This is a genomic window from Kitasatospora sp. NPDC090308 (assembly GCF_044769485.1).
In the GTDB taxonomy this organism is placed as follows: domain Bacteria; phylum Actinomycetota; class Actinomycetes; order Streptomycetales; family Streptomycetaceae; genus Kitasatospora; species Kitasatospora fiedleri.
In genome coordinates, this window is the sequence record NZ_JBIVXY010000008.1 from 196690 (window position 1) to 252954 (window position 56265).

General features: G+C 73.7%; 52 protein-coding genes, 1 tRNA gene and 1 pseudogene (2 of these 54 cut by a window edge). 27 read left to right on the forward strand and 27 right to left on the reverse strand.

The genetic code is table 11. From position 1 onward, the window contains the following. The 3 genes from ACIQVD_RS20415 to adhP form a co-directional block, all read right to left on the reverse strand. Positions 1–1753, reverse strand: partial view of a discoidin domain-containing protein gene (locus tag ACIQVD_RS20415; protein WP_400679567.1) — the 5' end (the start) only. The gene continues 2546 nt to the left of window position 1, outside the view; only the first 1753 of its 4299 coding nucleotides appear in the window; it begins with the start codon at positions 1751–1753; its stop codon lies off the left edge, out of view. 202 nt (positions 1754–1955) lie between these two features. Next, positions 1956–2969 (reverse strand): LacI family DNA-binding transcriptional regulator, encoded by a 1014-nt coding sequence (locus ACIQVD_RS20420; protein WP_100839321.1) that lies wholly within the window; start codon positions 2967–2969, stop codon positions 1956–1958. Between the two features lie 103 nt (positions 2970–3072). Then, positions 3073–4086 (reverse strand): alcohol dehydrogenase AdhP, encoded by a 1014-nt coding sequence (gene adhP / locus ACIQVD_RS20425; protein WP_402290924.1) that lies wholly within the window; start codon positions 4084–4086, stop codon positions 3073–3075. A 243-nt stretch (positions 4087–4329) separates the two neighbouring features. On the opposite strand from adhP, the gene ACIQVD_RS20430 reads away from it, so the two are divergent. After that, positions 4330–5241, forward strand: a complete 912-nt coding sequence (locus ACIQVD_RS20430) for a PAC2 family protein (protein WP_100839323.1) — start codon at positions 4330–4332, stop codon at positions 5239–5241. Positions 5242–5369: 128 nt separating this feature from the next. Here the strand turns inward: ACIQVD_RS20430 and mshC are convergent, their stop codons facing one another. From mshC to ACIQVD_RS20450, 4 genes are all read right to left on the reverse strand, one after another. Further along, a complete protein-coding gene (mshC, locus tag ACIQVD_RS20435; RefSeq protein WP_402290927.1) occupies positions 5370–6599 on the reverse strand; it encodes a cysteine--1-D-myo-inosityl 2-amino-2-deoxy-alpha-D-glucopyranoside ligase in 1230 nt (409 codons plus the stop codon). A gap of 89 nt (positions 6600–6688) precedes the next feature. Beyond that, on the reverse strand, positions 6689–7486 hold the full coding sequence (locus ACIQVD_RS20440; RefSeq protein ID WP_400679926.1) for an SCO1664 family protein: 798 nt from the start codon (positions 7484–7486) through the stop codon (positions 6689–6691). A 176-nt stretch (positions 7487–7662) separates the two neighbouring features. Further along, complete coding sequence (locus ACIQVD_RS20445) at positions 7663–8226, reverse strand: DUF3090 domain-containing protein (RefSeq protein WP_402290930.1); 564 nt, start codon at positions 8224–8226, stop codon at positions 7663–7665. A 157-nt stretch (positions 8227–8383) separates the two neighbouring features. Beyond that, on the reverse strand, positions 8384–9079 hold the full coding sequence (locus ACIQVD_RS20450; protein ID WP_400679553.1) for a histidine phosphatase family protein: 696 nt from the start codon (positions 9077–9079) through the stop codon (positions 8384–8386). Positions 9080–9141: 62 nt separating this feature from the next. Here ACIQVD_RS20450 and corA point away from each other — a divergent pair, with 62 nt between their 5' ends. Continuing rightward, positions 9142–10131, forward strand: a complete 990-nt coding sequence (gene corA, locus ACIQVD_RS20455; protein WP_400679551.1) for a magnesium/cobalt transporter CorA — start codon at positions 9142–9144, stop codon at positions 10129–10131. Positions 10132–10177: 46 nt separating this feature from the next. Here corA and ACIQVD_RS20460 read toward each other — a convergent pair whose 3' ends face one another. Beyond that, the gene (locus tag ACIQVD_RS20460; protein ID WP_402290933.1) at positions 10178–11224 is read right to left on the reverse strand and encodes an ALF repeat-containing protein; all 1047 of its coding nucleotides are present in this window, start codon (positions 11222–11224) and stop codon (positions 10178–10180) included. A 323-nt stretch (positions 11225–11547) separates the two neighbouring features. Between ACIQVD_RS20460 and ACIQVD_RS20465 the strand changes: the two genes are divergently transcribed. From ACIQVD_RS20465 to ACIQVD_RS20515, 11 genes are all read left to right on the forward strand, one after another. Further along, on the forward strand, positions 11548–13305 hold the full coding sequence (locus ACIQVD_RS20465) for an NAD-binding protein (protein WP_400679924.1): 1758 nt from the start codon (positions 11548–11550) through the stop codon (positions 13303–13305). 694 nt (positions 13306–13999) lie between these two features. Beyond that, positions 14000–15280, forward strand: coding sequence for a condensation domain-containing protein (locus ACIQVD_RS20470; protein WP_402290936.1), 1281 nt, complete (start codon positions 14000–14002; stop codon positions 15278–15280). A gap of 184 nt (positions 15281–15464) precedes the next feature. Further along, positions 15465–17948 (forward strand): ATP-grasp domain-containing protein, encoded by a 2484-nt coding sequence (locus tag ACIQVD_RS20475; RefSeq protein ID WP_400679542.1) that lies wholly within the window; start codon positions 15465–15467, stop codon positions 17946–17948. Next, entirely contained in the window at positions 17945–19306 is a 1362-nt protein-coding gene (locus ACIQVD_RS20480) for an MFS transporter (RefSeq protein ID WP_402290938.1), read from the forward strand. Before ACIQVD_RS20475 ends, ACIQVD_RS20480 begins: the two co-directional genes overlap by 4 nt. Before the next feature lie 63 nt (positions 19307–19369). After that, on the forward strand, positions 19370–19696 hold the full coding sequence (locus tag ACIQVD_RS20485) for a hypothetical protein (protein ID WP_100839329.1): 327 nt from the start codon (positions 19370–19372) through the stop codon (positions 19694–19696). 34 nt (positions 19697–19730) lie between these two features. Further along, positions 19731–20429 (forward strand): SDR family NAD(P)-dependent oxidoreductase, encoded by a 699-nt coding sequence (locus ACIQVD_RS20490; RefSeq protein ID WP_100839330.1) that lies wholly within the window; start codon positions 19731–19733, stop codon positions 20427–20429. Position 20430: 1 nt separating this feature from the next. Next, positions 20431–21870 carry a long-chain fatty acid--CoA ligase gene (locus ACIQVD_RS20495; protein WP_402290941.1) on the forward strand — a complete coding sequence of 480 codons (1440 nt, stop codon included), beginning with the start codon at positions 20431–20433 and terminating at the stop codon, positions 21868–21870. Further along, entirely contained in the window at positions 21867–22490 is a 624-nt protein-coding gene (locus ACIQVD_RS20500) for a DapH/DapD/GlmU-related protein (protein WP_400679534.1), read from the forward strand. Before ACIQVD_RS20495 ends, ACIQVD_RS20500 begins: the two co-directional genes overlap by 4 nt. 63 nt (positions 22491–22553) lie before the next feature. Then, entirely contained in the window at positions 22554–24275 is a 1722-nt protein-coding gene (cmlS, locus tag ACIQVD_RS20505; RefSeq protein ID WP_400679532.1) for a chloramphenicol-biosynthetic FADH2-dependent halogenase CmlS, read from the forward strand. A 2-nt stretch (positions 24276–24277) separates the two neighbouring features. After that, complete coding sequence (locus ACIQVD_RS20510; protein ID WP_100839333.1) at positions 24278–24817, forward strand: alpha/beta fold hydrolase; 540 nt, start codon at positions 24278–24280, stop codon at positions 24815–24817. Between the two features lie 147 nt (positions 24818–24964). Next, complete coding sequence (locus ACIQVD_RS20515) at positions 24965–26245, forward strand: cation:proton antiporter (protein ID WP_400679529.1); 1281 nt, start codon at positions 24965–24967, stop codon at positions 26243–26245. A 630-nt stretch (positions 26246–26875) separates the two neighbouring features. Here ACIQVD_RS20515 and ACIQVD_RS20520 read toward each other — a convergent pair. From ACIQVD_RS20520 to ACIQVD_RS20545, 6 genes are all read right to left on the reverse strand, one after another. Next, on the reverse strand, positions 26876–27331 hold the full coding sequence (locus ACIQVD_RS20520; RefSeq protein ID WP_402290945.1) for a GNAT family N-acetyltransferase: 456 nt from the start codon (positions 27329–27331) through the stop codon (positions 26876–26878). Further along, on the reverse strand, positions 27331–28191 hold the full coding sequence (locus ACIQVD_RS20525) for a protein kinase (RefSeq protein ID WP_402290947.1): 861 nt from the start codon (positions 28189–28191) through the stop codon (positions 27331–27333). Before ACIQVD_RS20525 ends, ACIQVD_RS20520 begins: the two co-directional genes overlap by 1 nt. Next, entirely contained in the window at positions 28155–28811 is a 657-nt protein-coding gene (locus ACIQVD_RS20530; protein ID WP_402290949.1) for a hypothetical protein, read from the reverse strand. Before ACIQVD_RS20530 ends, ACIQVD_RS20525 begins: the two co-directional genes overlap by 37 nt. Next, a complete protein-coding gene (locus tag ACIQVD_RS20535; protein WP_402290951.1) occupies positions 28808–29233 on the reverse strand; it encodes a hypothetical protein in 426 nt (141 codons plus the stop codon). The genes ACIQVD_RS20530 and ACIQVD_RS20535 overlap by 4 nt, the downstream gene beginning before the upstream one ends. 124 nt (positions 29234–29357) lie before the next feature. Then, entirely contained in the window at positions 29358–29504 is a 147-nt protein-coding gene (locus ACIQVD_RS20540; RefSeq protein WP_400679516.1) for a hypothetical protein, read from the reverse strand. A 261-nt stretch (positions 29505–29765) separates the two neighbouring features. Further along, entirely contained in the window at positions 29766–29948 is a 183-nt protein-coding gene (locus tag ACIQVD_RS20545) for a hypothetical protein (protein WP_402290954.1), read from the reverse strand. Between the two features lie 325 nt (positions 29949–30273). On the opposite strand from ACIQVD_RS20545, the gene ACIQVD_RS20550 reads away from it, so the two are divergent. Next, the gene (locus tag ACIQVD_RS20550) at positions 30274–30516 is read left to right on the forward strand and encodes a hypothetical protein (protein WP_402290956.1); all 243 of its coding nucleotides are present in this window, start codon (positions 30274–30276) and stop codon (positions 30514–30516) included. Here the strand turns inward: ACIQVD_RS20550 and ACIQVD_RS20555 are convergent. Next, positions 30513–31079, reverse strand: coding sequence for a hypothetical protein (locus ACIQVD_RS20555; RefSeq protein ID WP_402290959.1), 567 nt, complete (start codon positions 31077–31079; stop codon positions 30513–30515). The two genes, ACIQVD_RS20550 and ACIQVD_RS20555, sit on opposite strands and share 4 nt — an antisense overlap. A 151-nt stretch (positions 31080–31230) precedes the next feature. Here ACIQVD_RS20555 and ACIQVD_RS20560 point away from each other — a divergent pair. From ACIQVD_RS20560 to ACIQVD_RS20575, 4 genes and pseudogenes are all read left to right on the forward strand, one after another. Beyond that, a pseudogene (locus ACIQVD_RS20560) lies at positions 31231–31410 on the forward strand (helix-turn-helix transcriptional regulator); the annotation flags it as partial. A gap of 87 nt (positions 31411–31497) precedes the next feature. Further along, positions 31498–32484: a transcriptional regulator gene (locus ACIQVD_RS20565; RefSeq protein ID WP_402291063.1), complete on the forward strand. Its 987-nt coding sequence runs from the start codon at positions 31498–31500 to the stop codon at positions 32482–32484. 14 nt (positions 32485–32498) lie between these two features. Further along, the gene (locus ACIQVD_RS20570) at positions 32499–32858 is read left to right on the forward strand and encodes a hypothetical protein (RefSeq protein ID WP_402290961.1); all 360 of its coding nucleotides are present in this window, start codon (positions 32499–32501) and stop codon (positions 32856–32858) included. A gap of 73 nt (positions 32859–32931) precedes the next feature. Further along, positions 32932–33126 carry a hypothetical protein gene (locus ACIQVD_RS20575; RefSeq protein ID WP_402290964.1) on the forward strand — a complete coding sequence of 65 codons (195 nt, stop codon included), beginning with the start codon at positions 32932–32934 and terminating at the stop codon, positions 33124–33126. An 80-nt stretch (positions 33127–33206) separates the two neighbouring features. Here the strand turns inward: ACIQVD_RS20575 and ACIQVD_RS20580 are convergent, their stop codons facing one another. The 3 genes from ACIQVD_RS20580 to ACIQVD_RS20590 form a co-directional block, all read right to left on the reverse strand. Further along, positions 33207–33752 (reverse strand): hypothetical protein, encoded by a 546-nt coding sequence (locus ACIQVD_RS20580; RefSeq protein WP_402290966.1) that lies wholly within the window; start codon positions 33750–33752, stop codon positions 33207–33209. A 586-nt stretch (positions 33753–34338) separates the two neighbouring features. Continuing rightward, positions 34339–34485 carry a hypothetical protein gene (locus ACIQVD_RS20585; protein ID WP_402290969.1) on the reverse strand — a complete coding sequence of 49 codons (147 nt, stop codon included), beginning with the start codon at positions 34483–34485 and terminating at the stop codon, positions 34339–34341. 77 nt (positions 34486–34562) lie between these two features. Beyond that, entirely contained in the window at positions 34563–35609 is a 1047-nt protein-coding gene (locus ACIQVD_RS20590) for an LLM class F420-dependent oxidoreductase (RefSeq protein WP_402290971.1), read from the reverse strand. 245 nt (positions 35610–35854) lie between these two features. Between ACIQVD_RS20590 and ACIQVD_RS20595 the strand changes: the two genes are divergently transcribed. Both ACIQVD_RS20595 and ACIQVD_RS20600 read left to right on the forward strand, forming a co-directional pair. Then, entirely contained in the window at positions 35855–36832 is a 978-nt protein-coding gene (locus ACIQVD_RS20595) for an aldo/keto reductase (RefSeq protein ID WP_400679490.1), read from the forward strand. Positions 36833–36863: 31 nt separating this feature from the next. Continuing rightward, a complete protein-coding gene (locus ACIQVD_RS20600) occupies positions 36864–39155 on the forward strand; it encodes a helix-hairpin-helix domain-containing protein (RefSeq protein ID WP_402290974.1) in 2292 nt (763 codons plus the stop codon). A 135-nt stretch (positions 39156–39290) separates the two neighbouring features. On the opposite strand, the gene ACIQVD_RS20605 is transcribed toward ACIQVD_RS20600, so the two are convergent. Then, positions 39291–40034 carry a hypothetical protein gene (locus ACIQVD_RS20605; protein ID WP_402290977.1) on the reverse strand — a complete coding sequence of 248 codons (744 nt, stop codon included), beginning with the start codon at positions 40032–40034 and terminating at the stop codon, positions 39291–39293. Positions 40035–40340: 306 nt separating this feature from the next. Beyond that, positions 40341–40946, reverse strand: coding sequence for a hypothetical protein (locus tag ACIQVD_RS20610; protein WP_100839339.1), 606 nt, complete (start codon positions 40944–40946; stop codon positions 40341–40343). A gap of 374 nt (positions 40947–41320) precedes the next feature. Here ACIQVD_RS20610 and ACIQVD_RS20615 point away from each other — a divergent pair, with 374 nt between their 5' ends. After that, the gene (locus ACIQVD_RS20615) at positions 41321–41530 is read left to right on the forward strand and encodes a DUF5703 family protein (RefSeq protein ID WP_035954087.1); all 210 of its coding nucleotides are present in this window, start codon (positions 41321–41323) and stop codon (positions 41528–41530) included. Between the two features lie 202 nt (positions 41531–41732). Here the strand turns inward: ACIQVD_RS20615 and ACIQVD_RS20620 are convergent, their stop codons facing one another. From ACIQVD_RS20620 to ACIQVD_RS20630, 3 genes are all read right to left on the reverse strand, one after another. Beyond that, the gene (locus ACIQVD_RS20620) at positions 41733–42524 is read right to left on the reverse strand and encodes a chaplin (RefSeq protein WP_402290981.1); all 792 of its coding nucleotides are present in this window, start codon (positions 42522–42524) and stop codon (positions 41733–41735) included. Between the two features lie 378 nt (positions 42525–42902). After that, positions 42903–43145 (reverse strand): chaplin, encoded by a 243-nt coding sequence (locus tag ACIQVD_RS20625; protein ID WP_100839341.1) that lies wholly within the window; start codon positions 43143–43145, stop codon positions 42903–42905. Between the two features lie 254 nt (positions 43146–43399). Next, entirely contained in the window at positions 43400–44722 is a 1323-nt protein-coding gene (locus tag ACIQVD_RS20630; RefSeq protein WP_111552003.1) for a M20/M25/M40 family metallo-hydrolase, read from the reverse strand. Between the two features lie 269 nt (positions 44723–44991). On the opposite strand from ACIQVD_RS20630, the gene ACIQVD_RS20635 reads away from it, so the two are divergent. The 4 genes from ACIQVD_RS20635 (at position 44992) to ACIQVD_RS20650 (ending at position 50886) form a co-directional block, all read left to right on the forward strand. Then, positions 44992–45079, forward strand: a tRNA-Leu gene (locus tag ACIQVD_RS20635). Between the two features lie 354 nt (positions 45080–45433). Then, entirely contained in the window at positions 45434–47065 is a 1632-nt protein-coding gene (locus tag ACIQVD_RS20640; protein WP_402290984.1) for a hypothetical protein, read from the forward strand. A gap of 153 nt (positions 47066–47218) precedes the next feature. Further along, complete coding sequence (locus tag ACIQVD_RS20645) at positions 47219–49084, forward strand: flavin monoamine oxidase family protein (RefSeq protein ID WP_402290986.1); 1866 nt, start codon at positions 47219–47221, stop codon at positions 49082–49084. A 146-nt stretch (positions 49085–49230) separates the two neighbouring features. Then, positions 49231–50886, forward strand: a complete 1656-nt coding sequence (locus tag ACIQVD_RS20650) for a translation initiation factor 2 (protein WP_402290988.1) — start codon at positions 49231–49233, stop codon at positions 50884–50886. A gap of 45 nt (positions 50887–50931) precedes the next feature. Here ACIQVD_RS20650 and ACIQVD_RS20655 read toward each other — a convergent pair whose 3' ends face one another. From ACIQVD_RS20655 to ACIQVD_RS20665, 3 genes are all read right to left on the reverse strand, one after another. Further along, the gene (locus tag ACIQVD_RS20655; protein WP_402290991.1) at positions 50932–51312 is read right to left on the reverse strand and encodes a hypothetical protein; all 381 of its coding nucleotides are present in this window, start codon (positions 51310–51312) and stop codon (positions 50932–50934) included. 73 nt (positions 51313–51385) lie between these two features. Further along, positions 51386–52321: a hypothetical protein gene (locus tag ACIQVD_RS20660; protein WP_402290993.1), complete on the reverse strand. Its 936-nt coding sequence runs from the start codon at positions 52319–52321 to the stop codon at positions 51386–51388. A gap of 67 nt (positions 52322–52388) precedes the next feature. Beyond that, a complete protein-coding gene (locus ACIQVD_RS20665; protein WP_100839351.1) occupies positions 52389–52910 on the reverse strand; it encodes a SigE family RNA polymerase sigma factor in 522 nt (173 codons plus the stop codon). A 323-nt stretch (positions 52911–53233) separates the two neighbouring features. Between ACIQVD_RS20665 and ACIQVD_RS20670 the strand changes: the two genes are divergently transcribed. Next, positions 53234–53989 carry a thioesterase II family protein gene (locus ACIQVD_RS20670; RefSeq protein WP_402290995.1) on the forward strand — a complete coding sequence of 252 codons (756 nt, stop codon included), beginning with the start codon at positions 53234–53236 and terminating at the stop codon, positions 53987–53989. An 81-nt stretch (positions 53990–54070) separates the two neighbouring features. Here the strand turns inward: ACIQVD_RS20670 and ACIQVD_RS20675 are convergent, their stop codons facing one another. Further along, complete coding sequence (locus tag ACIQVD_RS20675) at positions 54071–55513, reverse strand: MFS transporter (RefSeq protein WP_402290998.1); 1443 nt, start codon at positions 55511–55513, stop codon at positions 54071–54073. A gap of 178 nt (positions 55514–55691) precedes the next feature. Between ACIQVD_RS20675 and ACIQVD_RS20680 the strand changes: the two genes are divergently transcribed. Continuing rightward, a protein-coding gene (locus tag ACIQVD_RS20680; RefSeq protein WP_400679458.1) for a TetR/AcrR family transcriptional regulator crosses the window boundary here: on the forward strand, positions 55692–56265 show its 5' portion. Its footprint extends 272 nt past the window's final position; the window shows 574 of its 846 coding nt (coding positions 1–574); the start codon lies at positions 55692–55694; its stop codon lies off the right edge, out of view.

Below are 56265 nucleotides of genomic sequence, written 5' to 3' on the forward strand. Positions count from 1 at the left end.
CGCTCTGCTCGCGGCCGTCCACCTCGATGGTCTGGGTGCGGGCGCCCCACGCCGAGCCCGGGTTGAGCTTGACCACGACCGCGCTGGTGGTCGCGTTCGCGCCCAGCTTCACCGCGAGGGTGCTCGGGTAGCTGCCCGCCGCGCTCTCCCAGTAGGTGGAGGTGTCGTTGTCGTTGGCGTTGGTCGCCACGAAGGTGAAGGTGGACGAGGAGGCCGTGATCGGCTTGCCCGCCGCCAGGTTGGTGCCCGTCCCGGTGCCGGTGCCGGTGCGCACCACGGTGTTGGAGGCCGCGGACTGGTTGCCCGCCGCGTCCTTCGCCTTCACGTAGTACGAGACGGTCGCGGTGTCCGGCTGGCTGTCGGTGTACGTCAGGGTGGTGCCGTTGACGCTGCCGCGCAGCGCGCCGTTGGCGTACACGTCGTAGCCGGTGACGCCCGTGTTGTCACTGGCCGCGCCCCAGGTCAGCTTGACCTGGCCGGAGGCCGGCGAGGTGTACGCCAGGTTGGACGGGGCGCTGGGAGCCTGGGTGTCGCCGCCCTGGCCGGTGCGGGTGACGGTGTTGGAGGCCGCGGACTGGTTGCCCGCCGCGTCCTTCGCCTTCACGTAGTACGACACCGTGGCGCTGTCCGGGCGGCTGTCGGTGTAGGTCAGGGTGGTGCCCGACACCGAGGTGAGCAGCGCGCCGTTGGCGTAGACGTCGTAGCCGGTGACGCCCGTGTTGTCACTGGCCGCGTTCCAGGTCAGCTTGATCTGGCCGGAGGCGGGCGAGGTGTAGGCCAGGTTGGACGGGGCGCTGGGGGCCTGGGTGTCGCCGGAGGTCGGGCCGTACGCCTCGAACTCGGAGAGCTGGCCGGCCGGCCAGGCGGTGTTGCCGGTGAAGGTCAGCCGCAGGTACCGGGTGGTGGTGGTCGACAGGTTGACGGTCACCGCGTTGCCGGCGGCCGGGTCGAACACGTAGCCGGCCGAGGCCACCAGGTCGGTGAAGTTGCTGCCGTCGGTGGAGCCCTGGACCTTGAGCGTCTCGGTGCGCTTCTCCCAGCCGGCCGGCAGCTTGAGCACCAGCTTGTTGACCGGGACGGCCGAGCCGAGGTCGCCCTGGACCCACTGCGGGAAGGCGTTGTTGGCGCTCTCCCAGTAGGTGGCCTGGTTGCTGTCGCCGACGTTGCCGGCCACGTAGGTCTGCGAGTACCCGCTGGCGGTGAAGGTGCGGCCGGCCAGCAGGTTCGCGGAGGCGGAGGTGGCGCCGTAGACCTCGAGCTCGGAGACCTGGGCGGACTGCCAGCCGGTGTTGGCGGTGATGTTGACCCGCACGTACCGGGCGGTGGTGGCCCCGAAGGAGATCGTCGCCTTGTCGCCGGAGGCCGGGTCGAAGGTGTAGTTCGCCGAGGCGGTGATGGTGGAGAAGTTGCTGCCGTCGGTGGAGCCGAGCACGCTGAGCGTCTCGGTCCGGGCGCCCCAGGAGCCGGGGACCTTGAGCACCACCGTGTCGACGGAGGCCGCCGAGCCCAGGTCGACCTGGACCCACTGCGCGGAGGCGAGGCCGTTGGACTCCCAGTAGCTGTCCTGGCTGCCGTCGTTGACGTTGCCGGCGCCGAACGTGCCGTTGGTGCTGGAGGCGGTGACGGCCTTGCCGAGGGCCAGGTTCGGCCCTCCCGCCGCCTGTGCCGCCGGGAGCAGGGGCCCGGCGAGCAGAAGCATTCCCAGCGTGGCCGACGACGCCGTCAGCCGCGCGGTTATGCGCTTCGATCTCATGACGTCCCTTCATAAGGTCGAGAAGATGACAATCTTCTGTCCATCTTTTGCGTGATGGCAGCCAAGAGTTACAGCGACGCTACGAGCATGTCAACGGATCGGTCCAAGCGTGCGCATACGAAAAGCGGGCGGGCACCGAAGTGCCCGCCCGCTCGGCGGTCCTGTCGTGACGCCCCGTCAGGGGCCCGCTACCTGCCGCTGATCAGCTCCGCTCGCGGGCCGGCGCGGTCGAACCGCGCACCACCAGCTCGGGCTCGAACAGCAGCTCGTCGTGGGTGACCCGGACCCCGGCGATCTCGCCGACCAGCAGGTCCACCACGGCCCGGCCCATCGCCTCGATCGGCTGCCGGACGGTGGTCAGCGGCGGGTCGGTGCACATCATGAACGAGGAGTCGTCGTACCCGACCACCGACACGTCGTCCGGCACCGCGAGCCCGGCCCGGCGCACCGCGCGGACCGCGCCCAGGGCCAGCGGGTCGCTCGCGCAGACCACGCCGGTGACGCCCTGGCGCAGCAGCCGGGTGGTGGCCGCCTGGCCGCCCTCCAGGCTGAACAGCGCCCGCTCGACGTGCTGCTCCGGCAGCTCCAGGCCCAGCTTGGCCACCACGGCCCGGGCCGCGGCGAGCTTGCGCTGCGAGGGCATGTGGTCCAGCGGGCCGAGCACCAGGCCGATCCTGGTGTGCCCCAACTGGCGCAGGTGGCCGAAGGCCTGCTCGACCGCCACCGCGTCGTCGCAGGAGACCCGGGGGAAGTCCAGGTGGTCGATCGCCGCGTTCAGCAGCACGGTGGGCAGGCTGCGCTCGGCCAGCCGCTGGTAGTGGTCGTGCGGGGCGTCGCCCTGGGCGTAGAGGCCGCCGAAGAACACCACGCCGGAGACGTGCTGCTCCAGCAGCAGGTCGACGTAGTCGGCCTCGGAGACCCCGCCCGCGGTCTGGGTGCACAGCACCGGCGTGAACCCCTGGCCGGCCAGCGCGCCGCCCACCGCCTCGGCGAACGCCGGGAAGATCGGGTTGCCCAACTCGGGCAGGACCAGCCCGATCAGCCGGGCCCGCTCCCCGCGCAGCTGGGTGGGCCGCTCGTAACCGAGCACGTCGAGGGCGGTGAGAACGGCCGCCCTGGTCGCTTCGGAGACACCGGGCTTCTCGTTCAGCACCCGGCTGACGGTCGCCTCGCTGACCCCGACCTTCTTCGCCACCTCGGCAAGTCGTCGTGTCATGTGCCGAGTGTACGACAGAAAACGCAAGCGGCTTGCGTGGATTTGCAGAAGAGGACGGACCCGATCGGGTCCGTCCTCCCCGGGGCCGGAGCCCGTCGCCGGGTCAGCGCAGGTCGAACACCAGCCGGGCCGAGACCTTGCCCGCGAGCACCTCCGCGAAGCAGGAGTTGACGTCCTCCAGCTTCCGGGTCTCCCGGATCACCTCCGTCCTGCCCAACTGGTGCAGCCGGAACACCTCCGCCAGGTCCTGCCGGGTGCCGACGATCGAGCCGATCACCTTCGTCCCGTTCAGCACCGTGTCGAACACCGGCAGGGTCAGCTCGCCCTCGGCGGGCAGGGCGACCAGGACCAGGGTGCCGCCGCGGCGCAGCGAGTCGTAGGCGGCCCGGAACGAGGCGTTGGAGACGGCCAGCGAGATCGCCGCGTCCGCGCCGCCGAGCTTCCGCACCTCGTGCGCGACGTCCTGGGTGCGGGCGTCGAGGACGTGGTCGGCGCCGAGTCGCTCCGCCAGCCTCAGCTTGTCGTCGGTGATGTCGACGGCGACCGTCTCGGCGCCGAAGATCCGGGCGTACTGCAGCGCCAGGTGCCCGAGGCCGCCGATCCCGGAGACCAGCACCCGGGTGCCGGGGCGGGCGCCGGAGAGCTTCACCGCCTTGTACGTGGTGACGCCCGCGCAGGACAGCGGGGCGGCGTCCATCGGGTCCACCCCGTCCGGCACCGGGACCACGTAGTCGCCGTGCGCCAGCGCGTACTGGGCGTAGGCGCCGTCCACCGAGTAGCCGGAGTTGTGCTGGTCGGGGCAGAGCGTCTCCCAGCCGCTCACGCAGTAGTCGCACCGGCCGCAGGCGTCGGCCAGCCACGGGATCGCCACCCGCTCGCCGACCTCGACGTGCCGGACCTCCGGGCCGGCCGCCTCCACGATGCCGACGCCCTCGTGGCCGGGCACGAACGGCGGGGACGGCTTGACCGGCCAGTCGCCGTGCGCGGCGTGGATGTCGGTGTGGCACAGGCCGGAGCACTCGATCCGCACCAGCACCTGGTGCGGTGCCGGGGCGGGCACCTCGCGCTCCTCGATCTCCAGCGGCTCGGTGAAGGCCCGGACGACGGCTGCCTTCATGTCCTTCTCTCCTCGCGGTGCTGAGCGGTTCCGACGGGTCGCACTCCCCCGCCCCAGCCTGCTGGTTCCCCGTTCGAACCGCGAACGGACGCGCCGCCGCGGGCACCGGTCGGGCCGGTCGGCGGACACCACTACGCTTGGCACCCGCCACCCGGCCCACGGCGGCATTCAATGCCCGTAGGCTGGGCAGTAAGGGACCACGGGGGCGGCAGAGCCCCCGCCACTGACGGAGGGAAACGCCGGGTGATCGAGCTGGAAGACCTTCCCGAGTTGATCGACCCGGTGATGATCTGCGCCTTCGAGGGCTGGAACGACGCCGGCGACGCGGCCTCCGCCGCACTCGGGCACCTCGACGAGACCTGGGGCGGCAAGGTGTTCGCCGCGCTCGACGCCGAGGACTACTACGACTTCCAGGTCAACCGGCCCACCATCTGGCTCGACGGCGGGGTCCGCCGGATCACCTGGCCCACCACCAGGCTCTCGGTGGTCCGGGTGACCGAGCCCAAGCCGCGGGACCTGGTGCTCGTCCGCGGCATCGAGCCCAGCATGCGCTGGCGCTCGTACTGCAACGAACTGCTCGGCTTCGCCCACGAGCTGGGCGTCGAACTGGTCGTCATCCTGGGCGCGCTGCTGGGCGACGCCCCGCACACCCGGCCCGTGCCGGTCTCCGGCGTCACCTCGGACGCCACGCTGGCCCGCTCGCTCGACCTGGAGGAGAGCCGCTACGAGGGCCCCACGGGCATCGTCGGCGTCCTCCAGGAGGCCTGCGCGCACGCCGGCGTCCCGGCCGTCACCTTCTGGGCCGCCGTCCCGCACTACGTCTCCCAGCCGCCCAACCCCAAGGCCACCCTCGCCCTGCTCAACAAGGTCGAGGACCTGCTCGACCTGCGCATCCCGCCGGGCGAGCTCGCCGAGGACGCCCGGGCCTGGCAGCTGGGGGTCGACCAGCTCGCCGCGGAGGACTCCGAAGTCGCCGAGTACGTCCAGCAGTTGGAGGAGGCGCAGGACACCGCGGAGCTGCCGGAGGCGTCCGGCGACGCGATCGCCCGGGAGTTCGAGCGCTACCTGCGGCGGCGCGACAACCAGGGGCCGACGGGCGAGAAGCCGATCACGGGGCACGCGACGGAGCGGCCGAAGGACGAGGACGAGGAGTAGGCGGGCCCGCAGCGTGGATCGGCCCCGGGAGGGTGGTGCCCTCCCGGGGCCGATCGTGCTGTGCGGGCGCCTGGTCGCTCGCGCGGTTCCCCGCGCCCCCGGCGGGGGCGCGGGGGTCGGGCGGGGTGCTACAGGGCCACGCCCAGCAGGGCGTCGACGGTGCGGGAGGTCAGGCCCGGGGCGCCGGTGTCCTCGCCGCCCCCGGCCCGGGCCGTGGCGGCCCAGCGGTCGACGGCGGCGAGTGCGGCCGGGGTGTCCAGGTCGTTCGCCAGGGCCTCGCGGACCTCGGCGAGCAGGGCGGTCGCGGAGGGGCCGTCCGGGCGGGAGACCGCGGCGCGCCAGGTGGCGAGGCGGGTGAGGGCGGTGTCCAGGTCGGCGGCCGTCCACTCCCAGTCGCTGCGGTAGTGGTGGGCGAGCAGGGCCAGCCGGATCGCGGCCGGGTCGACGCCGTCGCGGCGCAGCGCCGAGACGAAGACCAGGTTGCCGCGGGACTTGGACATCTTGTGGCCGTCCAGGCCGACCATGCCGGCGTGCACGTACGCGCGGGCGTAGGGGTGCTCGGCGAGGGCGACCTGGGCGTGCGCGGCGCCCATCTCGTGGTGCGGGAAGGAGAGGTCGCTGCCGCCGCCCTGGATGTCGAAGTCCATGCCGAGGAACTGCAGCGCGATCGCCACGCACTCGATGTGCCAGCCGGGGCGGCCCCGGCCGAGTTCGGTGTCCCAGGCGGGTTCGCCCGGGCGGGCGGCGAGCCAGAGCAGGGCGTCCAGCGGGTTCTTCTTGCCGGGCCGCTCCGGGTCCCCGCCGCGCTCGGCGAAGACCGGGAGCATCTGCTCGCGGGTCAGGCCGGAGACCTCGCCGAAGCGCGGGTCGGAGTCGACCGAGAAGTAGACGTCGCCGTCGACCTCGTAGGCCGCGCCGGAGGCGAGCAGGCGCTGCACCAGCGGGACGATCCACGGGATGGACTCGACGGCGCCGACGTAGTGCGCGGGCGGGAGCATCCGCAGCGCGGTCATGTCCTCGCGGAACAGCGCGGTCTCGCGCTCGGCGAGTTCGGTCCAGTCCTGGCCGGTGGCCTCGGCCCGCTCCAGCAGCGGGTCGTCGACGTCGGTGACGTTCTGGACGTAGAGGACGTCGTGGCCGGCGTCCTTCCAGACCCGCTGGACCAGGTCGAAGGCGTTGTAGGTGGCTGCGTGGCCCAGGTGGGTCGCGTCGTAGGGGGTGATGCCGCAGACGTAGAGCCGGGCGGTCGGGCCGGTGGGCACGACCTCTCGGACACTGCTCGTGGCGGTGTCGTAAATGCGCAGGGGAAGCCCCTGACCGGGCAGGGCGGGAACCTCGGAGGCGGGCCAGGCATGCATGGGACCGACTCTAACCTTGCGATCATTTGAAAGACCAACCTATGGACGCGATCGGCCGGAATCCGTTCTTCCTCGGTTTCGGATCGGTATCAGACCGGCGGCCAGGGAATAGAAGGCCACTCCGCCGACGGCAGCGGATGGCGTCCGGCGGACCGCAGCGCGGCCGTCCGGGCCCTCAGCGCGTCGAGTTCACCGGACGTCAGGTGCGGGCGCAGCCGCTCCCCCAGCGGCCCGTCCAGGTCGGCGGCGAGCCGGCCCAGGACGTCGAGCGCCTCGGCGGTGAGCGGCTCCTCGGCCCAGCCCCAGAGCAGGGTGCGCAGCTTCGGGTCGGTGTGGAAGGTGACGCCGTGGTCGATGCCGTAGATCCGGCCGTCGGCGGCGGGCAGCCAGTGGCCGCCCTTGCGGTCGGCGTTGTTGAGGACGGCGTCCAGCACGGCGAGGCGGCGCAGGCGTTCGTCGTCGCGGTGCACCAGCCAGGCCAGGCGGCCGCCGTCCAGCTGGGCCCGGACGATGGGCAGCCAGCCCGCGCGCGGGTCGTCCAGCGGCTGGAGGTCGAGCAGCTCGGCCGCCTCCGGGTCGGGTTCGATCCAGAGCTGCACCATGCCCGGCCCGGCCGGGCCCCCGCGCAGCACGGTGGGCGGGACCAGCCGCCAGCCGGTGGCGGCGGAGACCTCGTACGCGGCGGTCTCCCGGCCGGCCAGGGTGCCGTCGGGGAAGTCCCACAGCGGGCGCTCCCCCGCGACCGGCTTGTACACGCAGGGCGCGGTCAGGCCGTCCAGGGTGACCGTGCAGTACAGGACGGCGTTGGAGGCGTCGGTGACCCGGCCGTGCACGGCGAGCGCGCCCTCGCGCAGCAGGGTGAGCGCGGCGGCGGTGTCGGCGGCCAGCGCGGCGCTGGTGGCCGGGTCGGTGGCGGGGGCCTCGACCTCGGGCTCGGGCTCGGGCTCGGGATCGGCGTGCGGTTCGGTCTCCGGCCCGGCGTGCGGCTCCGCCCCGGCGGGCCGTTCCGCGGGCTCGGGCCGTTCCGCGGGTCCGGGCCGCTCGGCGGGCTCCCGGTCCTCGTTCAGCGCCGGTAGCCGTTCGCGCGCGGGCACAGGTGGCCCTCCGGGTCGAGCGGGAGGTTGCAGAACGGGCAGGGCTTGCGGCCGGCCGCGACCAGGTCCAGGGCGCGCTTGGCGAACACCCGGGCCATCGCGCCGCTGAGCCGGACCCGCAGCAGGTCGGGGCCGTTCTCGTCGTCGAAGACCTCGGTCTCGCTCTCGTCCTCGGACTCCTCGACGTACGCCTGCGCCTCGACCACCAGGCAGTCGTCCCGGGCGTCCCAGGCCAGGGCCATCGTGCCGACCCGGAACTCCTGCTCCAGCGGCAGGTCGAGCGGGGCGGTGTCGAGCAGCTCGACGGGGGCGACGGCCGGGATCGGGGCCTCGCCGCCGCTGCGCCGCAGCGCCTCGTCGAGGACCTCCTCGATGCGCTCGGCGAGCGCCGCGACCTGGGCCTTCTCCAGCAGGACGCTGGTGATCCGGCCGCGCGAGGAAGCCTGCAGGTAGAACGCGCGGGCACCGGGCTGGCCGACGGTGCCGGCCACGAACCGCTCGGGCTGGTCGAAGAAGTGGACCTGACGGGACACGCTGCTCGCTCCGGAAGGGGTTGCGGTCTTCTCGATCTCACCCTACGGCCAAACGGGCCGGGGACGGCACGCGGGGCGGGCGGTTTCCGCGTGCGCTCGGGCAGTTGTGCGGCGGGGCGGTAGGGCAGTTGTGCGACGGGGCGGTGGGCCGTGGGGCTCAGGCCGTGCCGGTCTCGCCGCCGACCACCGCGTCGTCGCCGGCCGAGTGGCCGTGCGGGCGCGGGGCCAGCGCGGCGAGCGAGCCGGTCTCGCCCAGGCGCAGCAGGTAGGGGCGGTGCGGGGTGTAGCGGATCGCGGTGACCGAGCAGGGCTCGACCGAGATCCGCTGGAAGTGGTCGAGGTGCAGGCCGAGCGCGTCGGCGACGATCGCCTTGATCACGTCGCCGTGGGTGGCGGCGGCCCAGAGCGCGTCCGGCCCGTGCTCGACGGCGATCTTGTCGTTCCACTCGCGCACCGCGTCGACGGTGCGGTGGCTGAGCGCGCGCAGCGACTCGCCGCCGGGGAAGGCGGCGGCCGAGGCGTGGTCCTGGACGGTGCGCCAGAGCGGCTCGCCGGCCAGCTCCGCGAGCGGGCGGCCGGTCCACTCGCCGTAGTGGCACTCGCCGAGCCGCTCGTCGAGCGCGGGGGCGGCCAGCTCGGGGCGGGCGGCCGACAGCGGCTCCAGCGTCTGCCGGCAGCGCTCCAGCGGGCTGCTGACCAGGCGGGCGATCGGCAGCCCGGCGAGCCGCTCGGGCAGCGCGGCGGCCTGGGCCCGTCCGGTGTCGTCCAGGTCGACTCCGGGCGTCCAGCCGGCGAGGATCCCGGCGGAGTTGGCGGTGGACCGGCCGTGGCGGACGAGCAGCAGGGTGGGCATACCTGAAAGGGTACGGGGTACGGACCTCCCCGCGGGCGGCCCCTTCGGTCACAATGGCGGGCATGATCGTGGATTGCGGCACCTACCGGGACGGAAAGCGCGTCCGGGGCCCCGAGGACTTCTCGGACGCCCTGGCGGAGGTCCGCACGGCCGGCAACGGCTTCGTGTGGATCGGCCTGGCGGACCCCACCACGGAGGAGTTCGACCACGTCGCCGAGGAGTTCGGCCTGCACCCGCTGGCGGTGGAGGACGCGGTGACGGCGCACCAGCGCCCCAAGGTCGACATCTACCGGGACTCGGTGTTCACCGTCCTGAAGACCGCCGCCTACCACCAGCAGCACGAGACGGTCTCCATCGGCGAGCTGATGATCTTCCTGGGCGACTCGTACGTGATGACCGTCCGGCACGGCCCCGAGAGCCCGCTCAAGGACCTGCGCTCCCGGCTGGAGGGGCAGCCCGAACTGCTCGCGCACGGGCCCGCCTCGGTGCTGTACGCGGTCTGCGACCTGGTGGTCGACCAGTACCTCGACGTGGCCACCGAACTGCAGACCGACCTGGACGAGTTGGAGGAGCAGATCTTCTCCCCCGGGCGCTCGCGCGGCGCGGCCGAGCGGATCTACGGCTTCAAGCGGCAGGTGGTGGGCTTCCGCAAGGCCACCTTCCCGCTGATGGAGCCCGCGCTGCGGCTGACCCGGGGCGGCGACGAGCTGCAGGTCCCGTTCGTCGCCGCCGAACTGCGCCCGTACTTCCGGGACGTGGCGGACCACCTGGCCAAGGTCAACGAGGTGGTGGAGAGCCTGGACCGGTTGCTCTCCGACATCCTGGCCGCCAACCTGGCGCAGGTCAGCGTGCAGCAGAACGACGACATGCGGAAGATCTCGGCGTGGGCCGCGCTGGCCGCCGTGCCGACCATGATCGCCGGCATCTACGGGATGAACTTCGAGCACATGCCGGAACTGCGCCAACCCTGGGGCTACCCCGCCGCCCTGGGCCTGATGGTGGGCGTCTGCGTCGGTCTGCACCGGCTCTTCAAGCGCGCGGGCTGGCTGTAGCGGGCCGTCCCCGGCACCGTGGGTGCGCCGGGGACCGACCCGGCTGTCAGGACTCCTGGCGACGGCGCCGGGCGGCCACCAGGGTGCCCGCGCCCAGGACGATCGCCGCCGCGCCGGTGGTCGCGACGGCGCCGAGCGGGGTGCCGGGGCCGGTGGAGGCCAGCTCCGTGCCGCCGCCGGTGCCGGTGGTCGTGGTGGTGGTGCCGGTGGTCGTGGTGGTCAGCCCGGCCTGGACGGCGCCGCTGTCACCGTTGCCCGGCTGCCGGCCGTCCTCGTCCTTCCCGCCGTCCCCGTCTCCGTTCCCGTCTCCGTTCCCGTCCTCGCCGTCGCTCCGGCCGCCCTGCTGCTCGGCCGCCTTGTCGCGCTCCTGGGCCTCCTTGAGCCCCTTGGTCAGGAAGTCGCGCAGCGCCTCCAGGGTGTCGGCGCTCAGCGCCGCGTTCGCGGCCTTCCGGACCTCCGGACCGCCGACCGACATCGCCTGGACGACCTGGATCCGGTAGTCGGTGTGCCGGAGTCCGGGCGCCCGCTCCAGGAAGTCGGCGATCGCCCCGGAGTCGCCCTCCTCCAGCACCGCGAGCGCCTGCGCGCGCAGTCCGGCGCTGATGACCGGGTCCGCGATGAACTGCGAGAGCTTGACCCGGTTGTCGGAGGCGATCAGCGCCGGGAGTTCGACGTCGAGGAAGTGCCGCATCTCCTCGGCGGTGCCGGTCAGCGCCGCCTCGACCTTCTCCCGGAAGTGCCGGGAGTGGCCCGGCTCGGTGAGCAGCGCCTCCAGCCGGGCCCGCAGGGCGGCCTCGTCGGGCTCCGGGTCGGCCGGGGCGGTGGGCGCGGCCGGGGCGGTGGGCGCGGCCGGGGCGGCGGGCGCGGCGGGGGCCGGGGTGCTGTCGGCGGGGGCCTCGGTGCTCCCGGTCGGGGCCGGGGTCTGCGCGGCGGGCTCGGCGGGTTCGGTGGGCTCGGCGTCCGGGACGGTGGCGTCCGGCTGGGACCGGCCGGTCGGCGCGGTCCCGGCCATGGCCTGGGTGGCGCCGAGGACGGTGGGCGCGGAGACGGCCGCGACGAAGACGGCGGCGGCGATCGACCGACGGATGCTCAAGACTCCCCCTGGGAAGGCGGTTCGTTGGAGAGACGCGGCCGTGGCGGATGATCACACGGCGGCGAACCCGGGGATCGTACCGGAACCTTCCACCCGGTCATAACGGATTCTTTTCCGACCCTTTACCGCCCACCGCGCCCGGGACCGCCTCGGGCAGACTGTCGGGAATCCGTTCACGGGCGCGAGGGGGAAGCGTGGGCAGGACACCGGCGGACGCGGACGAGTGGCACGGCGACGTCCTGGCCGGGCTCGGGGTGCCGGAGCCCCGGCCCGCCGAGGGGGCCGGGCCCGTCGACGGGGCGCGGCCGGGCGGCGGTGAGCACATGATCGTCTGCGGTGGGGAGGCGCTGGCGCACCGGCTCGCGGTGCAGCTCTCCTCGCTGTACGACCGCAGGGTGGTGGTGGTCGTGCCGTCCCTGACGCGTGACCACGGGCCGCACCTGGTGGCGCTGGCCCGGCAGCGGCCCGGGTCCGTCGAGGTGCTGGAGGCGGCCCGGCTGGACGTGGACGCGCTGGCCCGGGCCGGGGTGGAGCGGGCGGCGGCCCTGGCGCTGACCTCGGGCGACGACCGGGAGAACCTGCACGTGGCGCTGCACGCCCGGCAGGTGAACCCCGATCTGCGGCTGGTGGTGCGGGTGTTCAACCGACGGCTGGGCGTGCGGATCGAGCAGGCGCTCGACCGGGCGGTGCTGGCCCGCAACCCGGAGCTGTCCCGGGCGGAGCTGGAGGCGTCGACCACGGTGCTGTCCAGTTCGGCGACCGCGGCCCCGGCGCTGGTCGCGGCGGCGGTGTCCGGGCGCAGCCAGGCGGTGCAGGTGGACGGGCGGCTGCTGCGGGCGTCGCTGCTGCGGGCCGGCGAGGAGCCGGTGGGGCGGGAGTTGGCGACGGTGGCGGCGGTCGATCCGCTGGGCGAGCCGGCCGGTTCGGTGCTGCTGCCGGCCGCGGAGCCGGTCGGGGCGGAGCGGGTGGTGCTGGAGCTGCTGGGGGACGGCCCGGGGCCGGGGCGCCGGCGGCGGCTGCCGGGCCTGGCCGGGTTCCCGCTCGGGGCGCTGTTCTCGCCCCGTCTGCGCTGGGCGCTGGCGGCGCTGGCCGGGCTGATCGTGCTGCTGGCGGGGGCGACGGCGCTGTTCACCGGTCAGTCCCCGGCGCACTCGGTGTGGTTGACGGTGCTGGACGTGCTGGGCATCGCCGATCCGGCGGAGGACGGCGGCCGGGGCGGGAAGGTGCTCCAGGTCCTGACGGCGGTGAGCGGGATGCTGCTGATGCCGCTGCTGATCGCCCTGGTGCTGGAGGCGCTGGGCACGTTCCGGGCCGCGGGCGGGCTGCGCCGGCCGGCCCGCGGGCTGGCCGGGCACGTGGTGCTGGTGGGGCTGGGGCGGCTCGGCAGCCGGGTGCTGGAGCAGGTGTGGGAGATGGACGTGCCGGTGGTCTGCGTGGAGTCGGACCCGGCGGCGGTCGGGGTCGCCCGGGCCCGGGCGTTCGGCGTCCCGGTGGTCGTCGGCGACGCGACCCAGGACGGGGTGCTGAAGGCCGCCAAGGTCCACCGGGCGCAGGCGCTGCTGGCCCTGACCAGTGACGACAGCACCAACCTGGAGGTGGCGCTGGCGGCCCGCGAGTCGGTGCCGGAACTGCGGGTGGTGCTGCGGCTGTTCGACGACGACTTCGCCGGGAACGTGTACCTGACGCTGCGCGACTCCTACCCGGGCGCGCAGACCCGCAGCCGCAGCGTGGCCTACCTGTCCGCGCCCTCGTTCGCCTCGGCCATGATGGGCCGTCAGGTGATCGGGGCGATCGCGGTGGGCCGCGAGGTGCTGCTGATCGCGGCCGTGGACGTGGCCCGCTCCCCGCGGCTGCGCGGCCGGAGCGTGGCCGACGCCCACCGTCCGGGCCTGTGGCGAGTGCTGGCCCTCGACCTGGCCGCCCCGGAGGACCGCAGCCCGGACCTGGCCCGGCCCCGTCCCGAGGGTCCGGCCCTGCTCTGGTCGCCCCCGCCGGAGCGGGTGCTCGGCGACCGGGACCGGGTCGTGGTCGCCGCCACCTCCAGCGGTCTCGGCCTCCTGCTGGGCGCCCGGCAGGAGTGACGGCCGCCGGGAGGCGGACCCGCGTGTTCAGAAGTTGTTCCACAAAACGTGGATCGAGGCATTTCTGCCGTATGGGCGGGGTGTCGCGGGCTGGGCCGGTGTGGGGCGGAACGTGCCCGGGTCCGCGGCGGTGCCGTATCGGGGTTCGTCGGGGTGGCGCGGGGCGAACTCGCGGGGCGGGGAGGCTCGTTCGCGCCGGTCAGCGGCCTGGCGGCGGAAGGCTGCCGCCGGTCCGGACGTCGCCGGACGACGGCCGCGCGGAAGGAGCGGATCGCCGGGCCGCCCGTGTGTTAATGCGAGGTTTCCGGGAAGTGTGGAGTGCCGGAGCGGTTCCGGGTGCGCCACATAAGTCGAACCGTCCCGGCCTGCCCGGCCAGGGCGCCGTTTTCCAGCGGAGGGCCAGGTGGGGGAAGGGTGCTACGTGTACCCGGGGTCCACGGGTGGGCGCTGGGGGGGATCAGTGGTGCACCGAGTGTGATCGAAAGTCTTGTCCGGCGCTGCCCGGCGTTGCTATAAATGGGCGTCCGCCGGTTACCGGCGCGGCCGATCCCGATCGGATGTCCGGCCGCTCGATCCGTTGACTACCGGCACGGGCTGATTCACGCAACGAAGCGTGCTTGGCATCTTCTCCTCGAAGCGCCCCATTCCTTCGCTCCACCAATGCGCAGAATTATTCACTGCAAGGTGCGTTGTCATGCAAAATTCTTCCGTTGTCAGTGGACCAGCCACTTTCGGGCAGCTCTCGCTCTGGCGTTCCATCGCGAACATCCCGCCCACCGCCTGCAACCTCCCCCAGACCTGGGCCCTCCCCCCGGGCACCGGCCCGGACGCGGTCGAACGGGCCCTGGAGCGCCTGGAGGCGCGCCACGAGTCGCTGCGCACGCGGTACGCGGAGACGGCGGACGGCGGTCTCGTCCAGCTGGTCGGGCCGGCCGCGCCCGCCGGTCTCGACCTGGTCGAGGGGGTGCCCGCGGAGGTGTCCGCGGAGCTGGCGGCGGTCCCGTTCGACCCGGCGGCGGACCGGCCCTGGCGGGCCGCGCTGGTCACCGAGCGGGGGGTGCCGGCCGCGCTGGCGATCTGCTTCCACCACATCGCGGTGGACGCCTGGGCGATCAACCAGCTGCACGAGGAGTTCGGCGTCCTGGTGGCGGGCGGGGAGCTGCCCGGCGCGGCCCCCAGCTGCCGCGAGCTGGCCGCCGAGCAGTGGTCCGAGGCCCGCGGCAACCGCCGCCGGGCGGCGCTGCGGCACTGGCGGCAGGTGCTCGCCGACGCCCCGCCGATGGCCCGGGACGCGGCCCCGGAGGCGGTCACCAGCCGGTGGGCCAGGCACGGTTCGGTGCCGGCCGGCGAGGCGGTGCGCACGCTTGCCGAGCGCCTGGGCGTCTCGGCGCCCTCGGTGCTGCTGGCGGCCTTCTGCGCAGCGCTGGCGCGGCACACCGGCGAGGAGCGGGTGCTGGTCGCGGTCTACGCGAACAACCGCAGCGACCCGCGCTGGGAGGGCCTGGTGGCCGCCCAGAACCAGATCATCCCGCTGCTGGTGCAGACCGCCCCGGACGAGGAGTTCGGCGCGTTCGCCACCCGCGTCCACTGGGAGCTGATCCGCTCGTACAAGCACGCCGCCTACAACGTCGACGACGCGCTGCTGGCGGGTGCGGAGCACGGCTACACGGGCACCGTCAACGGCTCCTTCGCCGGGTCGGTCAGCGGTTTCTTCCGCTACTTCTTCAACTACCTCGGCGAGTACCAGCGGGACCAGACGCCGGTGAACTCCGCGATGGAGACCGGCACCGGCGGGCGCAACATCGGGGCGCCGCTCTACCTCCAGGTGCAGGACGGCGACGCCCTCACCAGCACCCTGCGGGAGAATTCCTCCTCGGCGGACTTCAAGGCGGTGACGGAGATCCTGCTCGCGCTGGAGGACGTCCTGGTCTCGGCCGCCGCGAAACCGGCCGAAACGACCGAATCGGCCGAATAGCACTTCCGCTCCACCGCGCCCGATTTTCACCGAATTCCCGCTCCACCGCGCCTCCTTTCCGGCGCGCTCTCCGGCACCCGAATTCCAGGAACCCCGCTTTCGGCCGTCTCGCTCTCCGGCACCCCCTTTTCCGGCGCCGCCGCCTTTTCCCTGCCCCAGCTCCGCCGTTCCCCCGGGAGGGGAAGTGTCAGAACACGTCGTCGTCCTCCACCGCTGGAGTGACAGTTACGCGGACTACGGTTCCTACCTGGACCACCGCACCCACCGGGTCAGCTACGTGACGACCCGCCGGGCCGCGCCCGCGCTGCCCGAGGGGGCGGCGGCGGTGCGGGTCGTCGACAGCACGGAGGACGGCAAGGCGGTACGGGAGGCCGTGGCCGCGCTGGTCGAGGAGTTCGGCACGCCCGCCCGGGTGGTGGCGCTGCACGAGGTCGACCTGGACATGGCGGCCGAGCTGCGCGAGGAGCTGGGCGTCCCGGGCGAGCGCTCGGAGGGGCTCGCGCCGTTCCGGGACAAGCTGGTGATGGCCCGTCGGCTGGCCGCCGCCGGGGTGCCCGTCCCGGCGACCGAGCCCGCGCCGGACCACGCCGCGGTGCGCGCCTTCGCCGCCGTGCACGGCTGGCCGGTGCTGGTGAAGCCGGTGCGCGGGACGGCGAGCGCGGGCGTCACCCGGCTCGACGGCGAGGCCGAACTGGCCGCCTACGCCTTCCCGCCGGACGTGCCGGTGCTGGTCCAGCCGTACCTGCCGCACGAGGTGCTGCACGTGGACGGCGTGGCCACCGGGACGGGGCTGGGAGCCTGGCGGGCCTCGGCCTACCTGAACACCTGCCTGGGCTTCACCGAGGGCGCGGCGCTCGGCTCGGTGGAGCTGGACGACCCCGAACTGCTGGCCGCGATAGGCGAGTTCACCGACCGGGTGACCCGCGCCCTGTCGGACGGCGCCTGGGTGTTCCACCTGGAGCTGTTCCGGTCCGGGCCGCCGGACGCCCCCGAACTGCAGGTGCTGGAGGTCGGCGCCCGCCCGGGCGGGGCGGAGATCCCGTTCCTGTGGCGGGAGGTGCACGGCGTCGACCTGATGGCGGCCGCCTTCGCCGTCCAGCTGGACGCGCCGCTGCCGGAGGCGGCCCGCACCGGCGGCGACCCGGCGGCCGGGGAGCGCGGCGGCTGGCTGCTGGTGCCCACCCCGGCCGTCCGCCCCTGCCGGGTCACCGCCGCCGGGGGCCGGGCCGGGACGGCGGCCGGCCCGTACGCCGAACGCGTGCCCGTGGTCGGCCAGTTGCTCGCCGACCTGCCCGGCTACGAGCACTCCGGCGCCCGGTTCCGCTTCCGCGGCGCGAACAGCGCCGAGGTGCGGGCCGCGGTGGAGCACACCGTCGCCGACTTCGACTTCCGGTGCGCGCCGGTCGACCCGTCCGCGCCCGACCTGGTGGTGCTGGTCGGCAGCGGCGGCCGGGCCTACCGCGAGTACGCCTTCGAGGCCGCCGCGGCCCGCGCCGAGCTGGCCCTGGTCACCGCCACCGACGCCGACTGGCAGCGGCGCCACCTGACCGGCCACCGGCGGGTGGCGGACGCCACCCCCGAGGAGCTGGTCCGGGCGATCGGCGCGGCCGCCGCCGGGCGGACCGGCCGGGTCGGTGTGTTCACCTGGGACGAGGTGCTGCTGGAGGCCACCGCCGAGGCCGCCCACCGCCTGGGCCTGCCGCACATGTCGCCCGAGGCGGCCCGCAACTGCCGCGACAAGCTCGCCACCCGCCGGCTGCTGGCCGAGCAGGGCGTCGCCGGGGTCGGCCACGCCCACGTGCACGGCCCGCAGGAGGCGCTGGCCGCCGCCGAGGCGATCGGCTACCCCGTCGTGGTCAAGCCGCGCTCGCTGGCCGGCAGCGTCGGCGTGGTGGTCGCCCCCGACGCCGACCGGCTGCGGGCGCTCTACCACCACGCCTCCGACGCCGCCTACCCCGGCCTGGACGCGCTGGACGGCCTGGTCCTGGAGGAGTACCTCGACGGCCCCGAGGTCAGCGTGGACTCGGTGGTCCGGGACGGAGAGGTCCGCCCGGTGAACGTGGTGCGCAAGCGCCTCGGCTACGACCCGTTCTTCGAGGAGGTCGGCCACCTCGCCGCGCCCTGGCGGCACGAGCCGTGGGCCGAGGAACTGGTCGAGCTGGTCACCGCCGCCCACCGCGCGCTGGGCGTCACCACCGGCGTCACCCACGCCGAGGTGCGGCTCACCGCGGCCGGCCCCCGGCTGGTCGAGCTGAACGGCCGCCTCGGCGGCGACTTCATCCCGCTGCTGGGCCGGCTCGCCAACGGCGTCGACCTGACCGCCGCCGCCCTGGACCTCGCCCTCGGCGCGGAACCCGACCTCACCCAGCCGTACGACCGCTGCGCCGAGGTGCGCTTCCTCTACCCCGCGCACGACGGCACCGTCCGCGCGCTGGACACCGCCGCCGCCGCGGCCGTGCCCGGCGTCGAGCGGATCGTGCCGCTGGCCGGGCCCGGGACGCGGCTGCTGCTGCCGCCGCGCGGCATCGTGCCGCGGCTGGCCGCCGTGATCGCCACCGGGGAGACCCCCGAGGAGTGCCGGGAGGTCCTGGACCGCGCCGCGGCCCTGGTCCTCGCCGAGGTCGAGCCGCTGTCCGCCACCCCGAACGACCAGGAGGAGGGCCGGTGACCGGCGTCCTGCGCAGGCTGCTGAGCACCTACACGCTGCCCAGCCGGGGCGGCCGGATCATCGCCTCCGGCGTGGTCGTGTACGCCAGCAGCAGCGGCCTCTACCTGGCCGGCGGCACCGTCTACTTCCTCAAGGGCGCCGGCCTGAGCGCCGCCCAGATCGGCACCGGGCTGACCATCGCCGGACTGGTGGGCTTCCTGACCACCGTGCCGGTCAGCCTGCTGGCCAACCGCTGGGGGCCGCTGCGGCTGCTGCGCGTCCTCCAGGTGTGGCGGGCGACCTGGTTCGCGGCGCTGGCCTTCACCCACGACGTGTACACCTTCACCCTGTTCGCCTCGCTGTTCGCGATCTCGCAGGGCCCGGTCTTCCCGATGGTGCAGCTGCTGGTGAACGGCGTCGCCGGGGAGGCCGACCGGACCCGCACCCTGGGCGTGATCAGCTCCGTCATCAACGTCGGCATGTCGGCGGGCGCGCTGGCCGCCGCGCCGTTCCTCGCCGTCGGCGGCACCGGGATGCTGCGCGCCGTCCTGCTGATCGGCGCCGTGCTGTGCCTGTCCGCGGCGGGCGTGTTCGGCCTGCTCCGGGGCGAACCCGCCGCCGCCCCCGCCGAGAAGGCGCTCGCCGAGAAGGCCCCGGCCCGCTGGCACGCCGGGCTGCTCGTGGTCGGCCGGGACCGCCGCTACCTGGGCCTGACGGCCGCCAACGGGGTGATGTTCCTGCACACCGTGCTGCTGGGCATCGGCCTGCCGCTGTGGATCGTGCAGTCCACCAACGCCCCGGTCGGCATGCTGAGCGCGCTGTTCGCGGTCAACACCGGCCTGGCGATCGTCCTGCAGGTGCCGTTCGCCAAGAACGTCAGGAGCACCCGGGACGGCACCCGCGCGCTGCGCAACGCCGGGCTCGCGCTGGCCGCCTTCAGCCTGCTGCTGATCGCCACCATGCACACCGACCGCTGGCTGACCACCGGCCTGCTGGTGGCGGCGACCGCCGTCCTCACCTGCGGCGAGCTGCTCCAGGGCGCCGGCGGCTGGGAGCTGTCGTACCGGCACGCGCCCGAGGAGCGGCGCACCGAGTACCTGTCGGTGTTCAACCTGGGCACCTCGGCCGCGGGCATCGTCGGCCCCGCCCTGCTCGGCCTGCTGCTCGCCCGGGAGACCACCGGGCTGCTCGTCCTCGCCGTGCTGTTCCTGGGCACCGCCGCCGCGGTGAGCGTGCTCGGCGGCCGGCTCGCCCGGGCCGAACTCCCGCCGCAGCCGCCGGAGTCGGCGGACGCGACCACGACCACGACCGAGCCTGCCGACGGCCCGGCGGACGGCCCCGCGGACGCACCGGTGTCCGAGCCCGCCGCCCAGCACTGAGCCACTCCCCCGCCCCGGCCGCCCGCCGGGCGCAGACCCCTGACCGACCTGAGAGGAACCGCCATGGAGGACCAGCTCCTCGAACTGCTCGCCGGCGTCGTCGACGAGTTGAACGAACGCCGCGAGGAGAAGATCCCGACCGACGACCTGCGGGAGGTCTGCCTGTACGGCGACGCCGGGGTCTTCGACTCGATGCACCTGGTGAACTTCCTGGTGCTGGTCGAGGAGGCGCTGGAGGACGAGTTCGACGTCGAGATCTCGCTCACCTCGGCGAAGGCCGTCTCCCGCCGGGTCAGCCCGTTCAGCAGCGGCCGCCGCCTGATCGCCTTCATCGAGGAGGAGTTGGCGCTGGCCCGCGGCGAGGGCGAGCTCGCCGGGCAGGGGGCCTAGGGCGGACGGCCCCGCGGCCGACGACAGCGCAGACATGATCATCCTGATCACGGGCACCCGCACCGGCATCGGCAAGGCCCTCGCCCGGCACTTCCTCGACCTCGGCCACCGGGTCGTCGGGTGCAGCCGCCGGCCGTCGACCATCGAGCACCCGGAGTACACCCACCACGAGGCGGACCTCACCGACCCCCGGCAGGTCAAGGCGCTGTTCCGCTCGCTGCGGGCCAGCCACGGCTCGCTCGACGCGGTGGTCAACAACGCGGGGGTGGCGACCATGAACCACTTCATGCTCACCCCCGACGAGACCGCCCGGCACCTGTTCGACGTCAACTTCTTCGCCGTCCTCAGCTGCTCCCGGGAGGCCGTCAAACTCCTCCGCCGGAGCACCGAGCCGTCCCCCGCGATCCTCAACGTCTCCACGGTCGCCGTGCCGTGGGCGCTGGAGGGCCAACTGCTCTACTCCGCCAGCAAGGCGGCCGTCGAGCAGCTGACCCGGGTGATGAGCAAGGAGCTGGCCGAGTTCGGCATCCGGGTCAACGGACTCGGGCTGCCGCCGGTGCGCACCGCCCTGACCCGGACGGTGCCGGCCGAGAAGATCGACGCCCTGGTCCAGCGCCAGGCCATCAAGCGGATGTGCGACACCGACGACGTCGTCGGACCCGTCGAGTTCCTCCTCTCACCGCAGTCCCGGTTCGTCACCGGCGAGACACTATTCCTTGGCGGAGTGCACTGACGTGACGTACGGAACAGCCGAACCCCACGACCGCCCCGACCACCCCGGGCGACCCGACCGACCCGGCGGTCCCGGCCGGTCCGAACTCCTCGACCGGCTCGACGAGTTGGGCGACCGCACCGCCGTCGTGCACGGCGACGAGCGGTACGGCTACGCCGAACTCGCCGACGAGGTACGGCTGCGGCTCAAGGAGCTGGACGCCGCCGGGGTGCGGCCGCACCAGGCCGTGATCCTGAACGGCGACTTCTCGTTCCGCTCGATCGCCGCGCTGCTCGCGCTGCACCTGCACCGCGCCGTCGCCGTCCCGGTGGTCACCCTCACCGAGGCGACCCTGGCCACCGTCACCGAGTCCTGCTCCCCGCGCCACCTGCTGCGGGTCGGCCCGGACGGCGTCACGGTCGAGCCGGTGGCCGGCGTGCCCGACGCCCCGGCCGCGGGCTACGCCGGCCTGGTGGAGCGCGGCGCGTCCGGCCTGGTGCTGCTCAGCAGCGGCAGCACCGGGGCGCCGAAGGCGATCCTGCACGACCTGGACGCGCTGGTGCTGGAGAAGCTCGGCAAGCGGCCCCGGACGGCCGGCCGGCCCGCCCCGATCCTGATGTTCCTGCTGTTCGACCACATCGGCGGCATCAACTCGCTGCTCGGCGTGCTGCGCCTGGGCGGCACCGCGATCCTGCCCCGGCAGCGCACGCCGGAGGAGATCTGCGCGCTGATCCAGGAGCACCGCATCCGGCTGCTGCCGACCAGCCCGACCTTCCTCAACCTGATCCTGATCGCCGGCTTCCACCAGAAGTACGACCTGAGCAGCCTGCGCATGATCAGCTACGGCACCGAGCCGATGCCGGAGGAGCTGCTGGCCCGGGTCGGCGCGGCCTTCCCGGCCGCCCGGCTGCTGCAGACCTTCGGCACCAGCGAGACCGGCATCTCCACCACCACCAGCGAGTCCTCCCGCAGCACCTTCTTCCGGATCGAGGACCCGGGCGTCGAGCACCGGATCGTCGACGGGGAGCTCCAACTGCGCAGCAGCACGCAGTTCCTGGGCTACCTCAACTACCCGAGCGACTCGCTCACCGAGGACGGCTGGTTCCGCACCGGCGACCTGGTGGAGGAGAACGCGGACGGCTACCTGAAGATCAAGGGCCGGGCCAAGGAGGTGATCAACGTCGGCGGCGAGAAGGTCCTCCCGCTGGAGCTGGAGTCGCTGCTGCTGGCCAGCCCGATGGTCGCCGACTGCACGGTGTACGGCCGCCCCAACGCGATCACCGGCCAGTCGGTCTGCGTGGACGTCACCCCGGTGGGCACGCCCACCCGGGCCGAACTGCGCAAGCACGTGGTCGCGTTCCTCACCGGCAGGGTCGACCCGTTCAAGATCCCGACCAAGGTCAACCTGGTCGAGGCCGTCACCGTCTCCGAGCGGTTCAAGAAGAAGCGGATCCTGCCGTGAGCGGCCTGCTGGCGATCGGCGCCGGGAAGTTCGCCGTCGAGCTGGCCCGGTACGCGCGGGACGCGGGCCTCGGGCCGGTCGAGCGGTACCTCGACCTGGCGGGCGAGGAGGCGCACGCGCCCGCCGGGCTGCGCGTCCCGTTCGACGGGTACCGGCCGGAGCCCGGCACCCGGGTGCTGCTGGCCACCGCCGATCCGGTGCGGCGGCGCGAGCTGATCGACTGCTTCGTGGACGCGCACGCCCTGGTCGCCGAGAACCTCGTGCACCCGACCTCGGTGGTCGACCCGGCCGCGCTGACCGGGCCCGGCACGGTGGTGGGCCCGTTCTGCCACGTCGGCGCGGGCGCCGTGGTCGGCGCGCACACGGTCGTCCACAACCACGCCAGCATCGGCAACCACTCGACCATCGGCGCCAACAACTTCCTCGCGCCCAACTTCCACTGCGGCAACAGCGTCACCGTCGGCGACGACAACTTCTTCGGCCTGAGCTGCACGGTCGCCCCCGGGGTGGCCGTCGGCAGCGCGAGCCGGTTCCAGGCCGGCCTGGTGCTGTTCGAGGACGCGCCGAGCCGCCACACCTACCTCGCGGCGAGCCGCGTCAAGGCGCTCCCGCTGCCCTGAGCGGCCACCGCCCCGGGCCAGGAACCCCGACCGAACCACCCCACAGAAAGGCACCACCCCACCATGAACCGAGCGAAGGTCGCCGTCATCGGAGCAGGCCCCGGCGGCTGTGTGGCGGCCCTGAGCCTCCAGAAGCTGGGCCACGAGGTCGAGGTGTTCGAGAAGGGCCGCTTCCCGCGCTACCGGGTCGGCGAGTCCTTCCTGCCGGGCACCCTGTCGATCCTCAACCGGCTCGGCCTCCAGGAGAAGCTCGACGAGCGGGACTTCGTCAAGAAGCCCTCCGCGACCTTCCTGTGGGGCCAGGACCAGGCCCCCTGGACCTTCTCCTTCGCCACCGCCCGCACCGCCCCGTGGATCTTCGACCACGCCATCCAGGTCAAGCGCGAGGAGTTCGACCAGCTGCTGCTGGACGAGGTCCGCGAGCGCGGCGTCGCCGTCCACGAGGGCACCGCCGTCGCCAAGGTGGACGTCTCCGCCGCCGACCGGGTCACCCTGACGATCCGCGAGAGCGAGGGCGAGGGCACCCGCACCGCGGAGTACGACTTCGTGGTCGACGCGGGCGGCGCGGGCAGCCCGCTGGCCCGCCAGCTCGGCGTGCGCCGCTACGACGAGTTCTACAAGAACTTCGCGGTCTGGAACTACTTCCAGCGCAAGGACCCGTTCGAGGGCGGTCTCAAGGGCACCACCTACTCGATCACCTTCGAGGACGGCTGGGTCTGGGTCATCCCGCTCAAGGGCGACGTGCTGAGCGTCGGCGTCGTGGTCGACCGGTCCAAGGCCGCCGAGGTCAAGGAGCTCGGCCCGGACGCGTTCTACCGCAAGACGCTGGCCAAGGCCACCCGCGCGGTCGCCCTGCTCGGCGACGCCGAGCCGATCGACGAGACCCGGATCGTCCACGACTGGTCGTACGACTCCGAGCACGTCTCGGCCGGCCGCTACTTCCTGGTCGGCGACGCCGCCTGCTTCACCGACCCGCTGTTCTCCCAGGGCGTGCATCTGGCCACCCAGTCCGCGGTCAGCGCCGCCTCCGCGATCGACCGGATCACCGGCGACCCGGAGGAGGCCGAGGCCGTCCACGCCTGGTACAACCGCAGCTACCGCGAGACCTACGAGCAGTACCACGAGTTCCTGGCCTCGTTCTACACCTTCGCCTCCTACACCGAGCCGGAGTCCGAGTTCTGGCGCAAGCGCCGGATCACCGAGTCCGACGACGAGCGGCTCAGCCGCAAGAAGTGGTTCGAGCGCCTGGTCGAGGGCGGCGCCGCCAACCCCACCGGTTCGGTGGCCGACTTCCGCGACCGCGCCGCCACGATGATCGCCATCGGCCGGCACCAGCGCACCGAGCTCAGCTCGGAGTTCTCCGACGAGGAGCTGAACCCGGCCCGGGTGCAGTGGATCGGCGCGCTCACCAAGCAGCTCAACCGGATCACCCGGCTCGCCTGGACCGGCGAGGAGGTGCTGCTCAAGCCCTACTACAAGGTCGAGCCGCACTCCTTCCGGCTGGAGCAGAAGCAGGTCCTCGCCAACGAGGACGGCCTCGACATGATCAAGTTCCCGGTGGAGGAGGTGCACCGGGAGATCTTCCAGCTGGTCACCAAGGAGACCGTCGGCTACAAGAGCCTGATCAAGCAGCTCAACGACACCGGCAAGCAGGAGATCAGCTCGCAGATCGTGATCCGGCTGATGGAGGCCGGCCTGCTGACCGGCTACGACAAGAACGGCGAGCGGGTCGTCGTCCAGGACCGCCTGCGCTTCGACGGCGTCGGCGTCGAGTACGAGGTCTGACCATGAACCCTCCCACCCACGTCTTCGTCGCCGGGATCGGCAACTCCGGTCCCGACCACTGGCAGTCGCTCTGGCGCGACCGGACCGACGGCGCCGTCTGGGTCGAGCACACCTCCTGGGACGAGCCCGAACGGGACACCTGGGTCGCGGAACTCGACGCCGCCCTGCGCGCCGTCCCGGGCCCCAAGGTCCTGGTCGCGCACAGCCTCGGCTGCACGCTGGTCGCCGAGTGGGCCGCCGAGCACCGGGACGAGGAGATCACCGCCGCGCTCCTGGTCGCCGTCCCCGACGTCGACGGCCCCGCGTTCCCCACCCAGGCCACCGGCTTCGATTCCGCCCGGCACGGCCGGCTGCCGTTCCGCTCGCTCGTGGTCAGCAGCCAGGACGACCCGTACGGCTCCCCGGAGCACGCCGCCGCCGACGCCGAACTCTTCGGCGCCGAGCTGGTCGACGTCGGCCACAAGGGCCACATCAACGCCGAGTCGGGCCTCGGCGACTGGCCCGAGGGCCGGGCCCTGCTCGACAAGCTGCTCGGCGGCTGACCGACCGCCCGCCGCACCCGCGAGAACGGCGGCCCCCGGCCCACCGCCGGGGGCCGCCGCAGCATGCCCCGCCCCGCGTTCCCCACGCCCGGCTCCCCGCGTTCCCCACGCCCCGCTCCCCACGCCCACGGCAGGTTGGAGAACCCCGTGTCCGCCGCCCAGTCGATCTCCGTCACCGCACTCAGCGGTCTCTCGCTCGCCCTCGCCGTCGGCGTGGGCGTCACCCTGCTCTGCCGCCGCTTCGGCCAGCCCGCCGTGGTCGGCGAGATGGCCGCGGGCATCTGCCTCGGCCCCAGCCTGCTCGGGCTGTTGCCCGGGCACCTGCCCGCCCACCTCTTCCCGCCCGAGGTCCGCCCCTACCTGAGCATGGTCGCCCAGGTCGGCCTGCTGCTCTTCATGTTCGGCATCGGCTGGGAGTTCGACACCCGCTTCGTCCGGAGCCGGCTCGCCTCCGCCGGGACGATCTGGGCGACCTCGCTGGCCGTCCCCCTGGTGCTCGGCTTCCTGCTGGCCCGCACCCTGGAGCACCCGGCCCTCAGCACCGGCGGCCGCCCCGTCTCCGACACCGGGTTCGCGCTCTACTTCGGCCTCGCGATGTCCATCACCGCCCTGCCCGTGCTGGCCCGCATCGTCGAGGACCAGGGCCTGCGCGGCACCCGCCTCGGCAACCTCTCGCTCGGCCTGGCCGCCGCCGACGACCTGCTCGCCTGGTGCATGCTCGCCGTCGTCGTCGCCCTCACCAACACCGGCGGCATCGGCGGCTTCCTCGGCGTGATGGGCTGGTCCGCGCTCTACCTCGCCGTCCTGTTCGGCCTGGTCCGCCCGCTGCTGGCCGCCGCCGCGACCCGGATGCGCTCCCGGCACCTCCCGTACGCCGCGCCGCTGGTCGCCGCCGGCGTCTTCCTCTCCGCCTACACCACTGCGCACATCGGCATCGACGCGATCTTCGGCGCGTTCATGTTCGGCACCGCGATGCCCCGCCCCGAGCAGAGCCTGCTCCAGCGCGCCGTGCACGCCCCGTTCGAGTCGGTCAGCCGCCTGCTGATGCCGGTCTTCTTCGTGGTCACCGGCCTCTCCGTCGACCTCACCACCCTCTCCCTCGGCGGTTTCGCCCAGGCCGGCCTGATCATGCTGGTGGCCTGCGCCGGCAAGCTCGGCGCCGTCACGCTGTCCGCCCGGGCCACCGGCACGGGCTGGCGCGACGCCACCGTGATCGGGGCGCTGATGAACACCCGGGGCGTGACCGAACTCGTCCTGCTCAGCATCGGCCTGAACCTCGGGCTGCTCACCGTCCCGCTCTACTCCTCGATGGTGCTGATGGCCCTGGTCACCACCGCCCTCGCCGCCCCCGTCATCAAGGCCGTCACCCGGAAGTCCACCCCGCCCGCCGAGGCCGAACCCGAACTCCTGGAGGCCGCGGCGAGCTGAGCCCGGGAGCAGCCGCGCCGGAACCCGCAGGACGACGGCCCGCACCACCCGGTGCGGGCCGTCACGCGCGTACGGGCCGGTGGGCCGTCACGCGCGTACGGGCCGACGGCGGCGGGAGGACGGCTAGGCCAGCCCGGCGCGTTCCAGGGCGTCGACGCCGGTGCGCAGGGCGGCGATCCGCTCGTCCAGGGTCCAGCCGGCCGGGGCCGGATTCGTTTACGCGCTGGAGAACGTCCGCGACCCCTCCGTGTTCCCAATGGGGAAACCACAGGTCAGGGCACTCTAGTCTGCGGTGGCAGGGGAATCATCGCGTACGGGAGCGGCGGGCCGGGGTCTCCGTCTCGGTGCAGGGGCTCCCCCGAGGCGATCAGTTGCTCTCGCAGCCACTTCGGATCGCAGTCGTACATCTGCCCTAGGACTACTAGCCCCAGCCCCCTGCGGTACCGGGCGGCTGTCGCAGGGAGCGCAGCGACGATGAGCTTCTTCAGCATGGCCTGGTACTCAGGCCCGGTACTGGCCCACATGAGGTCTCCGTAACGAGGGGAGGGCCCCGCCCCGGGGCTGCCTGAGAAGGCCGTCGAGGCGGGGCCGTTCCCGCCGGAGGGGGAGGCCGGCGGGGGTGCGGGGTGGTCAGTGTGTCCTGGCGACGTAGGTACGGAATCCGCCACGTTCACCTGTCGGGACGAATCCCGCCCTGATGAGGACGCGGCCGGAACTCGGGTTGTCCGGGTGGTGCCGGGCGTGCACTCGGGCCACCCCGAGGCACCGGGCCAGGTCAAGCAGGTGGCCGACGACGAGGGTGGCGTACCCTCGGCCCCAGGTGTCGGGCCGCAGCAGGTAGCTGACGGCCGCGCTCGTGTCGGAGCGCTGGTGGAGCGTGGCGATGCCGACGAGTTCGCCATCGGCGGTGATGCCCAGCACGTGGTCGCGGGGCGGCCCGGTAGGGGGCGTGAGCGCCTGTCGGGTACGGCAGAGTGCTTCCGTCGGTCCCATCGGCGGGCGGCCGAGGTAGCGCACGGCCTCGGTGGTGTAGATGCCGGGCATGGCCTGGGCGTCGCCAAGCACCAGTTCCCGCAGTTCGATCATTAGCGGTCTGCCTCGTGGAGAGCGGTGAGCCGGTCGGCGAGTTCCGTGGCCAGGGGCCGGTCCTTGGCCTCGGCGAGCAGCACGTCCTCGAGCACCTGCTGAAGCTCCGGCCAGACCTCGGTGCCGACCAGCGGCACGGCCCGTTCCCCGATGGCTTCGAGCAGCGCTGTCGGTCCGGCGGCCTTGCGGTCGATACCGGCAGCCTCGTAGTCCAAGGGCCAGTCCCCGGTCACGACCGTCCACAGGGAGGCGGCGAGGGCGTACACGTCGGACATGAAGGTGGTCAGCACGGGCTGGTTGCCGGCCGCGATCTCGGCGGCCAGCTCGGGCGCGGTGAGGTGCACCATCGTTCCCCGGAACACCGACCAGGGCGTCTCACCGAGCTGACGGGCCCACGCGAAGTCGATCAGCCGCACCCCGCCCACGGTGTGAATGGCGTGAGCGGGCTGAAGGTCGCCGTGAATCCAGCCGAGGCCGTGCAGCTCCGCCACCGCCTGGGCGACCTGCACGGCGCTCGCCAGCGCCTCGGGGCGGGCGGCGTCTCGCCGGGCACGGACGGACCTGAACTGCTGCCAGGTGCTCGGGCCCTCCTCCCACGGTGTGACGTACCAGACGCCGCCGTCGCCGATCCGGCCGGAGGCCACTTCGTAGCCGGGCAACCGGTCCAGCACGGACGCCTCGCGGGCGGTGACCTCGGCGGCCTCGCCGGTGCCGAGCTTGATGCTCGCCGCACCGTCCGGGCCGCCGGCCTTCCAGACCGCCGAGCCGCGCCGGTCGCTGATCTCGGTCAGCGTGACGGGCCCGCACAGGGCCTCCGCCGCCTTCAGGGCCTCTGCGGCCTCGGCAAGGAACTCGCCCATTCTCGAACTGCCTTCCATTCGCAAGGGATGTGCTCGAAGACGTCCCGGCCGTCGTCCACCGACACGGCGAGAGCCGTGGCGAGGTCGGGCGTCTCCGTGAGGAACTTCGGGTCCAGCGGACGCACGCCCGCCCGCACTGGCAGGAACGAGAAGGGCGGCGGCGGGATGCTCCGGCCGCTCCGGGCGGTCTCGACCGCGCCCTGCGCGAACTTGCCGAACATCACCCCAACCGGCGCGTACAGGTTCTTCAGCGCCCAGTGCGGCCAGGACAGCAGCTCCCGGTGGTCCGCGTCTTCGCACTGTCCGAGCAGCACCACGTTCTCGCACACCAGCGTCCCGTACGGCCGGGCCATCAGCGGGCGAACCCACTCCGCGGCCTGGACCCCGGCGTAGAACAACTCGGCCTCCACCGCGTACCGGTGGCTGCCCGGAGCGATCTCGTAGACGGTCCACCCGGTCATGCCCCGCCGGACGGAAGGCCGCAGGAACGGGCAGCGCTCGAACAGCCCGGCCAGGTAGGGCCCCACGTCGACGGACGTCGGATGCTCTGTCCGGGCCTCGGTGAGGCGGAGCGCCCCGGCGGTGGGCCGGGACGCTCCGTCGAACGGTGCTGTGATCACAGGTAGGACGCCGCCGGGGTCAGGTCGTCGCCGTCGCCAGGGCCCGGCCGGGGGCCGCAGTCCCACTCGGCGGTGACGGTCCCGGTCTCCAGGTACTGGGCACGGGCCTCGGTGTTCACGGTGCCGTCGGCGTCGGTGAACCAGATTTCCGGCAGGGGCCCGTACGCCTCCTCGTACGCGGCCACCCAGGCGATGGGCCCGAAGCCCCGCATCTCGACGTGTTCCAGCTTGCGGCCGGCGTGCTCCAGCGCGAACGCGTCGTGCGCGGCCGGGTCCGCGACGAGGGCGTGCCACGTGGCGTCGATCGCGGTGGAGAACATCTCCGGCGCGCTCTCGCCCGCGTCGATCCGCCGCGCGGTGATCCTGAAGAACTTACCCAACTCGTCCAGCTCCACGGTGGAACCGGTGGTGGTGGTGCTCACGTGCCTCTCCCATCGGGTTGCCGCTGCCCGGTCTGCTGGCCGGGCAGTTGTGTGGTGCCCCGGCCCGGCGGGGGGGTGATCCGCCGGGCCGGGGAGTTCGTGGGCGCCCTGGGGCGCGGTGCGGTCAGATGCGGCCGGACACGATCAGCGCCGTCACCAGCGCTATCAGCACCAGCAGGGAGATCGTGTAGGCCACGGCGACCGGTTCGGGGGTGGGGACTGCGCGCGCGGTGCGTTCGGTCGCGGCGCGGTACTCGTCCTGCTCGTCCACGGGGTGCCTACGCCGTCCGCTGGGCATCGAGCGTGGCCCGAAGTGCGGTGCGGCGGTGGGGAGTTCGGGCGCGGGCGGTGCAGTCGTCGCAGATGGAGTGGCGGGTGCTCACGGGGTCACCGGAGGTCTGTAGCGTCACTCCGACGCAGACCAGCCTGTCCTGCTGGCAGGCGAAGCATCGTCCCGGACGGTAGCCGTCGCGCCGTTGGTGGTCGTACTCCTCCTCCCCGACGATGCGGAAGGGCGGCGGCCGGTGCTCGCTCAACTCGCCTCCTCCAAGTCGGTCAGCCGGACCAGCTCCGGGTACTCGGCTGCGGAGCTGTCCCGGTCGACCCAGCCTCGGCCGGTGAAGTTGCTCGGCGCTTGAGAGACGATGCCCGTCCACCCGGCCGTGCGGTGGCGGACCGGGACGCCCTGCACCAAGCTGTCGTTCTCGGCATTCACGGTTGCGCCCCTCCAAGTCGTCGGGTTGCCGGCCGCGAAGCGCGAGCCGGGCACTGCTTACGCCGCGTTCCTACGGGCCGTGCACCCGCGACAGCCGCACCACGACCGCACCGCGGCTACGGCCAGCTCGTGTCCCGGGGACAGGGCAGTCTTCGTGGCCTGAGCTGCCCGGTAGTCGTCCAGCGGTGACCACCCCGACGGGGGCTGGTTCTGCTCGTACTTGGCCGGCCCGGGGGCGACCTCGCGGTACACCCGGGGGGTGGTGCGGCGGGGCATCAGCCAGTCCTCTTGTATGTCTCGGTGAACTTCTCGCTACTCTGCGTCCATGCCCGCCGCCCCGTTCATCAACGACGACAACGATCACGACGCCTGCTGGATCTGCCCCAGCCTCCGGCTCCCGGCCGGGGAGTTCGATGTGCTCGAACGCCCCAGCCGGGACTACCCGTTCAACCCGGCGGACGGCTTCCGGTACAACCGGGAGGGAATCCCGGCCTGCGTGCACGGCGACCGCATCGGGCTGCCTCCCGGCCGGCACGCGAGTGCCGGCCAGGAGTTGCCGGGAGGCTAGGACGCGATGGCGTGCTGGCGCCCGCTGCGGCCGGAGCCGATCAAGTCGTACTTCTCGGCGAGGATGGCCAGGCGGCGGTCGACCTCCGCCTTGTCGAGCCAGTACCGGATGGGCGGCGCACCGTGCCAGGCGGCCACGTACGCGGCGTGGGTGTACTCGCTGCTGGTGTAGTCCGTGTGCTCCTGGTCGGTCTGGTGGATCAACGTGAAGCCGGTGCGCTCGGCGATGCGGGCGAGGAGCTGCGGCTGCGCAATCATCGCGTGCGTCATCTCGTCCACGGGGGCGGACAGCGCCAGTTCGGCGTCGGTCTCACTGCCGGTCAGCTCGAAGGCCGCGGCCTTGAGCGCGATGGCGCGCAGGCCCTCGGCGAACAGCGGGGCCTTATCCGTGTCGAGGTTCCACTCGCTGATGGTCGGGAACCCGGTGAAGCACTGCCAGTCGGAGCTGTATTCCAGGGTGGCGGCCTCGAACGCCGGGAACTCCGGGTCCGCCGTGACGGCCGCCAGGATCTCGCGGGCACGCTCGCCGACCTCGTCGGCGGCCGACATGGTACTGGTGGACATGCTGGTCCTCCTGCTGATGGTTGATGTCGCTGCACCAAGTGAAAGACCCACGCAGTGTCCGGAACCAGAGCGGAAGTTGAGCGTTGATCAGGCATAATCAACGCGTTGTCAGGCTTGAGCTGGGCCTTCGGACTGGACGGGGGAAGCACACATGCCAGCGAAGAGACGAAGGCTTGCGGCCCGCCGGAAGGCGCTCGGTTACAGTCAGGACCGTCTGGCCGAACTGTTGGGGGTGGCAACATCCACCGTTGCTCGCTGGGAGGCCGGCGCTGACCCCCATGGATGGGTTCTTCCCAAGCTCGCCAGGGCCCTCAAGGTCACGCCCGAGAATCTTGCGGACCTACTGGTTCTAGAAGTGGCCCCTCCAGTCCTTCCGGCGGCTTCAACCGCCGCTATTCCCTCTGGGGACACAGACGACATGAAGCGCCGCGATGTTCTGAGCCTGCTGGCCGTAACAGGGGCTCTCGTCTCCCTGCCGGAAATCGTTAACTCGCCACCCCAGTACGGCATATCTGCGACACTGGAAGAGTCCGGTCCGGAACTGAATAAGGCTCTCTGGCAAACGTTCTCACTTTCCGATTCAAAGCAAGCCGTATACCCCTTGATCCGGCATCAACTCGGGCTGCTTGCCAAGGGTTTGGAAGAAAATCAGAGCAACGCTTCTCGCCAACTTCTGTGCTCTCTGGTGGGAGACCTCTATCAGCTGGCCGGAGAGATCTTCTTCGATGCCAACAGGTACTCCGATGCCGCTCAGTGCTATGCGTTGGCTGCTAACGCTTGCAGGGAGGCAGGTGCGTTCGACATGTGGGCTTGCGCTTTGACGCGGCACGCCTTCGTGGAGCTGTATGAACGCCGCTTCACGGTGGCCGCTCCAATTCTGTCAGCAGCGGCACGGGTGGCTGAGCGAGGAGACAGCCAGTTGTCGACGCGCTACTGGGTAGCAGCGGTGCAGGCCGAGGTCTATGCAGGGCTTGGTGACTTTGATGCCGCTGGTCGAGCGCTCGACGCTGCCGAGGAAGTGCACAACCTCCCTGGGAAGCCGCACAACGGCGGCTGGCTTCGCTTCGACGGATCGCGGCTCGCAGAGGAGCGAGGGACCTGCTATCTAGCCCTGAGGCGACCCGACTTGGCGGAACAGGCGCTGACTGCGGCACTCTCTCAGCAGCTCTCACTGCGCCGCCGGGGGGCCGTGTTCGCGGAACTGGCGACCCTCGGTGCCGAGCGCCGAGACCTCGACCAGGCGGGCCACTACATCCGCGCCGCTCTGGATCTCGTAGGACAGACCGGCTCGGGGTATGTCGGAAAAAAGCTGGAAGCCGTCAAGGCGCGCCTGGCTCCGCTCATGCCCGATAGACGCGCCCTGGCGTTGCATCAGAAAATTTCGGCGCTCAACAGCGCCGCCTGACCGAGGAGCAGCACATGTCGACTGACGGGCAGATTTTTCGCCAAGCATGGATCTCCGGTGTCTCGAAGCACTATCCCGGGGAGCCGAAGCCTGGGTATATCGCTCCATGGGAAGAAACGCCGGACTGGGAGCGCGAGTGCGCTGCCGCAGTTTTCGGCCAGGTCCGGGATTTCCTTCAGGTGAGCAACGGGAGCGCTTCGAAACTTACCCGGGAACAGAAGGGGCGGTTCGTGGCGCTGTGCTGGATCGCACAGATCTACAAGCACATCGAGAACCCCAAGCCGGGCTACGTCGCCGACTGGAACGAACTTCCGTCCTGGCAGCAGGAAACCGACTCGGACATCTTTGAGGCCATCGAGCAGGCGCTGACCTGACCGGGTCCCTCGGCCCGGACGCCGGAGCGGCCTCCAAGATCGCCATGGCGAACTACCTACTGAAAGGCGCGACGTGAACCTTCCTGTGGTCCACGCCGTCGTCCACCAGGCCGCCCGCGCCTACGGGGCCCGCACCCCGGCGGGCGAACGAGTGATCGTCATCGAGACCGGGCACCGCTCGCCCGGCCAGCTCACCCGGACCACCCTCCCACTCCCCGATCACGTCGCGCTCGACCTCGTCAGCGGCGTCGAGTCCATCGGCTGGTGACATCCCCTCTACGCCAAGGCTCCCGGCCGGCACTGTTCGCGTAGTGCCGGCAGGACGCCTTTTTCCATTTCCCTCTCTTCTCACGCCGCGCTAGCTGAAGCCTCTTCCAAAACATCCACCAGTCGTTCAGCGGCCTCATCCGTTGTGATGAACTGCATTCGCGGTTCGCGCTTCAGCGGACCTCGGGCCGGGAAAAGCAGGATTTTGACTCCGAATTCCTCCGGCAGCTCCCGCCGACCTACGATGCCTGCCTTCTCCCACTCACTCGCCACCGTTCGCCCAGTCGGCACCGAGTACCACTCGGCGGGTTTCTCCGGGGTGGCCTTCGCTTCTCTCAGCTCAGTACCCATCCGCGCGTACTCCCGACGGAACCACTCGGCGTCGTCCTGGTCGTCGTACAGGCCAGCGGCGCGGTCGGCTCGCAGCCGTTCCCGGCCGGCTTCCAAATCTGCGATGCGCTGCGCCACGCCGTTCCCCGGCTCCCATAACCGTTCCGTGAACTCAGCCGAGCCAAATTCGGCGAGGAGCCGCCGTTCCGCAAACTCGCCCATTGCAGAGATAGGAGCAACCGGCTGCGGGCAATTCTTGGAACCCAGCACACCGCCCGTCCGGGCTTGCATTCCCACACCGGAATAATACCGCTCTTGTGCGACGCACTAGTCCGATAGAGCCGCACAGTGCAGCGTCCGCAGATTCCGAGTCCACTGTCACGCGGCCGGTTTCGTCCATCAGCAGCCGCCGTGCGAACTCGCGGGCGACGGCCGCCGAATCGGGTTCGTGCTCCGTGTGAGACACCTTCCCGCCGTAAGGCAGCTGCACGTGCATGAATCCGTACGCAGGCCGTCCGGCCACCTCCCCGTCGCGGCGAGCCCGCTCGGCCTCCTGCCGGTTGCGGGTCCTGATGTTCCGATGCTCGCCCTGCGCCATGAACAGCTTGAGGGTGAATTCCTGCTCCTGCTGCGGGTCGTTCAAGTCCCAGTAGCCGACGTGATCAGCCGTGAGCAGCGTCCGGCCGGCAGCAGCGTTCTCGCGCGCCAGCCGCAGCCCCTCGTAGACGTCTACGTCTCGACCAATTCGGTCCACGGCGGACGCCGCAAGCCCGTCGTACGGTCCGTGCTTGCCCTTGAGCCAGGGCCCCGGCTTCGGGCAAGTGAACGGGTCGGACGCGCCCGACACCTCCCAGTCGTCCGCCCATCCGATGATGTGCCCGCTCTAGCGGGCCGCAGCGTCCAGGATGAGGTTGTGCTGCCGGGCGGGTGAGCTGGTGGCGGCCTGCGCCCGGGGGAGGCGGCGGACGCCGAGCAGGCAGCGCCCACAACCGTCGTACGGCGTCACAGGCGAGTCGTTGGCACTGGTCATGGTGGGCACACGTTCCCCAGGGGCCAGAATGGCTCGCGCCGCTGAACGGGCGAACCCGGCCCCCAGGGATGCCCCGCTTAGGCCAGCCCGGCGCGTTCCAGGGCGTCGACGCCGGTGCGCAGGGCGGCGATCCGCTCGTCCAGGGTCCAGCCGGCCGGGGCGAGGGTGAGTGTGGTGACGCCGGCGGCGGCGTAGGCCTGCATGCGGTCGGCGATGCGGGCGGTGTCGCCGAGGAGGGCGGTGGCGTCGATGAAGTCGTGCGGGACGGCGGCCGCGGCGGCGGCCTTGTCGCGGGCCAGGTAGTGGGTCTGGACCTCGTCGGCGGCCTGCTCGAAGCCCATCCGGCGGGCGAGCTGGCTGTAGAAGTTCTTCTCCTTGCTGCCCATGCCGCCCAGGTAGAGGGCGGTGTAGTCGCGCAGCGTGTCGGCGGCGGCGCGGACGTCGTCGCCGACGGCGATGTTGACGGTGGGGCAGAGGTCGAAGCCGTCCAGGGTGAGACCGGCCTTGGCGCGGCCAGCGGCGAGGGCGTCGACGGAGAGGGCGGCGTGCTCGGGGGAGAAGAACAGGCCGAGCCAGCCGTCGGCGATCTCGCCGGTGAGTTCGAGGTTCTTCGGGCCCATCGAGGCGATGTAGAGCGGGATGTGCTCGCGGACCGGGTGGACGGTGAGCTTGAGCGGCTTGCCGGGGCCGCCGGGCAGCGGGAGCGTCCAGTTCGCGCCGTCGTGCACCAGGCGCTCGCGGGACATCGCCTTGCGGATGATCTCCACGTACTCGCGGGTGCGGGCCAGCGGCTTGTCGAACCTGACGCCGTACCAGCCCTCGGAGACCTGCGGGCCGGAGACGCCGAGGCCGAGCCGGAACCGGCCGCCGGAGAGGGTGTCCAGGGTGGCGGCGGTCATCGCGGTCATCGCCGGGGTGCGGGCCGGGATCTGGAAGATCGCCGAGCCGACGTCGATCCGCTCGGTCTTCGCGGCGACGTAGGACAGCACGGTCGCGGCGTCCGAGCCGTACGCCTCGGCGGCCCAGCAGACGGAGTAGCCGAGGCGGTCGGCCTCCTGGGCGACCGCGATGTTGTCGGCGTCCAGGCCGAGTCCCCAGTAACCGAGGTTGATCCCGAGTCGCATGTGCCCAAGCCTTCCAGTCGGGTGGTGCGGTGAGCGTAGCCGTCCTGCCGGAGGCCATGCTACTGACCGGTAGTGGCGGTGCGGGCCACACCGGCGGGCGGACGGCGGCGCGGCGCGCGGACACGTCGTCCGTGCGGGTCGTCCCGGGCCCCGGGGGGTTTCGCCGCTACCCTCACAGCACGTGGGGGGCACCGCCCCCGACCTGCGCCGACACCGTCGGCACAGCAGGCATGACGGAGGGCGCGATGGAACAGCGACAGCTCGGCCGGACCGGCCTGCGGGTCTCCCGGCTCGGCCTGGGCACCCTCACCTGGGGCCGGGACACCGACGAGCACGAGGCCGCCGAGCAGTTGAAGGCGTTCGTGGACGCGGGCGGCACCCTGGTCGACACCGCCGACGTGTACGCGGACGGCGGCGCCGAGTACCTGCTGTCCCGGCTGACCGACGGGCTGGTCCCGCGCTCCGAGCTGGTGATCGCCACCAAGGCCGGCGCGCTGCCCGGCACCCGCCGCCACGACACCTCCCGCGGCCACCTGCTGAACGCCCTGGACGGCTCGCTGCGCCGCCTGAACACCGACCACGTCGACCTGTGGCAGGTGCACGCGCACGACCCGGCCACCCCCACCGAGGAGACCCTGCACGCGCTCGACCTCGCGGTCTCCTCCGGCCGGGCCCGGTACGTCGGGGTCTGCCAGTACAGCGGCTGGCAGCTCGCCAAGTCCGCGGCCCGGCAGCACGCGCTGCCCGGATCCACCCCGCTGGCCTCCGTCCAGCTGGAGTACTCGCTGCTCCAGCGCGGCATCGAACGCGAGGCGCTGCCCGCCGCGCAGGACGCCGGGGTCGGCCTGCTGGCCTGCTCGCCGCTCGGCCGGGGCGTGCTGACCGGCAAGTACCGGCACGGCGTGCCTCCCGAGTCGCGCGGCGCCTCCCCGCACCCCACCGGGTCGGTCCAGCCCTACCTGGGCGAGACCTCCCGGCGGATCGTGGACGCGCTGGCCACCGCCGCCGACGGGCTCGCCTCCACCCCGCTCAAGGTGGCGCTCGCCTGGGTCCGCGACCGCCCGGGCGTCGCGGCCACCCTGCTGGGCGCCCGCACCGCCGCCCAGCTGCAGTCCTCGCTGTCGGTCGAGGCCCTTACGCTTCCGGGTGAGATCCGCGCTGCGCTGGACGACGTGTCCGCCCCGGTGCACCGCTACCCGGACCAGGGCTGGACGGAGCTGTAGCCGCCCCGCCCGTCGAAGGAGCCTTCCCGCGATGACCACCCCCGAGGAGAGCCCGGCCGAGCGCCGGGCGGAGAGCCAGGCGGAGAGCCCGGCGGAGCCGACGGGCACCCCGGAGCCCCCGGCGGGCCCTGGCGCCCCGGACGACGGCGCCGCGCGGCCGGCCGGCGCGCCGCTCACCGGCGAGCAGCGCGCCGCCGCGGTGGCCGCGCTGGCCAAGGCGATCGGCGCGATCAACGCGAACGACATCGTCGCCCCGCCCCGTCCGCGTGACACCGACCTGTCGGCCGCTGACGAGACCGCTACGGGCGAGACCACTACGGACGAGACCGCTACGGACGAGTCCACCGGCGACGCGGCGTCCGCTGACGGGTCGTCCGCTGACGCGCCCACCGCCGACGAGACGGCCGAGCAGCTGTCCGACGTCCCCGGTGGAGCGGCTGTCGGCGGGCCGGCTGACGCCCCGTCCGAGCGCCCGGTCCGCCGTCCGAGCGCTCCCGCCGCCCGGTCCGACGTCCCGCTCGACGACGCGCAGCGCAAGGCCGCGCTGGCCGCCGTCGGTGAGGTGCTGGCGGTCGGTGGCGCGCCCGCCGAGCTGACACCGGCGGCGCTGGCCGAGTTCGGCGAGGGCGCGGCCGAGCAGCTCCGCGAGGACCCGTGGGCGGTGCTCTCGCTGCCCGGCGTGCGGCCCGAGCACGCCGACGGCTTCGCCAAGACGCTGCTCGGCCCCGGGGCCCGGCCGGACGACCCGCGCCGCTCCCGGGCGCTGGTGGCCTGGCTGTTGGAGCAGGCCGCGCTGCACGGGCACTCGGCGCAGGAGATCGGCGAGGTCGCCGAGGGCCTGCGCGCCCGGCACGTCCCGGACCCGGAGGGCGCGTTGCAGGCGGCGCTGGAGGACGGGCGGGTGATGCCGTTCCAGGAGGAGCTGCCGCTGCCGCCCGGCAGCCACGACGAGGACGAGGAGCCGCCCGTCCGCACCATGCTCGCCCTGGAGCGCCTGGCGCTGGCGGAGGAGAGCCTGGGCGAGGGCCTGGTCCGGCTGCTGTCCACCTTCGCGCCCGGCGAGGACGGGGAAGGGGCCGGGGAGGGGCACGAAGAGGAAGAGCACGAGGACGCGGGCAGCGCTGAGGGCGGCGTCCCCGCGCAGGCCGGTCCGGCCGCCTGGGAGGCCGCCGCGGCGGCGGCCCCGCGGTCCGCGCAGGAGCTGGTCCGGGCCGTGGCCGGTTCCGGGCTGGTGCTGCACACCGGCGGGGAGGCGGCCAGGGCCGAGCCGGTCGCGCTGCTGCACGCCGCCGCCGGGCTGGGCCTGCGGGTCCGGGCGGTGGCCTGGACCGGCCAGGGGCGGGACGCGCTGGCGGCGCTGCTGCCCGAGGGCTCCCCCGCCGCCGGGCGGATCGGCACCCTGAACGACCTGCTGTACGGCGCGGACGTGCCGCGCGCGGTGGACGGCACCCTCGCGCTGGACGTGCTGGTGGTGCTGGACGCCCCGCTGCTGGACGTGGAGACCGCGGCGACGCTGCTGGAGGCGCTGGCGGACGGTGCCCGGCTGGTGCTGTCGGGAGACCCGGGCGGCCTGTGGTCGGCCGGTCCGGGCCGGTTCTTCGGCGACCTGCTGGCCGCCCGGGCGTGCCCGGTGGTGGCGTCCCGCACGCCGGACTTCGGTCCGATCGGCGAGCTGGTGTCCGGGGTCGGCGTCGGCGAGTTGCAGCCGGTGGACGCCCCGGACAAGGAGGTGGTGATCCTCACCGCGCAGGACGGCGGGGAGGCCGTGCACCGGGCCGTCCAGCTGCTCACCGACTCGATCCCGCGGGCGCTGTCCGTCCCGTCCGAGCAGACCGTGCTGCTGACCCCGGGGCACGGCGGCCCGGCCGGCACCCGGGCGCTGAACGCGGCCGCCAAGGCCCGGCTGAACCCCGGCCCCGGCCGGTTCGGCGGCTTCGACCCGGGCGACCGGGTGGTGCACTCCCCCGCGCTGGGCGTCAACCTGCCCGGGCGGGTGCTGGACGGCGACGCGAGCGGCCTGCACGTGGAGCTGGCCGACGGCGGCCGGATCACGCTGACCCCGGCGCAGGCCGGGAAGCTGCGGCACGGCTGGGCGGTGACGGCCCACCAGGCGGTCGGGCGGCGCTGGCCCGCGGTGGTCGTGGTGCTGCCGCCGGAGGCGTCCGGCCAGCTGACCAGGCAGTGGGTGTACTCGGCGTTCGGCCGCGCGGAGCGGCACCTGTCGGTGGTGCACGCGGCCGGCCCGGCGCTCGCCCAGGCCGTCGCCGAGCGGCCCGCGCGGGACCGCACCACGCGGCTGCGGACGGTCCTCACCGACCAGTGAGACCACGGGTGGGGCGGCGGGGGGGCACTGTGCTCCCCCGCCGCCCCACCCGCGGAACGACGTACACGCCGCTGCCGGGCCGGCCGTTCGACCGGCTCCGGTGGGAGGAGAGCCGCCGCAATCCCCCCTGGCGCCTCAGCGTCGAGGCGCTTTTCGTCCTTCGCCCGCCGTGGACCGGCAGCAATCGCCCGTACGACGTACGGAGGCACCGGCGACCGCGCTCCGGGTGTTCCGTTCCCCCGGTGCGGAGCCGCCGGAATGCCGTTCCGTTGCCGCTCGAACGGTAGCCGAAATTCCACCGGTGCGGGCCATGATTTCGCCCGGTGATCCGCACCGCGCCGGAATTCGGCGGCCGTGCGGCGGACGAGTAGCGGGCGAGGAGAAAACGAGTAGCGGGCCGCCCCAGGATGATTCCGAAACGCACCGGGACCGGGCGGTCGGCGGCCGGGCACCGGGCGGTCGGCGGCCGGGCACCGGGCGGGCGGAAAAGGGGCCGGAGAAGTGCTCGGCCAGCCGTCGGCGCACCGTTTCGTCCTCCACGCTGCCGATTCCGGTGAAGGCCCGGACCGCCTTCTCCCGGCATTCCCCGGCCTCCGCCGCCCGTCCTTGGGACATCCGGGCCGTGGCCATCCGGTCGATCGTCCGGCCGACCACCGGCAGGTCGCCGAAACGGCGGGCGACAGCGAGCGGGCCCGCGCCGAGGTCGAACGACTGCTGGTGCTCGCCGAGGCGTTGCAGCACCCGGGCGAGTTTCAGCCGGGTGTCCGCGACGGCGGCCTCGGTGCCGATCCGCTCGCGGACGGCGGGCGTCTCGACCATCAGGTCGCGGGCGACGGCGTGGCGGCCCGGCTCGTTGCGGACCGGGGCGAGGTTCTGCAACAACCGGTGCAGCAGCGCGTCGTCGCCGGTCGCCCGGGCGGTCGCCGGCGTCCCGGGAAGCGGGCACCGCACCGTGCACCATCGCTGCGACCGCGCTCCGGCCTCCCGGACGCGCCACCGGTCACCGATCGCCGGCCGGACGGGCTCCGTCCGCCCGTCCGGCCGCCTCCCCGCTCCCGGGCCTTGATGCCGGCTGCCGGCCCCGCGGCCCCGCGGGCCCGCCGCCACCCGGGGCCGGGCGGGGCCGGATGGCGCCGGGCGACGGCGGGTCGCGGCGGGCGCGTCGGCAACCGGCCGCCGGACGGCTCAGAGCTCGTCGAGCTCGTCGTCGTAGACCTCGCTGACGTCGAAGCGGCAGATCAGCAGCTCCGGGTCGGCCCCGTCGAACGGTTCGGGCAGCCACTCGCCGGGGTCGGACGGCTCGGCGGCCGACACCCACAGCGTGGAGTCGCCCTCCTCCAGGCCGAACTCCTCGGCCCGGGCCGCGATCTCGTCCGGCTCGTACTCGCCGAACAGCACGCCGATCGCCGCCGTCACCTCGCCCTCGGTGCCCGCACCCGGTTCGAGCGACTCGTCGACCCGCTCGGCCTGGGCCCGCAGCCGCTTCGGGTCGGTGATCAGGTAGTCGCGGCGGATCAGCACGCTGATCGCCTCGGGGTGGTCCGGCCCCTGGTAGCCGGACCCGGCGTCGTCGCCGGGGATCTCGAAGGGGGTGACCTCGTCGTAGACCTCGTACAGGATCTGGTCGTAGGCGACGGCAGCCGCCGCGAGCTCCTCGTACGCGTGGACGACGACCGGATCGCCGGGCTCGGTGGAGTTGGAGACGGCCTGCAGGTGGCGGTCGATGGCGGCCTTGACCGCCTCTGCGGCGGCCCGTACCTCGGTGATGGTCAGCTGCGCGGCATCAGACATGGTGCAGACGCTATCTCCACCCGGCGACGACACGCACAGCGGTTGTCACCTACAGCCGCTAAAACCGGGCAAGTTCACCCCCGATGTCCGTTCCGCGTGCTTCTGCGACCCCGGCGCGGGCGGTTTCCCGTGCCCCTCCCGCAGCTCCCCCGGGTGCTTCCGACCTCCTGCGGGCCGTCCGACGGCGGCTCCCGGCCGCGCATCGGCGCGCTCCGGCGCGGGTATTGCTTCCGGTACCGGAAAACTGATTGACGATCAGCTCCGGCCGGGGCGAGGCTCGGACCGTCCGACCGGGCGGGCCGCGCCCGAACCGTCGACATGTCGGCGATGCGCCGTAGGCTTGCAGGCGGCACAGCAGTGGAGGAGACGCCTTGATCCCTACCAAAACGGTCCGGCTTCCGGAGTACGAGTACCAGTCGCTCCGCCTGCCGCGCGGCACCACCAGGAACGCCGCCCGCCAGCTCCTGACCGAGCACGCCGAGTACGGGAACTGGGAGCTCGACCGGCTCCGCCTGTTCCCCGACGGCAGCCGCACGGTCCGGTTGAAGCGACGGATCATCCGGCAGGTCCGTTCCAGCTGGTAGCGAGCCCCGCGCCCCGTCCCGCCTCGTCGCACGCTCACGTTCACGTTCACTGCGCGCCCGCGCCCGCGCCCGGGCACCCCGCGGTCCTGCTCCGTGCGGCGGGGTGCCCGGGCGCGGGCGTCAGCGCTGTCCAGGCGTCACCGGACGCGCTCCGGCGGCCCTCGGCGGGCGAGCGGAGGCTTCCCCGGCCGCCCGGCCGCCCTCAGCGGCGGGCGAGGGAGCGCGAGCGGCGGTAGAGCACGCCGCCGCCGAGCAGCAGCGCGATGCCGGCCGGGGCGATGATCTCCAGGCCGGACGCGCCGGTGGAGGCCAACTGCGCCTGCTCGGTGGCGGCGGCGGCCCGGGCCTGGACCGCGGGGGCGGGGGTGGACGGGGCGGTCACCGGCGTGGCGGGGGTGGAGGGCAGGTCGCCGCCGGGGCCGCCGGTGCGGTCGGTGCCCGGGGGGCTCGGCGGGGTGCTGTGCCCGCCGCCGGACTGCTCGGGCGGGCAGTCGTGGCCGGGCGGGGTGACCGGCGGCGGGGTGACCGGGTGCTGGTGCTGGACGGTCGTGTTGGAGCAGTCGTTGCCGAACGCCGGATTGCCGAGGCCCACCACGTTGACCGAGTTGCCGCAGGCGTTGACCGGCGCGGCGACCGGCACCTGCACGTTGTTGCCCGAGGCGACCCCCGGCGAGTTGCTGCTCGTCCCGCTCGCGGCGGAGCCCGACCCGGCGGTGCTGCCGCCGCCGTGCCGGCCACCGCCGCTGTCGTGGCCGCCGCCGCTGGTGCCGCCGCCGCTGCGGCTGTGGCTGACGTTGGAGCAGTCGTTGCCGTACGCCGGGTTCAGCAGGCCGATCACGTCGATCGTGTTGCCGCAGGCGTTCACGGGGAGCTCCACGGGCACCTGCACCGCGTTCCCGGAGCCCACGCCGGGCGAATTGGCCGCCACGCCGTGCGCGTCGGCGGCCGCGTGGGCGTAGCCCGCGGTCGAGGCCAGCACGCTGCCGGTGGCCATGGCCGTGAGGAGGCCTTTCCTGGCGACCTGTCGCATTGACTCCCCTTTTGGTTTCTCGTTCGACGGGCCGGGACGGTTCTCGGGCGGTTCGCGGGGGATTTCCTCGGGATTCGCCGGAGGTCCGATCGGTCCGATAGTCGGAATTGCCTGCCGAGACGGCGGCAGTACTACTCCAACGACCCTTAACGGTGAAGGTTGAGCCATCTGCAGTCAGTTCATCCGATCGGGTGAGATGCGGCTTTCGCCGGGAACCGCACCGTTCACCCGGTCGGGGCGGGCCCGCCGTCCGGAAACGGGACCGCCCCCGCACGACACGGAGGTCGCACGGGGGCGGGAGACACGGGGTCGGACGGCCCGCCGGTCGTCGGCGGGACCGGCTCAGACGTTCTGGCAAGCGTTGCCGAACGCGGGGTTGAGCAGGCCGATCACGCTGATGGTGTTGCCGCAGACGTTCACCGGGACGTGCACCGGGATCTGGATCAGGTTGCCGGAGAGCACACCCGGGGAGCCGACCGCGGCACCGTCCGCGCCCGCGCCGCCGTGCGCCGAGGCGACACCGGCACCCGCGAGCACCAGGCCACCGGTGGCGGCGACAACGGCAGCGATCTTCTTGGCCTTCATCTGAACTGCTCCTCCTGGTCGTTTCCAGCCCGTTCCCCCGGGCTGCACACGGAAGAACGAAGCCTCTGCGGCCGGGACACGGGGCCGGAACCGCATTCACCCGTTGAAGCGATCAAGCGAACAGACGATCGCCATTTCGGATGCTCGACAGCTCTGATGCTGGACGGACTAGTCCGACTTCCCGCCCCGCGTCCCCGCGTCCCCGCGCCCCCGTGTCCTGCGTCCCCCAACCGCCGACCGCCGGGCGTCAGGCGTCAGGCCAGGTCGATGAACCGGTCCAGCACCCGGACGCCGAACTTCAGGCCGTCCACCGGCACCCGCTCGTCCACGCCGTGGAACATCCCGGCGAAGTCCAGCTCCGGCGGGAGCTGGAGCGGCGCGAAGCCGAAGCAGCGGATGCCCAGGTCCTGGAAGGACTTGGCGTCGGTGCCGCCGGACAGGCAGTACGGGACGGCCCGGGCGATCGGGTCCTCGGCGCGCAGCGCGGTCTGCATGGCCTCGACCAGGGCGCCGTCGAAGCTGGTCTCGATCGCCTTGTCGTGGTGCAGGCTCTCCCGCTTGACCCGCGGGCCGAGGACGCTGTCCAGCTCGGCCAGGAACTCCTCCTCGTAGCCGGGCAGGAAGCGGCCGTCCACGTGCGCGGTGGCCTGGCCGGGGATGACGTTCACCTTGTAACCGGCGCCGAGCATGGTCGGCTGGGCGGTGTTGCGCAGGGTGGTGCCGATCATCTTGGCGATGCCGCCGAGCACCCGGAGCGTCTCGTCCATGTCCTCCGGGTCGAGCGGCACGCCGAGCGCGTCCGAGAGCTCGTCCAGGAAGGCCCGGACGGTCTTGGTGATCCGCAGCGGGAACTGGTGCCGGCCGAGCCGGGCCACCGCCTCGCACAGCTCGGTGATCGCGTTGTCGTCGTTCTCCATCGAGCCGTGCCCGGCCCGGCCCTCGACGGTCAGGCGCATCCAGTGCATGCCCTTCTCCGCCGTCTCGATCAGGTACAGCCGGGCCTGGTCGTTGACGGTGAAGGAGAAGCCGCCGACCTCGCCGATCGCCTCGGTGACGCCCTCGAACAGCTCGGGGTGCCGGTCCACCAGGAAGCGGGCGCCGTAGGTGCCGCCGGCCTCCTCGTCGGCCAGGAACGCCAGCACCAGGTCGCGCGGGGGCTTGCGGCCGGTGCGCAGCCGGTCGCGGACCACCGCGAGGGTCATCGCGTCCATGTCCTTCATGTCGACGGCGCCGCGGCCCCACACGCAGCCGTCGGTGATCTCCCCGGAGAACGGGTGCACCGTCCAGTCGTCGGCGTTGGCCGGGACGACGTCGGTGTGCCCGTGGATCAGCAGGCCCGGCCGGGACCGGTCCTCGCCCTCGATCCGCACCACCGTGGAGGCCCGGCCCTTGGCCGACTCGAAGATCTGCGGCTCCAGCCCGAACTCGGCGAGCTGCTCGGCCACGTACTCGGCGGCCTTCCGCTCCCCCGGCCCGGAGCCGTCCCCGTAGTTGCTGGTGTCGATCCGGATCAGGTCCCGGCAAATCTCGGCGACCTCCGACTCCGCCGTCACCGCGCGCTCGCTGCCCACGCTCATCGCTCCCACCTCGTGTCTGCCCGCCCCGGCGCGGCTGCGGTCCGCGCCGCCCCGACCCCGGCCGGGGACCGCGGGCGCCGTCCCGCCATCCTCCCCCAGCACCCGTCCGGCCCCAAGGGCATATCCCCCCACACTCCCGCCGACCGCCCCCCACGCCCCCGCATTCGAAGCCCCGCCCGTCCCGCCGCCCCCGGTTTTGGGCCTACCAGTCGATCTTTGCTACTGTTGTCCATGTCAGCGCGGGGAACACCCCGCGAGGACGACACCCGGTCCGGGTGGCGGAATGGCAGACGCGCTAGCTTGAGGTGCTAGTGCCCTTTATCGGGCGTGGGGGTTCAAGTCCCCCCTCGGACACCAGCGAGGACCCCTGTTCACCAGGGGTCTTCTGCGTTCCCGGGCCGTGGCGTGGCCAGCCACGTGACCGACACCCCCGGAAGTCTCCGGCTCGGACCGGGGACGACAGGCCGATCCGGGCGGCCCGAGACGACTACCCGTGCCCGACTGCCCGTGTCCGACTGCCCGGCGCGATGCCCTCAGCGGCCGGTGACGGTGCGCAGCAGCTCTCGGTACCAGGGGCGTCTGGCAACCACGAATAGCCGCTGCGCTACGGCGGCCCGGCCACTATCGGGAGCGGCCCGGGGCGGGGCCGGGTGGGGGAAGCGAGACGTGGGTGTGGCCGGGATGTGACGTGGTGTCGGGAGACTCGTTCTCATGCGGAATGACGGGGGGCGGGTGCTGCGTTGGGCGGGGCATCCGGGGACGTTGGTGGCGGTCGTGGTGTTGGCGTTCAACGATCGGGTGGGGAAGCACGCCTGGCCCGGAGTGGTGGCCGGGAAGGTCAGTGATGTGGCGTGGATGCTGGTCGTTCCGCCGGTGCTGGCGCTGTCGGGTGTGGTGGTGCTGCGGTTGCGGGCGGAGCGGGCGGCGCTGGTCGGGGTGGTGGGGACGGCGGTGAGCTTCGCGGTGGCCAAGTCGTCCGCCGTCGGGGCGGGGCTGGTCTCGTGCGGGTGGTCGGGGCTGACCGGGGTGCCGAGCCGGACGGTCGCCGACCGGACGGATCTGCTGGCTCTGCCGGTGCTGGTGGTGGCGTGGTGGCTGTGGCGCCGCAGTGCCCGGCCCCGGCCGCTGCGGCGGGTGCTGGCGCTGGTCGGGGTGCCGCTGGCGGTGGCGGCGATGGTGGCGACCTCGCCGGTGCCCGAGTTCTCGCCGCGGCTGTGGAGCGAGCACGGCCGGCCGATGGTGTACGACGGCCTCTGGTGGACGAGCGGGGACGGCGGTCTGACCTGGCGGGCCGTCTCCGTCTACGAGGAGCGGCCGACCGTACCCGCGGACAGGCCGGACCCGGCGTACGGCCGGTGCGTGCCCGGGCAGCCGCAGGTGTGCTTCCGGCTGCGCGGGCACGACCTGCCCGTGGAGGTCAGCCGGGACGGCGGGCGGAACTGGCAGTCGGAGTACGCCCCGACGGCGGACGGCGGGACGGACCCGGAGGCGGGTGCGGAGTGGGATCGGGGTGACCTGGTGGTGGCGGGCGTGTCCGGCGGCGGGTACACGGTGATCGTGCGTCGTCCGTTGGGCGGCCTGGTGGTGCGGGACGTGGACGGCCGGTGGCGGGGCGTCGAGCTGCCGGCACGTTCCACGACGGCCGAGACCGGCGGGGACGGGTTCCAACTCCTGATCTCCGGCGCGCTGGTGGCCCTGGTGGCCGGTTGGGCGGTGGTCCTCACGGGCCTGGGCGCGCACCGGCTGCGGGTCGACCGCCGGGCCGGGCCGCCGCACCTGCCGTGGTGGCTGGTGTTCCGTCAGGCCGTGCCGTTCGGCTGGCTGGTGGTGTCGCTGTTCCTGGGCGGGGGCCGGATGCCGTGGCTGCTCTGGCTGCTGTCGCTGGTGGCGGCCGTGCTGGTGGTCGCGCTGTGGCGGCGGCCGCACGCCGCCTCCGCTCTCCGCGCCGGGAGCAGCGTGGCGCTGTTCGGGGTGGGGACGTGGGTCGCCGGGGTGTTGTTCCTGACGTCGTTGCGGTGGGGCGGCCACGCCTCCTGGGCGACGTACTGCTGGTGGGCGCTCGGGTGGGCCGTGGCCGGGAGTCTGGCCGCCGGTCTCGTCGGGGGCGCGTCGGGCCCGCCGCGCTCCCCGTCCTCGTCGAGTTACCCGTACCCGCCGCACTCCCCGTACCCGCCGCACTCCCCGTACCCGCCGCACTCCCCGTACCCGCCGTCTCTCCCGTACCCGCCGTCTCTCCCGTCCCCGGCGCCTTCGCCGCGCCCGCCGATGGAGCCGCCGTCCACGCTGCCCGCTCCGCCGCCCACCCCGCCGAGGTCCAAGCCGGTGCGCCGTCTGGGCCGCTGAGCGGTGGACGGCCCGGGGGCGGACAGCGCGCGGCGGCGTGGTGGGCCGGGTGTGCGCCGGGGTGTGCGTCGAGCGCCCCCGTGGGGGGTGGACCGGGGGTGGTTCGCGGGCGGACGGGCGTGTCGGGGGGCGGGGCGCTGCCAGGGTGTGCGGGTGATCTCTCGACGCGGACTGTTCCTTGCCTCCGGCGGTGCGATGACCGCCACCGCCCTGGCCGGCCCGGGTGCCGGTTCCTCCCGTGCCGCGGAGGCGGCGCCGCCCGACCCGGCGCGCTGGGCGGCGGCGCTGGCCATGGCCCGCCGGATCCTGCTGACCGACGCCGACCACCGGGACCTGACGCTCGACTACCTGAAGCTGCTGACCGGCCGTCAGCGGCTGCGTCCGGCCGCCTCGCGCGAGGTGCTGGTGGTGGGTGCGGGCGTGGCGGGCATGGTGTGCGCCCGGCTGTTGCAGGCGTCCGGGCACCGGGTGCGGGTGCTGGAGGCGAACCGCAGCCGGGTCGGCGGCCGGGTGAAGACCTTCCGCGGCGACCGGTGGCAGGACGCCCGGCTGCACGCCGAGGCGGGTGCGATGCGCATCCCGTCCAGCCACGTGCTGACCCTCGCGCTGGCCGACCACCTGAAGGTGCCGCGCCGCCCCTTCCACCTGGTGGACGTCCCGCCCGGCTCCGCCCCGGCCTCCGGTGACGCCCGGGTGGTGTACCGGTCGTGGACCGGCGAGGAGTTCGCCACCGGCAGCGCGCCGGTGTACACCGCGCCGCCGGGCCTCGGCGGCCGGCTGGTGCACGTGAACGGACAGACCGTCAGCAAGGCGGCGTACGCGGCCGACCCGCGGCCGGTGAACAAGAGCTTCGGCTGGGACAGCGACCGGACCGCCGCCGCCGCCTTCGACCGGGCCCTGGACACCGCCCGCGCGTACACCATGGTGCGCGGCGACGACGGCGGCTGGCGCGACCGGCCGATCGAGCAGCGGGTGACCGGCACGGCGCGGCTGCTGTACGACCTGGACGGCTACTCGCTGCTGCGCTACCTCCAGGAGGGCGAGGGCTGGAGCGACGCCCAGGTGCAGGCCGTGGGCACGCTGGAGAACCTGACCAGCCGGCTGTCGTACGGCTTCCTGCACTCGGTGTTCGACGCCTCGGACATCAACCCGGCGGTGACGTACTTCGAGTTCAGCGCGGGCACCGACGCCCTGACCGAGGCCCTCGCCCAGGGCCTGCCGATCGAGCGCGGCAAGGTGGTCACCCGCGTCCGGCTGGGCGACGGCGGGGTGACGGTGGTCGCCGAGCCGGAGAGCGGCCCCGAGGACGAGGCGTGCGAGGGCGCGATCGGCGGCGACCGGTGCGAGTACCGGGCGGACGCGGTGGTGCTGGCGGTGCCGTACGCGGCGCTGCGGCACGTCGACTTCGACCCGATCCTGCCGTACGGCAAGCGGCGGGCGATCGCCGAGCTCAAGCACGACACCGCGCACAAGGTGCTGGTGGAGTTCACCCGGCGCTGGTGGGAGTGGGACGAGGACGCCTGGCGGGCGGAGCTGGGCGCCGACTACCGGCCCGCCCCGCACGGGGACGCGGTGGCGGCGGTCGGCGGCGGCTGCGTCTCGGACGGGGCCAGCCGGTTCGTCTACTTCCCCTCGCACCCGGGCGACGACGGCGCGCCCGGCGGGATCGTGCTGGCCGCGTACAACTGGGCCGAGGAGGCGCTGCGCTTCGACGCGCTCACCCCCGCCGACCGGCACGCCGAGGCGCTCGACCACCTGGTCGAGCTGTTCGGCGAGCGGATCCGCCGCTACGCCACCGACCGGCACGTCTCGCAGTCCTGGCTGCGCAACCGCTGGGCGCTCGGCGAGGCCGTGATCGAGACCCCCGGCCAGCTGCTCAGCCTCGGCCCGCAGGTCGCCGCCCCGGTCGCGGGCCGGCTGTTCTTCGCGGGCGACCACTGCCAGCCGCGCTACCACGCCTGGATCGCCGGTGCGATCGCCTCCGGCGTGGAGGCGGCCGTCCAGCTCACGGCCGGCTGACGGTCGGCTGACGGCCGGACGGGACGTCAGGAGCGCTCCGCCCGCCCGGTGCGCGCCGCCCGGAAGGGCCGGGCGGCGGCGGGGTGACGGCAGGTCAGGCCCCGGCCTGCCGGGCGGGGCCGCGGGAACGCCGATAGCATCGGCACATGTCTGACGCCGACCGGGACCAGCGGCCCTCCGTGCTGCTGGCGTTCCGCTCGGCGGTGGCGCTGAACCGGCTGCTGGACGTGCTGCCGGTGTTCGGGGGCGACCCGCGGATCGACCGCTGGTTCACCGTGGTGCCCGGCTCCCGGTTCGGGCTGGACGCGCTGGCCGCCCTGGACCGCTCGGGCGCCCGGGTGATGGACTTCGAGCAGGCCCGGCGCGAGCGCTTCGACCTGATCCTCTCCACCAGCCCCAAGGGCGCGCTGACCAGCCTGTCCGGCCGGGCCAGGGCGCTGCTGCCGCACGGCGCCGGGTTCAACAAGTCGTTCGGCACCGAGGGTTCGCCGGGCCTGCCGTCCGGCCTGGACCCCGCGTTCCTGCTCTCCGGCGGCGAGCCGTGGGCCGACCTGCACGGCCTCGGGCACCACGAGCAGCTCGCCCGGCTCACCGAGCTCTGCCCGTCGGCCGCCGCCCGCGCCGTCGTGGTCGGCGACCCCACCCTGGACCGGATGCGGCAGTCGGTCGGCCGTCGGGAGACCTACCGGGAACGGCTCGGCGTCGGCGAGCGGACCCTGCTGGCGGTGCTGACCACCCACGGCGCGGAGAGCCTGCTGGCCCGCCGCCCCGACCTGCCGCTGGAACTGGCGCTCCACCTGCCCGTGGACGACTACCGGGTGGCCCTGGTGGTGCACCCCAACGAGATCGGCGAACGCGGCAGCCACAACCTGGCCGAGCAGCTCCGCCCCGCCCTGCAGGCCGGGCTGCTGCTGCCCTCCTCGCACCAGGAGTGGGCCTCCGTCCTGGTCGCCGCCGACGCGGTGCTCACCGACCACGGCTCGACCGCGCTGTACGCCGCCGCGCTCGGCCGCACCCTCGTCCTGGACGGCTACGACGGCGGGACGGAGCTGATCCCCGGCACGCCGATGGCCCGGCTGCTCGCCGTCGCGCCGCGCTTCACCGACACCGCCGGCCTGCCCGAACTGCTGCGCGGGGCCCGCGTCCCGGACCCGGCGCGGTTCGCCGCCGACGCCTTCGGCCGCCCCGACCTGGCGCTGCCGCTGCTGCGCGCCGAGCTGTACCGGCTGATCGGCCTGACGCCGCCGCGGACCCCGCTGGCGCCCGAGCTGCTGCCCGACCCGGCGGCGGCCCGGCCCCCGGCCCCGGCGCTGGCGGTGCGGGCCGAGGTGGACGGGCGGCGGGTGCGCGTGGAGCGCTTCCCGGTCGCCACCGAGCTGCCGGTGCACCACCGGTCCGCCCAGCACGGCGCGGCGGGCCTCGCCGAGCAGCGCAGCGCGGCGGTGCTGTGGCGGCGCCCCGGCACCGGCCGCTGGTCGGCCGCCGGCTGGGCCGCGCACGTCCTGGACGAGCTGCCGGGCTGCCGGGTGGCCGCCGCGCTGCTCTCCCGCGAGCGCTGCCTGCTGGTGCACCGCCAGCACGGCCCGTTCGCCCTGCGGGTGCCGCCGCACCGCGCGGACGGCCGGGTCCACCGGATCGACCCGGCCGCGGCGGTCTCCGCGGTGTACGCCTGGCTGGTCGCGCACCGGGGGCCGGTCGCCGTCGGGGGACTGCCGGTGGAACTCGACTGCACGGTGGGCGCGGTGACGGCCCGCCTGGAGCTGCGGGCCGCCGGGCCGGAGGAGCTGGACGCCGAACTCTGAGCCCTGCTGAGCCCTGCTGCCTGAGTCCCGGGGCCCGGTCCCGGCTCAGTCCGTGCCGGGTTCCGTCCGCCCTCCGCCGTGGGCGGCGCGCAGGGCGGCGGCGTGGGCGCCGTCCGGGTGGCGGTCGGCGAGCCGGTGGCCGGCCCGGACGCACAGGGCGGTCTTGCCGATGCCGCCGAGGCCGCTGACGGCGAGGATGCGGGGGCGGGTGCCGGCGGCGTCCGGTTCGGCGGTGGCGGCGGCGGCGATCCGCTGCTGCTCCGCCGCCCGGTCGACGAAGTACGCCTTCTCCGGCGGCAGTTCGAAGGACGGGTGGTGGACCAGCACCCTCGCCTGGTGGACGTGGACGGCGTCGATGCGGTTGGCCTGCACCAGGCTCTCCACCCTGGCCTGGCCGCCGACCACGTTGTGCGTCTGCTCGCTCACCCGGCCAACCCTACGCGTTCGGCGGGGCGCTGACCGGCGGTCGGGCCAAGTCGGACCGGGGGCGGACGGGCGGTCAGGAGATGTAGTACGTCCAGAGCGGGCTCTCGGCGAGGGAGCGCCAGGCGGTGAGCGTGAACGGGGGACGGGCGCGACCGGGGTGGACGGGTTCGCCCTCGGGGGTGACGGTGCCGGCGTACTCGGTGAAGTCGAGGACGGTGCCGTCCGGGCGCCAGATCGCCACCCGGTAGCCGAACAGGCCGGGGACCTGCGCGTCGTTCGCGGTGACCAGTTCCCAGCTGCCGTCGGGGCGGTAGCCGGAGAAGCAGGTGCCCTCGTCGTCGCCGGAGGTGCCGCTGTCGTGGCCGCAGCGGAACGGGAGCTGGTCGTCGGCGGGGGCGGCGCCGTCGGCGGGGAAGGGCAGTTCGGTGCGGCGCAGGGTCAGTTCCAGGGCGGCCGGTCCGGCGGCGTCGGTGTAGGTCAGGTGGACGGTGGAGCCGCCCTGGCGGTCGGCCTTGAACGGGGTGCCCGGGCTGAGGTCGTTCCGGTGGACGGGCATCGCCGTCCGCAGCTCCTGGAGCACCCCGTACGAGTCGAAGGCCAGGACGGCTTGGTCCGCGGTGACCGGCCGGTCGGAGCCGCCCTCGATCGGGGAGACGGCGGGCAGCGGGAGCGGCCGCCAGCGTTCCCCGGCGGAGGCGGCGTGGGCGCTCGGGTCCGGTTCCGGCTGCCGGGCCGGGGCGGTGCCGACCCGGACGGTCGGGGCGGTGCCGAGCAGCGGGAGCCCGGCGTTCGCGCCCGCGAAGGCGACGGCGGCGACGGCCAGCGCCGCCCCGGCGGTCCGCAGCCGCCGGGCCGCCTTCCGACGGCGGCCGAGGCGGCCGCTCTCGGCGACGATCACCGCGACGGGCACGCTGATGTCCCGGACGCTCGTCCCCATCAGGGCGGAGAGCTCCAGGTCTAGGTCTGGCTCCAGGTCGGGGTCGGGATCGAGAGCGCGGTCCGGGTCCAAGGTCCGATGCCTTCCGTGACGGGCGGGCGAGCGGGGGCGGGCGGGTGCGGCGGGGGTGCGGCGGGGGTCAGTCCTGGAGCAGCAGGGCGCGGTCGGGGCCCAGGATGGTGCGCAGGCGGGCCATCGAGCGGGAGTTGAGGCTCTTGACCGCGCTGACGGTGATGCCCATGGCCTCGGCGGTCTCCTCCAGGCTGTAGTCCTCCAGGTAGCGGAGCACCACGACGGCCCGGTTGCGGGGCGGCAGTTGGCGCAGCGCGGCGACCAGGGTGATCCGCAGGGCGGCCGAGCTGCCCTCCCGGGCGCCGATCGACGGCTCCTCGGGGAACTCGTCGACCGCGAGTTCGCTGGAGCGGCGCAGCCGCCGGTGGGAGAGGTAGCAGCGCAGCAGCACCTTGCGGGCGTAGGCGTCGATGCCGCCGGCCGCGCCGTCGCCGCGCTGCAACCGTCCCCAGACCGGGTAGAGCTTGGACAGCGCGGTCTGCACCAGGTCCTGCGCCTGGTGCCAGTCCCCGCACATCAGGTACGCCAGGTGGAACAGGCGGCGTGCCCGGCCGGCCGCGAACTCGTCGAAGTCGAGCCCCTCGGTCATGTGGTCCCCCGGTTGGAAAGTGTTCCGTCGACGTCCTGGAGACACGCCTCGGGCGGGGCGGCCCGTCGCGCCTCGAAGGTCAAGACTGCATAACGATGATCGGGAAGGGCGCGGCGGGGTGCCGGGGCCGGTCGCGGCGGTCGGCCGGGCCGAGGGCGCCGGGGGCGGGCCGGAGCGGCGTGAGGGACGGGCCGGGGCGGCGTGAGGGGCGGTCCGGGGGCGGCCAAGTCCATTGCCGGGCGCAGGCGTTCGGTCCCGGGCGCGGTCCGGGGTGGTGCACCATGGGAGCGACCTGCCGATCACGACGAAGGGAACCCCACCGCATGAGCGCGGACGACTGGCTGCGCCGCTACCACCCCGGCCCGGCCGGGGCGCCCCGGCTGGTGTGCTTCCCGCACGCCGGCGGGACGGCCAGCTACTGGCACCCGCTGTCCGCGGCGCTGCGGGACCGGGCCGCGGTGACGGCCGTGCAGTACCCGGGTCGGCAGGACCGGTGGAACGAGAAGCCGCTGGAGGACCTGCACGAGCTCGCCGACCGGATCGCCGAGGTGCTGTTGCCGTCCTGGCTGCCCGAGCCGCCCGCGCTGTTCGGGCACAGCATGGGCGCGATGCTCGCCCACGAGACGGCCCGGCGGCTGGTCGCGGCCACCGGGCGGGGGCCGCGGCTGCTGGTGGTCTCCGGGCGCCGCGCGCCGCACTGCCTGCGGGCCGACCCGGAGCTGCGCGACGCCTCCGACGCCGAACTGCTCTCCCACCTCGCCGCCCTGGGCGGGACGGCGACCGCCGCGCTGGAGGACCCGGAGCTGGTCGAGCTGTTCCTGCCGCCGCTGCGCGCCGACTACCGGGCGGTGGAGACCTACCGGTACCGGCCCGGTCCGCCGCTGGAGTGCCCGGTGACGGTGCTCACCGGCGAGTCGGACGAGCAGGTCACCCCGGACGAGGCGGTGGCCTGGGCCGTGCACACCACCGGGCCGGTGGAGGTGCGCACCTACCCGGGCGGGCACTTCTTCCTGGCCGAGCACCAGCAGGCCGTCACCACCCTGATCGCCGACCGCCTGGCCACCGGCGGGGCGGTCTGACGGACGTCCGGCCGCCCGGCCGCCGGGTTCTCCGCGCGGCGGACCGGTGGCCGGACGGGCGGACCGGTGGCCGGCGTACCGTCAGTTCCCCTTCTGGCTACGGGTGATGACGAACAGGCCGATCAGGACGGCCAGTCCGCTGAACGCGGCGGCGGCCGTCACCGCGGTGGCCAGGCCGTGGGCGAGGTCGGCCCGGGCGGGGTGCGCGGCGCCGTGCACGGCGCGGCCGTGGACGGTGGCCAGGACGGCGACGCCCAGCGAGAGGCCGAGTTGCTGGACGGCCTGGAGCAGCCCGGAGGCGGCGCCGGTCTCCGCGGGGGCGAGACCGGCCAGGATCGTCGTGTTGAGCGGGACGAAGGCGAGGCCGAGGCCCGCGCCGAGCAGCAGCAGCGGTCCGAACAGGCCGCCCCAGTAACCGGTGTGCGGGCCGGTGGTGGCCAGCCACAGGCTGTCGGCGAGCAGCAGCGCGGCACCGGTGGCGATCAGCGGCCGGGCGCCGTGGCGGGGGATCAGCCCCGGCGCGCTGCGGGCGGCGGCGAACTGGGCGAGCGCCAGCGGCAGGAAGGCCGGTCCGGCGGTCAGCGGGGACAGGCCCAGCCCGTCCTGGACGTACAGCGAGAGCAGGAAGTACGTGCCGCCCATCGCGGCGAACAGCAGCAGGAAGACCGCGTAGGCGCCGGAGCGGTCGCGCCGGGCGAACAGGGTGAGCGGGACCAGCGGGCGGGCGGCCCGGGCCTGGCCGAGCAGGAAGGCGGCGAGCAGGGCCGCGCCGAGCAGCAGGGCGGTGACGGTGGCGGTGGAGCCCCAGCCCGCCGCGGAGGCGTGGATCAGGCCGTAGACCACGGCGCCGGTGCCCGCGGTGGAGGTCAGCGCGCCCAGGACGTCCGGGCGGCCCGGGTGCCGCGGGGTCTCCGGGAGGTGGCGGAGTGCCAGCAGGACGGCGGCCAGGCCGATGGGCACGTTGACGAAGAACACCAGCCGCCAGGACAGTGCGGTGAGCAGGCCGCCGAGGATCAGGCCCAGGGTGATGCCGAGCCCGGCCACGGTGGAGAACACGCCCAGCGCGCGGTGGCGTTCGGGGCCCTCGGCGAAGGTCACGGCGAGCAGCGAGAGCGCGGCGGGCGCGGCGAACGCGAAGCCCGCGCCCTGGAGCGCGCGGGCGGCGATCAGCGTGCCCGCGTTCGGGGCCAGGCCGCCGAGCAGCGAGGCCGCCACCACCGCGAGCAGTCCCCAGGTCAGCGTCCGGCGGCGGCCGAGCAGGTCGCTGGTGCGTCCGCCGAGCAGCAGCAGGCCGCCGAAGGCCAGCGAGTAGGCGCTGAACACCCAGGCCAGGCCGCCCGGGGAGAAGTCCAGGCCGGAGCGGATCCGGGGCAGCGCGATGTTCACGATGTTGCCGTCGACGGCGACCATCAGCTGGCAGGCGACGACGGCCGTCAGGGCGAGCGCCCCGGCCCGGCGCGGCCGGTCCTCCCGGACCGGCGACAGCGGTTCGACTACGGAGGACTGCTGGTCACGGGTCGTCATGGCGGGCTCCTGGAGCACGGGACGGGGGCAGCGCCGAGGGTTCCACCGCGGTCGACGCTTGTAGACTGCTTCATGGTAGGGACGCCCGGAGCATCGGTCAACGAGCGTTGAACAGCAACCGTCGGCAACGGCCGGCCTGGCATCCCCGGCGACGGCCGACCCCAGGGCAGGAGGCGACGTGACAGCACCCGAGCAGCCCGGCGACCGGCGCGCCCGCAGCCGGCAGGGCATCCTGGCCGCGGCCCGCGCACTGTTCTCCGAACTCGGCTACGAGCAGACCACGGTGCGCGCCGTGGCGCACCGGGCCGGCGTCGACCCGGCGCTGGTGATGAAGTACTTCGGCTCCAAGGAGGGCCTGTTCGACGCCGCCACCGAGGCCGACCTGCCCTTCGGCGGCGGCGCGCCCTCCCTCGACGCGGCGCTCGCCGGACCGCCGGACCGGCTCGGCGAACGCCTGCTGGCACACGTCCTGGCCGACCTCGACGGCCGCCCCGACCGCAGCATGCCGGTGCTGCGCTCGATGCTGACGCACCCGCAGGCCGCCGAGGCGGTCCGCTGCGCGGTCGCCGACCCCGGCAACAGCCCGGTCGCCGGGGCGCTCACCGGCCGGGACGCGGAGCTGCGCGCCGCCCTGACCGGCAGCGTCGTGCTCGGTCTGCTGGTCTCCCGCTACCTGCTGCGCGTCCCCGAGGTCGAAGCCGCCCCCGCCGAACGGCTCACCACCCTGCTCGGTCCCTGCCTGCGCCCGCTGC

Bases quoted from the DNA above. Each gene is read 5' to 3' on its own strand.
- ACIQVD_RS20525 (WP_402290947.1), bottom strand. From the start codon at position 28,191: ATGGGCGAGTTCCTTGCCGAGGCCGCAGAGGCCCTGAAGGCGGCGGAG.
- ACIQVD_RS20610 (WP_100839339.1), bottom strand. From the start codon at position 40,946: ATGTCTGATGCCGCGCAGCTGACCATCACCGAGGTACGGGCCGCCGCA.
- ACIQVD_RS20625 (WP_100839341.1), bottom strand. From the start codon at position 43,145: ATGAAGGCCAAGAAGATCGCTGCCGTTGTCGCCGCCACCGGTGGCCTG.
- ACIQVD_RS20665 (WP_100839351.1), bottom strand. From the start codon at position 52,910: ATGACCGAGGGGCTCGACTTCGACGAGTTCGCGGCCGGCCGGGCACGC.
- ACIQVD_RS20465 (WP_400679924.1), top strand. From the start codon at position 11,548: ATGATCGTCTGCGGTGGGGAGGCGCTGGCGCACCGGCTCGCGGTGCAG.
- ACIQVD_RS20590 (WP_402290971.1), bottom strand. From the start codon at position 35,609: ATGCGACTCGGGATCAACCTCGGTTACTGGGGACTCGGCCTGGACGCC.
- ACIQVD_RS20585 (WP_402290969.1), bottom strand. From the start codon at position 34,485: ATGACCAGTGCCAACGACTCGCCTGTGACGCCGTACGACGGTTGTGGG.
- ACIQVD_RS20640 (WP_402290984.1), top strand. From the start codon at position 45,434: ATGCGGAATGACGGGGGGCGGGTGCTGCGTTGGGCGGGGCATCCGGGG.
- ACIQVD_RS20675 (WP_402290998.1), bottom strand. From the start codon at position 55,513: ATGACGACCCGTGACCAGCAGTCCTCCGTAGTCGAACCGCTGTCGCCG.
- ACIQVD_RS20570 (WP_402290961.1), top strand. From the start codon at position 32,499: ATGTCGACTGACGGGCAGATTTTTCGCCAAGCATGGATCTCCGGTGTC.
- ACIQVD_RS20620 (WP_402290981.1), bottom strand. From the start codon at position 42,524: ATGGCCACCGGCAGCGTGCTGGCCTCGACCGCGGGCTACGCCCACGCG.
- ACIQVD_RS20670 (WP_402290995.1), top strand. From the start codon at position 53,234: ATGAGCGCGGACGACTGGCTGCGCCGCTACCACCCCGGCCCGGCCGGG.
- adhP (WP_402290924.1), bottom strand. From the start codon at position 4,086: ATGAAGGCAGCCGTCGTCCGGGCCTTCACCGAGCCGCTGGAGATCGAG.
- ACIQVD_RS20650 (WP_402290988.1), top strand. From the start codon at position 49,231: ATGTCTGACGCCGACCGGGACCAGCGGCCCTCCGTGCTGCTGGCGTTC.
- ACIQVD_RS20510 (WP_100839333.1), top strand. From the start codon at position 24,278: ATGAACCCTCCCACCCACGTCTTCGTCGCCGGGATCGGCAACTCCGGT.
- ACIQVD_RS20565 (WP_402291063.1), top strand. From the start codon at position 31,498: ATGAAGCGCCGCGATGTTCTGAGCCTGCTGGCCGTAACAGGGGCTCTC.
- mshC (WP_402290927.1), bottom strand. From the start codon at position 6,599: ATGCATGCCTGGCCCGCCTCCGAGGTTCCCGCCCTGCCCGGTCAGGGG.
- ACIQVD_RS20600 (WP_402290974.1), top strand. From the start codon at position 36,864: ATGACCACCCCCGAGGAGAGCCCGGCCGAGCGCCGGGCGGAGAGCCAG.
- ACIQVD_RS20595 (WP_400679490.1), top strand. From the start codon at position 35,855: ATGGAACAGCGACAGCTCGGCCGGACCGGCCTGCGGGTCTCCCGGCTC.
- ACIQVD_RS20450 (WP_400679553.1), bottom strand. From the start codon at position 9,079: ATGCCCACCCTGCTGCTCGTCCGCCACGGCCGGTCCACCGCCAACTCC.
- ACIQVD_RS20485 (WP_100839329.1), top strand. From the start codon at position 19,370: ATGGAGGACCAGCTCCTCGAACTGCTCGCCGGCGTCGTCGACGAGTTG.
- ACIQVD_RS20520 (WP_402290945.1), bottom strand. From the start codon at position 27,331: ATGATCGAACTGCGGGAACTGGTGCTTGGCGACGCCCAGGCCATGCCC.
- ACIQVD_RS20490 (WP_100839330.1), top strand. From the start codon at position 19,731: ATGATCATCCTGATCACGGGCACCCGCACCGGCATCGGCAAGGCCCTC.
- ACIQVD_RS20550 (WP_402290956.1), top strand. From the start codon at position 30,274: ATGCCCGCCGCCCCGTTCATCAACGACGACAACGATCACGACGCCTGC.
- ACIQVD_RS20630 (WP_111552003.1), bottom strand. From the start codon at position 44,722: ATGAGCGTGGGCAGCGAGCGCGCGGTGACGGCGGAGTCGGAGGTCGCC.
- ACIQVD_RS20470 (WP_402290936.1), top strand. From the start codon at position 14,000: ATGCAAAATTCTTCCGTTGTCAGTGGACCAGCCACTTTCGGGCAGCTC.
- cmlS (WP_400679532.1), top strand. From the start codon at position 22,554: ATGAACCGAGCGAAGGTCGCCGTCATCGGAGCAGGCCCCGGCGGCTGT.
- ACIQVD_RS20420 (WP_100839321.1), bottom strand. From the start codon at position 2,969: ATGACACGACGACTTGCCGAGGTGGCGAAGAAGGTCGGGGTCAGCGAG.
- ACIQVD_RS20555 (WP_402290959.1), bottom strand. From the start codon at position 31,079: ATGTCCACCAGTACCATGTCGGCCGCCGACGAGGTCGGCGAGCGTGCC.
- corA (WP_400679551.1), top strand. From the start codon at position 9,142: ATGATCGTGGATTGCGGCACCTACCGGGACGGAAAGCGCGTCCGGGGC.